The sequence below is a fragment of the Virgibacillus sp. FSP13 genome (assembly GCF_054048505.1).
In genome coordinates this window covers 1-57671 of the sequence record NZ_JBSVKG010000017.1, presented here as the reverse complement: position 1 = coordinate 57671, position 57671 = coordinate 1, and the positions used below count along the sequence as shown (strand labels likewise).

The window sequence follows — 57671 nt, the reverse complement described above, 5'->3', positions numbered from 1 at the left end:
GAATGATTTCCCCTTGTCCAAGCCTTTCTTTAGCTTTTTTGAAAAAAATCCCTCTAGTTTCATACCTAAAAAATAAGGAATTAAGCTGGCAAGACTGTAACATACACTCATGTTAACTGCCAGCAAGGCCGTATTTAAGTAACCCGGCGATAATATATAGCCAAAGGAAAGCACCAAAACCACACCCGGAAAAGGTAAAGACGAACCTTCTAACAACATGACAATATATAAACCTGGCTTGCCCAAAGTACTTAACCATTCCAACAACTGCTGAATCATCTAATCTTTCCTACTTTCCATTTCAAACCTGTTATTAGTATGGATAAAAAGCCAACTTATAACAGGCTAAAATGCAAATCTTGTGTTACGAACTTACATCAGCAGCAGAATCAGTCCTGGTGTTATGATCGACACTACAACCGCACTAACAACCATCGCAATCGTGCTAATGGAGCCCTCAAGCTGATTGTGCTCCATCGCGGCTGCTGTTCCGATGGCATGAGACGCACACCCCATACCTACACCACGGCCAAGATAATGGTTAACACGACAATACTTCAAAACAACGGAACTAATCATTACACCACCAATTCCAGCAATCATGACGAAAACTGCTGCCAGTGGTGTTATCCCTCCGGTTGAGTCAGCAATCGCCATCGCAACTGGGGTAGTAACCGATTTCGGGCTAAGCGAATAAATAATCAACTGATCAAAACCAGCCCATTTTGTCAGTAGTATGCCAGTAGACACGCCAACAATTGCTCCAAAAAGCGTTCCACCAAAGACAGGGATGATCAGCTGTTTTAGTATTCCGCGCTGCTGATAAAGTGGATAAGCAAGTGCCACAACTGCTGGACCAAGTAATTTATTAATCCACTCCCCACCGATCATGTACGTTTCATATGGTATATCAAGAATTATTAATCCAACAATAATAATAAAAGTTGCGATAATGACAGGTGCTGTAAACGTATAATCGTATCTATTGTGAACTCTTACTGCAAACAGATAAATGAGAAAGGTACCAATAATCGCAGCTAATCCAATCAGGAAGTTAATCATGTTTTAATTCCTTTCTTTTGATAATCCATTGACTTACAAACCCTGAGCCACCCATAACGAAAATCGTACTAACGAGGACAATAATGATCAGAAGGAAACCTTTGCCGGAAAATACGTCAAAATAATTCAAAATCCCTGCAGTAGCCGGAATAAAAAAGAGCGTTAAATTCTTAATAATAAAATTTGACCCTTCCTCAATCCATTTTACCTTTAGTATGTTTGTAGAGAGCAAGATAAATAGAAGAATCATCCCAATAACACTCCCAGGTATAAACAGATCCAGGGAATGCTGGATCCAATTTCCGAGTAAACAAATACCGTACAAAATAGCAATTTGAATAATAATTTTACACATTCTCCGCAAATCACATGACACTTCTTTCTTATAGGCTGATTTCTAACTGCGGGGCAGAAAGCAACAAACAATGCGAAAACAGCCTTCTTATAGAGTGGAACCCAATTCAGCGGGCTTTTTTACCAGTTTGATAGCTAAAAAGAGTCTAAAAAATAATAGAAGAATCTATGATAGACCTTCTACTAATCTTTGAAAAGTATTTCGCTCACGTAAAAGTGATGTTGTTATTCCCTTAGCCATTTATCAAAAAAGTCCCGATACCCTTTCTTCATGACTTCACTTGAAAATTTGTCAAATGCATACTGCCGGTTCTCCATTGAAACTTTATTAGGTGAAGCAGCAGCCATGTTCACAAGTTCAAACCAGTTCTTTTCATTGCCAGAAAAAGCATGTGTGGAACTGATATGATCATAACAAGGATGCTCCGGTTTCACGACCATTTTCCCCATTGCTAATGCTTCTGTTAGTGGCATGGCAAATGTATCAAATCTAGAACAGCTCCAATATACTTTTGCTGAATTCATAAGTGCAAATATGTCATCTTGCGTTAAAGCAAATTGCAGTTTCACATTATTAGGTATGTTATATTTTTTCATGCTTTCCCTGTAACGTTCCCCACCAAAGACCATAAACACTTCTTTATCCGGGTTCCTCCGTGCATATTCCAATACTAAATCAGGACGCCTATTCGCCTCATCCCTACCTATCCAAAGCACACGGTTGTCGATGGTTTGTGAAGGATCGAAATGTTTCTTTGCCAAGCTCTCGTTGAAACCAATTGGTATAACAGAAACATCCGTAACACCAAAATTCGTATGCAATTCACGCTTCAAATATTCCGTTTGGACAATAGCCTTATCTACTATTTCGTAAAACGGCTTCATCATCTCATAACCTGTCAAAGCCGGATCGGGAAAACTGTGTGGGAAAAGAACGCTATTTTTAATGAACATTTTTAAATAGGTGAAGCCCGAAACTGTATAAATCACATGGTCAATATTTTCCGAGTAAATTTTGTCTAAAACAATATCATAATTGACCAAATCGCCTTTTTCATGCTCATATCCTGGGAGCCAGTCATACCCACTGACATGCCGCTCGGGAGATATAAAGACGATATCCACACCAAATCCCTTACATAGTTGCTTCAGTCTATCAGCAAAAATACGCGGTCCTTGTGCTTCGGTAAATTGTATTTTTCTCATCACGAGTCCAACTTTTTTCATCAATACTCACCTTATTTTTTCTCCATCATACCATACTTTATATTTGGCTGCGCTTGGGACGATGTTTTCTCCCTTGCGCCGATGTTCCTGCTTTCGGGACGATGTTTTCTCTCTGGCGCCGATGTTCCTGCGATTCGGGACGATGCTTTCTCCCTCGCGCCGATGTTCCTGCTATCAGGCTATAAAAGAACCTTACATTTAATGAAATTCTACCCCTGCAACACTGACATTTGATAATAAGTGTCTAGTGTTGCTATGATAAAGTAAGAATAATTCATTATTTCAGCCATAATCAGGCATTCGAATATATGGAGAAACTTAGAAAGTAGGGGAAAGACGTTGAAAACTTTGGTGATTGTATCACACCCAGACATTTTAGAATCCAGTAGTCAACAATATTTTTTAAACTCAGTTCCTGATAAAGCGGACGTAACGATTCATCAGCTAGAAAAAACGTATCCAGATGGTAAAATCAACGTTGCAAAAGAACAGGAATTACTGAACCAGCATGATCGTATCCTTTTCCAATTTCCATTTTACTGGTACAGTTCACCGGCTCTCTTAAAGCATTGGCAAGATGAAGTTTTAACATATGACTTTGCTCATGGTAAAAAAGGAAATGCCTTAGTCGGAAAGGAATTTGGCTTAATTTTAATGATTGGTGTTAATGAAAGTGATTATCAGGCTGGTGGTAAAGAACAATTCAGCATCAGTGAACTTACCAAGCCGTACCAAGCAATGGCCAATAAAACCGGAATGACCTTTCTTAAGCCGCTAACCGTGTTTCAATTTTCCTTTATGACCGAAGAAAAAAAGATGGAAATGTTAGTAGCATACCAGCAAATGCTTACAAACGAGAACGACAGCAGTCTCGAGGCAAGAGAAAAATGGTTAATAAAACAGCTTAAACATACAGATAAAGCAACATTGAAATCTGGTGATGAAACAACTTTAATGCATGCGATCGAAGTTATCGAGGAGAATCGAGAAACTATCGATGAACTAAAACTGGTATTAGAGCAGATGTATTAAATGCAGGAGGGTCGAGATTGGAAAAAGAAGAATGGATGCTTCAGGAATTGGAGCGTGTATACCACAATAGCAGTGACTACAAACAAAGAGCTTTAATTGAAGCCGCACGTAACATTATAAAGGAACAGGCAAAACGAATTACGCAAATGGAAGGTGAATTAGACGGTACCCTGTGGAGCCCACGAAATTGGAGTGAATAATGGGACAGAGGGACAGGTTGAGGCCCTCTGCCTGGGACAACTAACCTGTCCCCACGTCCCACTTATTTTACTTCAGTTGGATGTTTCATGAAAAACGGAACTTCTTTGGCTCCGGTCATCCGAACATAAGTAAACAGTTGACCTTTATGATGAATTTCATGATCGATTGCATTGGATAGCCAGAAGCTTCCTGGCGCTTTGTCATTGTTGAACTCGATCTCTGCATTTACTTTTACTTTGTCCAATGATTTCAAGTCCCACTTCGATATTTCCGTATACTTCTTAACAATCTCACGCACATCATCCATTGTCTTATAATCAACTTCCGCTTTTGGTGGTTCGAACTTTCCATTTACAACCATTTTAGCGAACATATCCATTGATGTCGCAATATGAATCGCCAAATCACCTAACGAAAGCGCACCATCCCATGGTTTAAAATCAATATGCTCATCATCCACCAAATCAAGCAAATCATGAACAACTAGTCTATGTCTTAACCATCCTTCTACTACATCATCCATTGTACCCATATCAAATCCCTCCCTTACACCCACTATGCAACAATTAACAGACAACTTCAACTACCATGCTTCTGGGACGTGGGGACAGGTTAGTTGTCCCAGTGTAAATGCCGCCGAGGACGGGGATTACGCGGTGGGACAACTAACCTGTCCCCACGTCCCGATAATTTTATCCTTCTATATCCCTTTTATTATATCCAATAATCCCAAGCGTCGTTATAACAGCTGCTATAAGAGTCAATATAACAATCGGCGTCCATGACATATCGTCAACTGGGAGCTGTGGAATGTGCCCGAATGGTGAAATTTGACCAACCCAATCTGACAGTTGAAACATTCCTCCTAAATAAAGAACGAAGAAGGAATAAAGCACATAAAGCCAGATTAGACTTGTGAACTTTGGCAAACACCCAATTAAAAGTACCGCTACACTGATCATCACGAGGATTGCTGGATAATATGCGAGTGCTGTTCCATAAATTATTCCAAATTTAAGGCCACCTTCGATTACAGAAGTACCTGCTACCCACATCCCCACCGCGGCAAGTGACAACATGACAAAACCATTAACAACTGAAATAGCCAGAAAGCTTGCCATTAGTCGTGTTCGGGAAACTGCTCTTCCTAACAAATGCTCAATACGGCCCTTCTTTTCCTCTTGGTATAACTTATTCATTGCCATTAATGGTGGAATCACTGCCAATATGGCCATCACCATTAATATCATTGACACGAACTGTTCCGTATAGGAAAGCCCCTCCTCGGATGCTAGCAATTCCGTCATCATTTCGTTACCTTCAAAAAAAGTATCCAGATCCCCTAACACCGAACCGTAAGACACACCCATTACGAACATTGCGATTGCCCAAGCGATCGTACCTGTGCGCTGTAGTCTAAGACCCAGTCCGATCGGAGTTTGTAACAATGCTGAAGCAAACTTTCTGCCAGGTTTTGACGGCAAAAAACCAGCCTCTAAATCTCGAATCGCATTTAAATAGTTTGCAATCATAAATAGAACAATAGATACACCAACCATTAATAGAATTGGCCACCAATTATTTTCACTATATATTTGAGTTTTCGTTATCCATCCAAGTGGTGATACCCAACTTAGCGCCTCATTACTAACATCCCCAATCCCACGAACAAGATAGGCAATGAGAAGAACCGCTATTGAAAAACCAATCGTCCCGCGTGAACTCTCCGAAGCTTGAGCAAAAAGTGCTGTCACACCGACAAAAAATATACCAGTTACACCTAAAGCTGCTCCATATAATAATGATCCCTCTAAATCCATACTTTCTATATTTAGTGCATATAGTCCAATGCCAATTATGAATGCTAAAAGAATATTTACAATGGTATAAACAAGTAATGTTGCATTCAAATTGGACAGGCGCCCTACTGGTAAAGATCGTATCAATTCAATGCGTCCATCCTCTTCATCTGCCCTTGTATGGCGAGTCACAAGCAAGATACTCATTAATCCAACCACAACCGCTGTTAAAAGTATCATCTGATGGGCTGTCATGACACCAAGAGTATAGTTTTGTAAATCAGCTGGTCCTACCATCGCAATCATCGCAGGATTTTCCATTGTTTCAGCCATAACATCTCTATCTTGCTGGGAACCATATAACTCCATAAAAGATATTGGCACCATAAATGTAAAGAAACAAATTCCAATTAGCCATATAGGAATACGAAGCCGATCCCGTCTAATAATTAACCTAGCAAGGTGGGCACTGCGCTTATAAATCGTTTCACCCATTAGGATCTCCCCCCTGATCCTGTCTCCGTTTGTCCTTTCTCCTCATAATGACGCATGAATAAATCTTCCAATGTCGGCGGAGTACTTTCTAATTTTACAATACCAAATGAACTTACATGTTTAATGACAGCATCCAATTCCTCGGTATCCACCTGGAAAGACAATCCTCCATCTTTCTCAACCAGTTCATGAACACCTTTTAATTCACGCAAATTAGTAATTGGTTTCTTTGTTTCTATAAGCAGATTCACGCGGGTTAAATGCCGCAACTCACTTAAAGATCCAGTTTCAATAATTTTACCCTGCCGAATAATCCCAACCCGATCACATAACTTTTCCACTTCCGATAAAATATGACTGGATAACAGGACACTTTTTCCTGCTTGTTTTGCCTCCATGACACACTGCTGGAAAACTTGCTCCATTAACGGATCCAATCCAGATGTCGGTTCATCAAGTATATAGAGATCTGCATCCGATGAAAAAGCGGCAACTAGAGCAACCTTCTGCCGATTACCTTTTGAATAGGTTCGGCATTTCTTTGAGGGATCCAAGTCAAATCGTTTCATCAGTTCCTCACGCCTGGTTTTATTATTACCACCACGCAATTTCACAAATAAATCAATGACCTCCCCACCAGTTAAATTAGGCCATAAATTAACATCCCCTGGCACATATGCAATGTGTTTATGGATCTCCACTGCATCTGACCACACGTCTTTGCCAAAGATTTTCGCCTCTCCCTCTGTTGCTTTTAAAATCCCAAGTAATACGCGGATGGTTGTGGATTTACCAGCACCGTTTGGACCGATAAACCCAAATACTTCCCCTTTATTTATGTCTAAATTGACGCCATCTAAAGCTGTAAACTTACCAAACCTTTTTGTTAGATTATTTACCTCTAAAACACTCATTTCATCCCCTCCTCAATGGCCTTTTGCACCTTTGATTCCAAGAAAACCTCTTTAAATTATGAAATACTTTAACCTATATAGTTCATAATATATAAAAATGATCCACTTTGCAATATGTTTATGAACTATTTTTATTGTTTTATTACATATTTTTTATTAAAATAAAAGCGAGGTGAACATAATGGACGGTTTTCAGCGTCGCAGAGAACAAAAAATGAACAACATATTAGAGGCTGCCTTACGTTTATTTCTGAAATACGGAATTCAAAAGGCTTCCATTGCGGAGATTGCTAAAGATGCTAAAGTATCACAGGTAACGATCTATAATTACTTCGAAAGCAAACACAAATTAGTTGATGATGTAATTGTTTACTATATAGAAAAGGAATGGTCCAAAACCGAAGAATTAATCGATAGTGACCTTGCTTTTCCAGAGAAGATTAAGCAGGTTGTTTTTCATAATACAAAAGTAGCAAATGAAATTCATGATGATTTTTATCAGTACATTATGAAAGAATACACAAGCGGAGATAACTACATTGAAAAATTCTATGCTGAAAGGGTTATGCCACGTTTAGCAGCATTCTTTAAATTAGGCAAGGAACAAGGACATATTGATCCAACCATTTCAAATGAAGCAATCCTATTTTTCATTCAAATGTTTTACGATTATTTTTCAAAAGAGGAAGTTTACAAAAGGTCGCTTCCCTTGAGTGAAGAAATTACGAAATTGTGTTTTTATGGGATTGTTGGTAAAAGGAATGATTACTAGCTTTTAACTATTTTTGTAGTGGTTTGAGACGTAGGGCAAATTTAAACGAGCTTGAAATTTCAAGCTCGTTTTGTATATTTAAGTTCTTATTTTGATTGCCCCTACCTTCTTTACCCAATTTCCCTTTATGAATTATTTTAGTCGCAATCCACATTCTTCGTTAGCCAATTTTGTATATTTATTGATCTAATGTGACATACTTAAAGTGAATTACCTCTTGAAAAATTATCCAATGATCTCTAAAATACAAAATAGGATAAAAGATATCATGCTTTTATCTAAAATAAGGATTGAATTAAACAAATGACTGATAATAAGCAACAAACAGAGCTGGCAAGCTATATTGGCAAATTGCTGAGGAATAGCTTTGGAAAAGGGTCAGAATCTATTTTTGTAACCATTGAGAAGACGGTCGTACTATTTATCTAAGAAATTTTACGTCGCCAATAGAAAGAGTTCTCATCGAACAGGACCAAGTAAAAACTTTTCAAAAGGCAAGAGATTCACTTATGAAAATGCTTATTCCTGAAATCAAAGCCTATATAAATATTGTTTCGGGAATGGAGATAAGTGAATTTTACTATGACTGGGGATTGCATAATCAATCAGGAATATTTATCGGAATCGGGGCAGATTTGGATACGGAGAACCTTTGGCAGTCAGAAAGCTATGAAGGCAAAGCACAGGTACATCAGGAAATCATGCGTATCAGCAAACAAGTCGAAAAAGCGCCTAAAGAAATCTATTCTCATCGACTAAACCCAAGAACACTACTACTCTTTCGAAACGATATTTTGGTCAACATCGAAAAGGAGTTAATAAGACAGGGATACGCGGAGATATTGCGGATTACGAATAGAAAATTGGAAAGACGTATCTTCATAATAATAACCATTTTGAATCAATCCTTAATACAAGTGTTGTTGATATATTTGTTGACTGGGATTTTGACAAAAATAAGAGCGCTATCGTTTTTGTAACGAAGCCACCTACATAATCTGGCGGAAATGGGCTAAATAATTAAGTTAGACATAAGCCAAATAAGGAGCAAAGGCTTCTTATTTGGCTTTTTTATTTTTAGGAACAAGAGAGTTCGATATCCCAGGTCGTTGGCATAGATACGGCCTTCTAAACTGGGATAGGGTTCTAAGTATCTTTATTCCGGAGTATAGGGGGAGTGGGAGTATATGAAATTGCAAAAGCTAGAGAATCCATATTTGTTAAAGCATGCGTTTGATTATGCAGCTATTGGGAAAGCATTGGTAAAACTAGATGGTAGTATCATTAAGGTAAATCATTCGTTAAGTAAATATCTTGGCTATGACGAAGATGAGTTGTTAAGTTTGCCATCTCGACATTTTATTCATCCTGAAGATTTAAAGAGTCTTTGGAACGAAACGGCATCATTATTAAACGGAAAAATTGAATCAGTTCAAACAGAAAAGCGCTATATTCATAAGGATCACTCTGAAATTTGGGCATCATTAAGTATTACCTTGGCCAAAAATGATCAGGATCAACCGTTATATTTTGTTTGTCAGCTTTTTGATATTACCGATCTAAAACATGCCGAAAAGAAACTTCTCGATGGTGAGAAAAGATACAAACAGATTATTGATGAGACGCCGGATGCAGTACTTATCCTAAGAAATCAAAAATGTTTGTTTATCAATGAAGCGGGAGTCCAGCTTATTGGAGCAAAACATAAAGATGAGGTCATTGGGGAAAATGTATTTAATTTTATTGATCAAGAAACCAAAAACAAACTAATAGATAAGCAAGTTTTCACAAAGGCAGTTGGTCCTTTAGAAGGAAAGGTTATCCGTTATGACGGAAAAAAAGTTGATATTGAATTAAAGACAATCCCAACACTTTACCAGGAAAAACAAGCGGTACACGCTATTATAGAAGATATAACCGAACGTAAGAGGACACAAGAATTGATGATTAATACAGAGAAACTTACCGTTGCAGGGCAATTAGCAGCGGGAATTGCCCATGAGATAAAAAATCCATTAACTGCCATTAAAGGATTTCTGCAAATAATTGAAAATGATTTACCGGACAAAAAAACATATTTTAACGTTATTTCTCAGGAAATGAATCGGATAGAGACTATATTAAGCGAACTATTAATTCTTGCAAAACCGCAAACAGTTAAATTCGAGCAAAAAAATATTGCAGTTATATTAAATCATGTCATGACATTGTCCAAAGCTTTGCCTGATTTGAACAACATCGTCATTACCGAAAATATTGAATCAGATTTGCCCGCAATTTTTTGTGATGAAAACCAGCTCAAACAAGTATTTATTAACTTTGTAAAAAATTCCGTTGAGGCCATGACCAATGGCGGCGAAATACTTATTGAAGCAAAAAGGAAAAACAACAAAACAATCATTGTTCGCATTATCGATCAGGGGCATGGAATCCCAGAACATTTACTAAATCGGGTCGGTGAACCGTTCTTAACAACAAAAGACAAAGGAACAGGATTAGGCCTAATGATCTCCAGACAAATTATCAACAGTCATAACGGGGAATTGCATTTTAACAGCAGCAAAGAAGGAACAACTGTAGAAGTGACACTGCCACATACAGAACAAACAGCAGGACAAATCTAGAATATAGTAGATTGGTTTGTATATAAGGATAGGCTGGAGAAGGAGTTCGGTGTTGCTTGGGTATTAACTAGAATCCGCGTTACTATCGTACTTACCCCAAATTGGGATAAGGAAATTACTATCGAAACTTGGCCACTTGAACCGGGTAAAGTTGAATTTGATCGGGATTACCTGGTTCAAGATGTAAACGGAAATGTAATTATAAGAACTATTTCCAAATGGATAATCATGGACATGCATGAAAGGAAAATAAAACGATTTTGGTACCAATTATTTAATAATGGCTGTATATTCCCTTGCACCAATTCTTCCTTCGGGTTCTAGCATGTTTTTATTCTCCTATTTTCTTTTCCAAATCTTTTGGTTTTACATAACCTGGGCGAAAAGTTTCGTTCTTTAACAATCTCCTAAAAATCGTATCCTCGGAAGATTTATATTTTGGTGTTAATGGAGATAAATAGGGAACACCAAATGATTTCATCGAGACTAAATAAAATAACCCAATTGCGAACAAAGCAGTCCCGGTTTATCATCATTACGTTCATCCAAATATCTTCTCAACGCTTCGATTGCCCTCATCATTTTTAACGAATTCATTACGGGCCCTATTAACGGGCAAAATATTTTTTCAATATTTTAAAATTAGTACTTCCACTCCTACCAAATTGTGCTATAATGAAGGTGCTATTCTAAACTATCCTCTCTAGCAACAGCAATTCTATTTTACCAATCCCTTAAAATTTAACAGAAAGCAGATGATGTAACATGAAGAACAAAGCTTTTCATGCCTATGGAAGTGTCCAATACCAGGAAAGCTGCAGTACGAGCCAGTCATATGTAAAGGTTCAGATGCATCCGTTTTCCAGCCCAAAGGAGCGAGAGGCGATATTAGAAAAATTACGGATCGGTTCCCAATTTTTTATGCGCGCTCGTGGTTTATCCAAATTTTACGGCGATGATTTAATTGCGTATAAGCGCAAAAAGGGGTCAGGAAAACATGCCAATGAATTCCTCCGTATATTTGCCAACTATTTAACCGATAATTTAGAAGACAATTGTCCATCCTCATGGAAAGAGTGCCAACCCTCATTCTGGGAAGAACTAATTTTTGTACACTATCCCCACCATATAAAAATTTCAATTAAACAAAGAGAATCAGAAATATTTCTATTACAACTAAAAAGATTTGTCCGATGGCTCGATCATCGCGCTGGAACGTCCTGGTATGAATTAGTTGAGCAATATGCACAACAGGCCTCCCCCGAGCTTGCCATGTGTGAACGGCTATTAAATCACCTCTATTTACGTTCATATCCGAACATCCACCAAAGTGATTGGGACTTTGAAAAAGATATAACCGCAAATGAATCGGAACTCAACAACTGTACTCAATCCATTCACAGTGCCTTTCAAGTAAAAGAAGTATTCAACGAAATTATTACAGTCACGGATATCGACTCAGGCCGAGATTATCAGATAGATGAAATGCCTTGTAACATCATTTATCCCGGAATGATTGTTTGTGGTGTAATCGGGAAAAAGGGAGATGATTTTTATTGGACATGGTATGTAACAGAAGGTGTTTATCCTGCAAGAGCGAAAGATTACTTTTTATTTGTTGACTGAGATTTGAGCTTATAAAGAAGCGTGTTTCACGGGTGATTGGTTTATTAGAATTTATGCTGGGTTTCTACTGAGGATTGATTTATTTTGGCTGTCGCATTGTTTATTGCCTTATACGTCGCAGATCACATACACTGTGTTATGCTTGACTAACATTCCTGTTTCCTTGCATGTATGATACAATTTATATACATGATGCAAAGGAGTAATTACAATGGAGTCTGTTTCATCCGTTTTTACAAGAAAATACCACATTGATCTTAGAGATGTTGATTTCACAAAAAGACTGAAATTAAGTACTCTTTTTAGCTACTTCCAAGATATTGCTAGCCTAGCTTCCGAAGATCTTGGCTTTGGAATAGATAGGCTAGAGAAAGAGTTCGGTGTTGCTTGGGTATTAACTAGAATCCGCGTTACTATCATACGTAACCCAATTTGGGATGAGGAAATTACTATCGAAACTTGGCCACTTGAACCAGGCAAGGTTGAGTTTGATCGGGATTACCTTGTTAAAGATGTAAACGGAAATGTAATTATAAGAGCTGTTTCCAAATGGATAATCATGGACATGCATGAAAGGAAAATAAAACGAAGTAAAACTATCGGGATTCGCTATCCAGACAATAAGACCGAACGAGCGCTTGAAGGAAAACTAGAAAAATTAAAGGAATTTGGTAAGTTAGAGGAAGCCTATAACAAAGTAATTGGTTATAGCGATATCGACTTTAATGGACATTTGAACAATTCAAAATATGTTGACTACATCATGGATTGTTTTCCTGTGGATGATCATAAAAGCCATACCATTCATACCATTGACCTTAGTTTTAATCAAGAAGCCATGCCTGGGGATTCCATCACACTTTATAAGGATATTTCCAAAATAGATGAGAATTTGATATACATTGAGGGCGTAAATCTAAGAGATGATAGTGTGGCATTTAAATCATTAGTGAATATTCAAGACAATAACTAGCAATTGTCTCCCATTCTGAATGATTGGGGGATATTTTTCTTCCCTCTGTTAACGTTCCTTCCGCTTAGAATAAAAGTTCGTTGCAGTTTATAAGAAGGCAGCCCATTAAAAAAACCTGCCGCTAATTGACAGGTTTTTTTGCAATACATTCCATGTGGCTAAAGGCTTCAAACTCATAATTTATTCAAAATATCTCCTATCGCTTCTTCACCAAATTCCTGCCATTTGCTCTTATCATGGATATGGCCATCCGTATCAAGTGGTTCCTGGAATTGATTGAAACCAGTTGTAGTAAGTAATGAATTCTTATCCTTGTCGAGTCCAACATTGACAACATGCTTAATTACAAAAGGTTTTTGGAATTCAATCCATGCATTTTTTTTATCTAGTTCGCCCTCAAGTACCTGAAAAGGCATTCGAATATAAAACGTTTCACCGTTTTCCCGGTGCATCACATTATCAAAAATCCCGCTATCATACTCCCAATTGCCACCCATTTGAAAGCCGAACTTTTTCAACTCTTTTTGGGCATCGCCAAAAGTCATTTGCTTACCTTCCATATCAGTTTCCAAATGTAACATCAAAACCACTCCTTAAAAAGGATGTTCAAAAAGTCCGGTGAAAATGACACATCAAATTTCTTTTTGGCGGAAAGTGAACTTCCTGCGTAAGCCCTGTCCTTATGTACACATTGCGCTCCTCAAAGTTACGCCGCCTTGAGCTTCTCAGTCCTTTTCATCCTCATTTTAAACATGCACTTTAACCTATTTCTCATAGTATTTACGATAATAGATAATACATACACAATTTTTAGTAAAAAAAAGATGCAACCACTGCAGCAAACTATAAAGCAATGGGAGCGGACATGGGGAGTGGGACATGGGGACAGGTCCCTTGTCCCACTGGAATTCTTGATTCTGCCAACGATAATAACTGGGACGGGGTTCCTGTCCCCATGTCCCACCGCCTTTTACGTGCATTTTCTTGAGTTATGCTGGGTTTGTTTGCTTGTTGGTGTTTAATCCAAGCGCTTGATCTGTTGTTGCATGAATTTCATCGACAAGCTCTGGGTTATCCACTAGTGATACACCATAAGATGGAATCATTTCTTTAATTTTTGGTTCCCACTCTTTTAATTGTTGTGGGAAACATTTCTCAATTATCTCAAGCATGATTGGAACCGCTGTAGATGCGCCCGGAGAAGCACCGAGTAATGCAGCTATCGAGCCTTCAGCACCAGTAATTACTTCTGTACCAAATTGAAGTGTTCCTTTACCGCCTGCTTCTGTATCCTTGATAACTTGAACTCGTTGGCCTGCCACAACGATATCCCAATCTTCAGCTTTAGCATCTGGAATAAACTCACGTATTTCTTCCATGCGCTGTTCTTTTGATAACATAAGCTGTTGAACCAGATACTTTGTTAATGGAAGGTTTTTTGCACCGGACGCTAACATCGTAAAGACGTTATTCGGTTTCACGGATCCTAATAAATCCATGTTTGAACCAGTCTTTAGGAATTTTGGTGAAAAGCCAGCAAATGGTCCAAAGAGCAACGATTTTTTATTATCGATAAATCTTGTATCAAGATGCGGCACAGACATTGGAGGCGCGCCAACTGCAGCTTTTCCGTATACTTTTGCGTGATGCTGTGCTACAACATCCTGATTATTACATACCATAAATAATCCGCTTACAGGGAATCCCCCAACATGCTTACTTTCAGGAATATCCGTTTTTTGTAATAACGGTAAAGCTCCCCCACCGGCACCGATAAAGACAAATTTTGCAGTATGGTATTCAAGGGTACCACGTTCAAAATTGCGCACTTTCACTTCCCATGCGCCGTCGTCAGTACGTTCGATATCTTCCACAGTGTGATTGTAATTTATATTAACGTTTTGACTCTCTAGGTTGCCCATCAATTTACGTGTAAGGGCCCCAAAGTTAACATCGGTTCCACTTGCCATTCTTGTTGCTGCTATCGGTTGATCAACTGTCCGGTCTTTCATGATAAGCGGAATCCATTCTTTTAATTTTTCTGGGTCATCGGAAAATTCCATTCCTTGGAACAATGGATTATCAGACAGTACTTCTACCCGTTTCTTCAAAAACCGTACATTATCCTCCCCATGTACTAAGCTCATATGGGGCAATGGCATGATAAAGTCACTCGGATCATCTATCTGATTGCTGTTTACAAGATGAGACCAAAACTGTTTGGTAACCTGAAACTGTTCATTAATCTTTAATGCTTTGCTAATGTCTATGGAACCGTCCGATTTTTCAGGAGTGTAATTGAGCTCACATAGTGCAGAATGTCCCGTTCCTGCATTATTCCATTCGTTTGAGCTTTCCTCTCCTGGTTTTGCAAGTTGCTCAAAAACTGTAATGTTACAATCTGGTGCCAATTCTTTTAATAATGATCCTAATGTTGCACTCATAATTCCGGCGCCGATTAGGATAACGTCTGTTGATGTATTTCTGTTACTCATTTTTTCCATCCTTATCCCTGTGATTTGCAGAAAGGATGTAGGCACTTAGGCGTCACAGCAAGTCAGGGCGCAATCTAGCCGCACATCTTTTCTGGATCAATTATAATATAACAATATCTAATAATAGTGTATCACTATTATTAATGGATTAAAATATTTATTTACTTTTTATATGATGGTTATAGGCTATGTAATAGCTTGTAAGATATTTACGGTTGCAGTATGGTTCCATAATACCGGCGTATCGTACTTTTCTAAGAGCGTGCTGCTTAACCCGAAATTTCCTTCGTGTTAAAAGGGCTTAGAGAAATAAATTCTCTAAGCCTTTTTTTATTCACTAAACTGCTCTTACTTCTCAAGTATAACATTTAACATACTTAACCTTTTTAAAGACAATATTATGACAGAATTATAGTAAAATTAAATTATGAATTATAATGAAGGTGGTTTTTTGAAGTGAGATGAAGTACGAAAAATTTATCCAGACCAATATGTTTTATTGAATATTTTGGAATCACATATTGAGGGTGACAAAACATAGTTAAGGCAAATACCATTGGAGATTATTTGGAACAAAGTAAACAGGAGAAAAATTGCTCCTTATTGGTTTTTCAGTATGCGTTTAAAGTCTTTTATTTCACTTTCGTGTATTCGTAAAAAGAAAATATAGAAATACGAGGTAAAACCATATTAAGACTCTACTCCGTTTATTATTTCTTAATCCTTCGTCATCACGCTTTAGCCTCATGTGGGGGATTCTCTTTCTACTTTCTTGTGGATGGTACTTAATTATTAATCTCTGCCCCACCGAAAATCGTAATACAATTAAGTTTCAATACGACAGCTTCTTCATTTTCTACAAGGTTCTTTGTCTTATCATCCCACCCACCAAAGATTGGCATACCAGTTATTTCAACATGAACATTCCTTGGAACGATGATGCTTACCCCTCCAAAGACAGAGGTGAGGTCAAGTGTAGCTCCTTCTTGAACAACTGCATCACGGAGATCGACTTCCGCACCACCAAATATCGTCATAACACTTCCACCTTGAAAGTTTTTCGACTGACTCCTAATCTCTGTACCCGAAAACAGCACAAACGTGTTTAGATTCTCGCCTGTATGCGAAGGCCTTTCACGTTTGATCCGAGTAAAAATAATGATGATACCAATAAAAATGAAAATTAGAGGCCATAAATAAGCAATTAAATTAAAATCAAACCACTGATTTGCGAAAAAAAAGATCCCCACTAATAAAAACAATAAACCAGAGATTGTAGATGAATGTGTACGATTGACTAGCTGAATAATACCGATGATAATTAAGATGAACGGCCACCAAATAGACAGTACTTGCGACATGTCAATGATATTACCCTGATGCAAAAGAAAGCCAAAACCAAACAATAGAAAAAACAGACCTAGCCAGATTCTACCATTCATGGACATCCCCCCTAAAACAAATTTATGTATCATGGTGTTTTTAAATGATGGTTGGAAAGTGATTTGCCAATTTGGAACTTGATGAGCGCCTAGCACGAGGAAGGCGAAGTGTGTTTCTATAGCGGTAATTAATGCGCATTTTATATCGACTACGAAATTAAAAGCAACAATCGTTACGAAAAGGGTTTTTGTTAAGACAGTTATTTGCTTAGTTGTTAGTCTTATTATTTAGAATTTTTTATGGTTTGTCAACACTAAACTAAATATTTTTTTAGGACCCTGCCATTTCGTTCATCCGCTCCATTATTTCGCCGGGAATAAACAAATGTATGGTATCGAAATTTTCTTGGTAAAATTCGATGCATCTGCAATAATTATTTCTTTTTGTTTTATTTTGTTTATGTATTGTTTAATAATGGGGCCGCAGTGTGGTTCGTACTCTGGTCCAGATTGTGGTCCGTACTGTGGTTCATATACACACCCCGTTTATCATTACAGGCCGCGTTGTGGTCCACATTGTAGTCCGCACTGTCGGTCGTGGTGCAGTCGTTCGTATGGGGCATGGTGGTTCAACAAACCATGAAATTGCTCATGATTTTGTACTTGGCCTAATCACCTGAAATAATTCCATGACACACATTTAAAATTATTTGATATCTGCACACACCAAATAGACCCACCTCACTGGGGTCTATTAACAATTAAACAAGTTGCTTTCACCATTACATTCGATTAAAAGGGTAAAGCATTGTCAACAATCCCTAAAGAAGGTTTATCATGATTGATTCCAATTAACATCTTTATCTCATCTTTACATCGTTATGATATTCTTTCATAAGCACAAACCTTTTTGACACTGTGAGGTAGGAAAATGCAGAAAACAATATTAATTGTAGAAGATGAAGACATTTTACGTGAAATAGTTAAAGATTATTTATTAAATGCAGGATATGAAGTATTGGAAGCGGCAGATGGAAATAAAGCTTTAGCTATGTTTGAAGAACATGATGTACATTTAATTATTCTAGATATTATGTTGCCAGGGTTAGACGGATGGTCTGTTTGCAGGCGAATTCGCAAGTCTTCCAATGTTTCTATTATTATGTTGACAGCTCGTACGGATGAAGACGATACGTTACTTGGTTTTGAATTAGGTGCTGATGATTATGTTACAAAACCATACAGTCCGCCAATTTTGCTGGCAAGAGTAAAACGATTAATTGACAGTCGATATTCTCATACAGGTACGTTATCCAATGAAGATACCTTAATCAGCAACGGCATCCATGTCTATTTCCCTTCGCGTTCAGTGACAGTAGACGGAGAAAATCTAAGTTTGACACACACAGAATTTGAAATATTAACATATTTAATGCAAAATCCGGGGATTATTATTACGAGAGAACAACTAATCACCAAAATCTGGGGTTATGAATTTGCCGGAGATGATCGCACAATCAATAGTCATATTCGAAATTTACGTCATAAATTAGGTGCTAAAGCAAATAGTATTGTAACGGTTATTCGAGCTGGTTATAAATTCGAGGGACACGTATGAAAATAGGAATTGTAGCAAAGTTATTTATACTAACAACATTATTATGTATGCTCATTTTAGCAACCATGTATATTGGACAAACCATATTTTTCAAGCAATATTATGCAAACCAAAAGGTAGATGAAATAAATACGAGCATTCAATCTTTTGAGAAAGCGTACGTAAAGGCTGAAGGAGACGCATTAGCAATTAAAAAGTTGCAACAGGATTTCTACCAGGAAAATCAGACATGGATTACAACTTTAGATAGTATAGGAACGATTCAATACGCGGATGATTTTTCCGTAAAAATTCATTTATATCGTTCTCAAGACAAGGATTTCTCCGATCGTGACATTACTATCCCCCTGTATAGCTTCACTGGTTTAGAGGATATTGAAAGGCTCAAGTTTAATTTAGAAGAGGGAAAGCGTATTTATATTGATGGTATCATAAAGGATGACACATTCATCCCAGCTATTATAACGGGTCAAGACAGGAATAATCTTTTAGAGAATAAGCTTCTATCAGAAAAAATATATGGCAAACAAGTTGCAATAGAACCTTCTCCAAAAGAGAGTTCAAAAAATTATTTAGTGGTGGGGCAAATTAAGAAATTACAATTACCAGTCGGTGCCGCAAATTCAAACATTTATACAAATCGTCTGTTTATAGAAAGGATAAAACAATTCCAGGTAAACCTGCTATTAAATGAAAATCATGCTATTACTGCTGAAACAATAGACTATGAGCAAAATAACATCAAATATAAAATATTTATTAGACCTATGAAAGATAAGAATGGCGATACTACCTATATTTATGCTATGACATCATTACAACCAGTTGATGAGGCTGTACAAATGCTAAAAGATTATTATGTATACTTAATCATATTTGTATTGCTTCTTGTCGTTCTAGCTTCATTTTATTATTCAAAAAAGATCGCTAAACCATTGTTGCGAGTAAACGATACGACAAACAAAATTGCAAACCTGGATTTTTCAGAGACAATACCTGTTACATCAAAAGATGAAATTGGCGCTTTATCACATAATATTAATACACTCTCTCATAAGTTGCATTCGTATATTATTAAATTGCAAAAAGATATAGAGAAAGAAAAACAACTGGAAAATACACGCAAAGAATTTATTTCCGGTGTTTCCCATGAATTAAAGACGCCTTTAAGTATTATGAAGAGTTGTATCTCCATTTTAGAAGATGGTGTTGCTCGTAATAAAAAAGATTATTATTTTAAAGCAATGGCCAAGGAAGTAGATAAAATGAATATGCTCATTGTTGATATGCTCGAATTAGCAAAATTTGAGTCTGGGACATATAAAATGGAAATGGATGCTTTCTATATTGATCAGATCATTGAGTATATATGTGAACAATTAGCTCTGGACATTACAAACAAGCAATTACATGTTCACAAGGAGCTTTCTGAAATTAAGGTAGTTGCAAATCAAAATAGAATTGAACAGGTTATGACAAACTTTATTACCAATGCGATTCGTTACACACCCAAAAATAAAAATATTCTTATTTCCACGATAGAAGAGCGGGAGAGTGTAAAAGTATGTGTGGAAAATAACGGGGCTTCTATCGCAGAGGAACATTTAGAGAAAATATGGGATCGTTTTTATCGTGGTGATACATCTCGCAGGCGTTCGAAAGGTGGAACCGGATTAGGACTTGCTATTTCCAAAAATATTTTTGAGCTTCATGGTGTGGAGTATGGTGTATCGAATACAGAAGACGGCGTGCTATTTTTCTTCTATTTAAACAAAGAAGAATAAATGTCTTATTAAGAAACTTTTCATTCTGCCAAATTTAAGGGATAACTAAATATTTATTTTGAGCCATCCGTTCAATGGCCTTTACTAAAGGCATTGAACGGATGGCTTTTTTATACTCTCCTAGCTTTGAACAAACCTACATTTTAGAGGACTTTCTCCATTCTTTAAATGACATTGACATTATCTGCACCCGATCTTTACATATCTCTATTAATCTTTAAACAGTATAAAGATGCTTTGAAAAGAAAGGGATAGATTAACGATTGGCATTGCAGCAGAAAAATTGGAGAAATCATACGATAGATGAGTTAAAACCTAAACTTTTGAAAAATAGAAAGGAGCCAGAAGCATGAGAAAAAATATGTTGTTTATTACATTGCTCTTACTTCCGATTCTAATATTATCAGCATGCTCTAGCGATTCCGATAACAAAAACGATAATCCTAATAACAATAAAAACAGTAATGACAGTAATTCAGCTCTTAAGGTTGTAATTGATCCGGGACATGGCGGTAAAGATAACGGGGCGACAGGAGCTAGTGGCCAGTATGAAAAGAATTTTACTTTAAGTTTGTCGAAAAAGGTGAAAAAGCTGTTGGAACAGGAACCTGAAATAAAAGTTTTTATGACAAGAACAGATGATAGCTTTATTTCACAAGAAAGCCGATATAGACCAAAATACGCCAATGAATTAAACGCAGATTTATATTTATCCATTCATGGTAACACTTTTTCCAACCCTAATGTTTCAGGTACCGAAACATTTTATTATCATAAAGATTCCCGCCTTTTTGCTCAGCTTATACAGAAACATGTGGTTGAAGCCACCGAATTTAAGAGTAGGGGAATAATGAAGAAGGATCTATTTGTTGTAAGGGATACGAAAATGCCAGCAGCTTTGGTAGAAGTAGGTTATCTCACGAATCCTCAGGACGAGTCCGAAATGCGAACTGACAATTTTCAATCACGTGTTGCCACTTCAATTATTGAAGGGATTAAAGAATACAAAGAGAGAGAGGAAAACAAGGTATTTTAAAATGGTTCTCTTAAGGGATTTCCCAGAAAAATAAAATTGTCTTCCTGATAGGCCGTCCAATTTTTAGACTTTATCTGTCATTAATTTTGTTGGCTCTTTTCATTTTATTCAATCTTTACCTTAAGTCCTTTTAATCTTTATCCCAATATTTTAATCTATCAACAAGCATGAAAACGAAATAGAATAGAGGTCTTTACATGAGAAAACTCAAATTATTTATTTTCCTTGCCTGTTTGGTCATTTTTCATGCCTGCCAAAGTAATTTTGGCCATGATCAGGTGGAATTAAAGGTGAAAAATAACAAAACATCTAATATACATCCAGAATATAAAGACTCACCAGACTACCAAAAAACGGAATCTAAAATGTCACAGTCAAATAACAAGTTGGTTCCCCGAAATACAGGAAAGACTGTCTACTTAACCTTTGATGATGGTCCTACTTCAGTAACAACAGATATTTTAGATACATTACATCAGTTTAATGCTAAAGCAACATTTTTCATGCTGGAACCGTCTATGAGAGAGTTACCAAAAGTTATAAATAGAATAGTGGAGGAAGGTCATGCTGTAGGTTTACATGGTGTGACCCACGATATAAACCGCTTTTATAAATCTGAACAATCTGCTCTTGAAGAAATGACTACCGCACAGGAGACACTTCAACAAATTACAGGAATTAGGTCCAATCTGATCCGAACCCCCTATGGTAGTGTCCCGTACTTAACAAAATCATATCGAGAGGCTTTAGATGGGAACCGATTTAAATTGTGGGATTGGAATGTTGACAGTAGTGATTGGTCTTTAACCGGGGACAAATATGTAGATGCGGTTATTGGACAAATAGAAGAGCTAAATAATGCAGGAGTGGCACCAATCATTCTGATGCATGATAAACAAAATACAGCTGACAATTTATCTATTCTATTAACCTATCTATCAGAACATGGCTTTCAAACAAAAAAGATTGAAGAAAATATAAACCCATATAACTTCAACTGTTATCAACGTTGTCATCGACTATCCACACAGGGGTAAGAGGTACTGGGACGGTGCACAATACCGGAAATATGTAGCAAAAAGGGGGCTGAAGGCAGGTTCCTATCCCGAATACGCAATACTCTGCCGTTTACAGCTTGAACGGTGGACCAGTCCCTGCATCCTGTTGTTTATCATATTGTATGAAGGGAACAGAATATACATGATAAATAGCGAGGGGGAGCAAAATAATGAAAACAAAAATTTATCAGTTACTTGCGGCTCTGCTAAGCGTTGTTTTGCTGGCAAGTTGCTCATCACATGACGATTCATCCACAAAGCCAGCGAATCCTGATCACAATTCGGTTACTTCTGACGATCAAAGTAAGGATAACAAAGATAAGGATAAACAAAACAGTAAGGGAAATACAAATTCCAAAGATCAGCATAAAGGGGATCAAGACGTGGAGCAGGACTCCCACGTGGAAAGCGAAAACAATAAAGAAAACAAAAAAGATGCACGGGATAGTGTAGCAAACCAATTGAAGATGAAAGATGCCAACATTAAACAACCAACCAAATTTCCTAGTGATGGGGATGTTACAGCTGATATCAGCAAGAATACATCATCCATTTATTCAATTGACTATCAATCTAAATCAGATAAAAACATTGCTACTTTTTCTGGAACCCTATATACATCGGCTAAAGTGGCCAAAAATAACTTGAATGGTTTTATAAATGGGAAAGCAGTACCAGAAAATAATGCGACTGAAATAGACCTTGGCCACGGCATTAAAGGGTATGGAGAAGGTGCTGCCGGCCATGCATACTTCAGTTGGGAAGAAGGAAACTGGATCATGAGCATTTCATCGTTAACAAAAGACCAGATGAATAATCCAGACATTGCCCGACTAATGGTTGATTTTCTAGAAACACATTATTTACCAGCGCCAAAAGACACAGGAATTGTTCACGTTGACTATCCAAGTGGGGGAAATTCCGTAAATGTCGATATTCGTTGGCAGGAGAACAACATGGTGTATCAATTGAAGACTAGTAAAATACCACTTGATGCTTTAAAAATGACGACATCCGTGGAATAGGAGATGCAGGGGCAAGTTGAGGCAAGTGAAAAAAACAGTTGATAGAATATGAGTTTTATTTTCTGACTGCACGCCTTCAGACTCTAAATACATGCTAGAAGTAGAACAGCCACACTCTGGATGTACAAGCAGATCAGCTTCTGGATGCGGTGTTAGAACGTCTTCTACCTGATCTGGCACAATCCCTGCATGAACATGTGACATCCCCCCTCCAATATGCATATTTTCATGACCTGTTTCACGCTGTACGAACGAACCAAGGAACATAGCTGGTAAGAATAGGATCCCTTTATCTTTAGGGATGGATTGAGTCCATTAGTTTTTGTTTATATATATTTAAGCATCAATTAGAGGGATATTTGTTGAAAAGGTAAAGATTTTTCAGACGGTCTATCAACTATTTTAATAAGTGCCCTATTGGATGCGGTGATGATCGTTTAAACTGACCATAAAAAATAACCCCTCCTATGTGAATTGAAAAGCATAAGGGGTTATTTTTCTTCCTATTCCACCCTCTTGTTGGGTCCGTTAAATAATTACTTAATTGGATGATTCTGCTCCACTACGTCCTCCATAGTCTTTATTATTAATCTTTCCTTGAAACTCTCTAATCCAGTTTCAATGATTTTAATAATCCCATTGCCAGAAGGCCCGAGTTAGATAGTTGTTCACTCAAAAAAACCTGAAATACTTGGGGGCTAAGGATTAAAGCTCTAACTTATTTAATATATCTCCAATTGCTTCTTCACCAAATTCCTCCCATTTGCTCTTATCACGGATATAATCGTCCTTATCAAGAGGCTCTTTTTTACCAGTCATTTTGAACATCCTTTTAAAGGAGTCTACCATGGAAAAAAATAAATCCCTACATGCCTTTATTAAAGATGTATATCTGTAAACGCCAAATAGACCCCACCTCAAATGGGGTCTATTAACATTAAACAAGTTCTATCTCTTCAACATTTCGTTCCACAAGTCGAGCACTCTTGATCGAAACGAGATCTCCGCCTGTAGATGTGAATGCATTTTGTGCAATGATTTCGTCCATGGCACTTTTGATTGCTGCCGGATCAACAGGTTCAACGGGTTTTTCTAAGGAATACGTAACTGTTTTCCCTTCTTTATTTAAAAATTTAAGTTCAAGCTTTTTCATGGTTTACCCTCCCTTCCTCCTTATTTTCGAGAGACTTATACATCTCTAATTTCTGAGCTATCCCTACGTTCAATGTTGTAAAGCGGGCGCTCCTGTAGTGGTGCAATTGCATGTGCAATCGCGTACAACTGATCTGCTGTTGCAGCTGTTTTGACATTGTTGAAGCTTTTAGTTTTGTAGATCGGTTTACCAGTCAAAACATCCGCACCATCATCTAGCACAAGTCTTAGTGAGGAATCATATTTTTCTGCTACTGCCATTTTCATCCCCTCCTTTCACCATTACAATCGAACGGACTAGGTTGAAAGGTGGCATTGATGTAAAATAAGTTCCATAGAAAAGTGCCAGTTCTTCTAGAAACTGGCACTTTCATTAAGACTCTTTTTCAATGTATTGTTGTTACCTACGTCGTTTTCATAAACCTAACCAACAGAAACCATACGCTCGATAGCCAATTCTGCTTGCTTGGCTGTATCGGCAGGAACCGTAATAACATGCTTGTTTTCTTTTAATGCAGCTAAAACTTTTTCAAGTGTGATCATTTTCATAAATGGACAAACGGCCTCTGGATTAGCTGCCATAAATCGTTTCCCAGGGTTTTGTTTTTCCATCTGATGGATAATTCCTACCTCTGTCGCCACAATGAACTCATCAGCCTGTGAATTTTTGGAATGCTTTAGCATATTACCAGTTGATAGAATGTGAGTTTTATCTTTTGGTAATACACCTTCAGACATTAAGTACATGCTAGAAGTAGAGCAGCCACATTCCGGATGCACAAGCAGATCAGCTTCTGGATGCTGTGTTAGAACGTCATCTACCTGATATGGTGCAATCCCTGCATGAACATGGCACTCCCCCATCCAAATATGCATATTTTCACGACCTGTTTCACTTTTGACAAAAGAACCAAGGAACATATCCGGTAAGAATAGGATCTCTTTTTCCTCAGGGATGGATTGAACGATATCCACAGCATTGGAAGAGGTACAGCAATAGTCGCTTTCTGCCTTAACTTCTGCCGTTGTATTGACGTAAGCAACTACAACTGCGCCTGGATGTTGCGCTTTCCATTCACGGAGCTGTTCGACTGTAATTGAATCTGCTAACGAGCATCCCGCTTCAAGATCTGGAAGAAGCACGGTTTTTCCCGGATTTAATATAGCCGCTGTTTCCGCCATAAAGTGAACACCACAGAACACGATTACGTCTTTAGTGGTGTCCACTGTTGCACGCGCAAGACCTAGGGAATCACCCAACACATCAGCAATATCCTGAATTTCTGGAAGTTGATAATTGTGTGCGAGTATAATGGCATTACGTTTTTCCTTCCATTCTTGAATTTCCTCAACTAAGCGGCTTTGCCTTTCAGTAACTGTCATTTAAACGTTCCTCCCTACTAATTTCTATGTTTCAAAACTGTCGCTTAAAGTCTTCTATTAAAATCTATTGCAGTCGTCGTTTGTATTTTTCAACTAAAATTTACTTTTGCCACTCACCAATTACGACTTTCGCACTGATATCAAGGGCTTTAAATGAATGAGTCAAAAAGCCAAGCGAAATATAATGCACACTCGTATCCCGATAAGAAGCCAAGTTGTTTAATTGAATGCCACCTGACGCTTCCGTAATAATATGAGCAGGAACTAGTTTTATATATTCCTTCATTTCATCTGGCGTACAATTATCAAACATAATTACGTCTGCACCCGCTTCGATCGCTTCGATTACTTGTTCCTTTGACTCTGTTTCTACCTCTACTTTAACCATATGCCCTATATTTTCACGTACGAGCTTGATCGCACGCTTGATTGAGCCAGCAAACGAAATATGATTATCTTTAATCATCACTGCATCATAAAGACCAAATCGATGATTATAGCCTCCACCACAGCGTACAGCGTATTTTTCAAGCATCCGGAGCCCTGGTGTCGTTTTTCTAGTATCACAAATTCTTGTATAAGAGCTATCTAGCGTATCTACTGCCTTTCTAGTTAAGGTTGCAATGCCACTCATGCGCTGAATAAGGTTAAGGATAACGCGTTCCCCTTTTAAAAGACTCGAAATTTCTCCTGAAACAACCGCCAACCGTTGTCCTGTTTCAATTGGGTCACCGTCTTTGACAAGCAACTGTATGTCAATTTGGGAATGCAATAGGTGGAACCCTATCTTAACAACCTCTTCGCCACAAAAAATGCCATTTCCCTTTGCCAAAAAGACGACCTGTCCATTCGTATCGTCTGGAAAAATCGAATCTGTTGTAACATCGTGTTCCCCATGATCTTCCATAAAAAATAGCTCCATTAACGATCGCAGTTTCAATGTGTTCATAATTGATTATCACTTCCTCCATGCACTTCTGTTTAATCACTTTTTACGCGAATTTCCATCATCCCCAGACAGAGTTTACTTCTTAAACGGGCCCATTAATTCTGTATGACCATACATGTGTCTTTACATATATATTCACACAATTTCAAACCTAAAACAAGACTTTTCGTACAAAAAAATTTTTTGACGAAAAGTCTTGTTATAAGTAAATTTACTTACCTTTTATGGGACATAAAATCTTTGGCCAGGAAAGAAGCATGGGAGTTTATCATGTCTTCCCATTCTATTTTTCTAAAGAGGCTTTAATTGATTCAGGTAACAGTCGAAAGAATAATCCTTTATATTTTAAGTCAGCCAAACCAGCAATGAAAAGGATAGCTGCCATTAAAAATAACAATGGTTTTGTATTTTTGTAAGGCTTGGTCATGTGTTCACCTCCGGCGTAAAAATAAAATGTGTGTACAAATATTGATTACGTGGTACAGTTAACATAGAAACATTATAAGTGCATACTATAATAAAGACTGCCCATGCTACTACATGAAGTGGCCGCAATAGGCCGAACCCCGTCAAGAGAGGTAGGCAGCGAGATAAAAATAATCCCTCACATACCTGCTAGAGTGCATGAGGGATTATTTTTTATGGTTTTTATCAGTATATAATCTAATTACTAATCAAAAGACCTTCTTAGCCCTAATGATCCCTACTAATACTATAGTCTAACAAAAACTTTAGAAATGCTGTATTACGAGGCACCTTTTGTAAGGCCTCCGTTGCGAGACAATAGTGATCCCACATTGCCTTTTTAGCACCTTCTGAACCTAAGATAGACACAAACGTTGAATTGTTATTTTCAGCATCTATTCCAATTGATTTTCCTAGTAAGTTGACATCCCCCTCAACATCGAGTAAATCATCCTTAATTTGAAAAGCTATGCCAAAGTGATAGGAGAACTTTTTTAAAGCTTCAATTTCGCTTTCACTTTTATTGGAGAGAATTGCTGGCATAACAAGGGAAGCTTCGAATCCTATCCCTGTTTTATAGAAACAAATCATGTTTAACTGGTCTAATGTTAACTGTTTCCCTTTGGAATTCAAATCCATCATTTGTCCCCTGCACATGTCCGCTGTTGATTGAGACGTATATTGAATCAACCGAAGCACTGTTTTCGGATCGAATGCATCAAGAGATGTTTGTTCTTCAATAGCCTTCTGGGTTAAAAAGAGACCCGTTAATTCAGCAACGCTAGTATTATAAACCTGATGTAATGTTGGACGCCCCCTACGCATGGACGCATTATCCTGTGATGGAAGATCATCAAAAATTAACGATGCTGTGTGCATGTATTCTAGTGATTTTATTAGTGGTTCAATTGCTGCGCTTGTTAATCCGCATTCATTAACACCCATAATCCAAGTGACTATTGGCCGAAGTCGTTTTCCATCACCATTTAAACTGTAATTGGCTGCATCGATAATAGGTTCCCCCATCGAAGCAATACCATCAGACTCAGGAATATTCAACATACCATTAATTTGTTGACGTACAGTTTTAATCGTTTCAGAAAATTGCTCCCGCTGCTTACTTTCATTTTTCATGGTTGTTATCATATGATCCCGAACCAATTTATCAAAGAAGTTAACATCTTCCGCTTTTCGCACCATTTTCTGGATCAGTTTATTAAACTCTGGAATACCGGCAGCAAAGAGTTCCATTATCTCTTTGTACTTTTCTGCCCCAAAATTCTCCTTTAATCGTTTCTGGCTATTTATTGCTCGGTCCAATATTACCTCACGACTCTTGGGGTCTGAATGATTGACGTTATGAATTAGATTGAAGACGACCGCCCAATATAATTCAAATGGGTTAATTAAATCTGGACGCTTATCATGATATTTATAATAATAGGTATAAGGTGTTACCGAACCTTCCTCCAGATCACTAAACATGTCCGTCAAATCATCAGATAGCTGATTATAAATACCATAGTAAAATGTCCGATTGATAAATTCCTCTTCCTTTGGCCCATTCGTTATATAATGTACAATTAATCGGGATGAAGCAGATTTCAATATAACAGGGGTATAAAGCTCTTCATTCGTAAAGGATTGATTAGATAGATCCTTTAATCGGTCCACTTCCTGCGAACGAAAAAAAACATAGGCCTGCTCCAAAAAGTTATTTTTTGTCGCTTCAGGCTGTTGATCCTTTATATATTCAAATGCACTTTTCAATTCAGAATGTACAAAACGAATTAATTCCCTATTTTCCCCATCCCAATCGCCTAATACTGGTACAGATCCTGTAATCAGCGTGGTACGGATCATATCAGAATATCGCTTCTCCTCTTCTACTGATAACACTTTGCTATCGAATAGATCATCGATAAAGGGATAGGTCAGTCCATAGGCGTAACCTAGCCTGATTGCCTTATCAAGTCTTTGCGTGCGTTCTTCGGGCGTTATTTCATCCCCAATTTCTTCAAGTTCATTCATTACAACACCTGCAATGATTTTAATGACTTTTACCTTGGCCCGATCAGCATCTATTTCATCTGGAATGTGAGAGGAAACAATCTTAAGTTTATCGATTAGCCAAATCATGGTCGTTTCAATTCCATCTTTCTGGGCCAATTTATATAACCAGTCCATGCCAAACATCCCAGTAACCGCTGCACTGTCTGTCGCACTGGAATCAACCAGTTGTGTTTTTAAATTTCCGACTATGTCCTTAACTTTTGTCCTTGTTTCAGGCATGCTTAAGTCTTTCCCCATATCCCTCATCAAAATATAGGAAATACTACGATCAAGGTAATCATCTAGTTTTCCTGCATAATTCAACCACTTGATATAATCATAGTACCCTTTTGAACTATTTTTTTCTTTATTACGTGAAAAAAGGGATATGAATGAATAATGTTGAATATGATCTTTTTTCCACAATCTTATATCTTGGGTTAGGGTAGAGGCATAGGTCTTTTGTTTAACCTGATCATAAAGTGTATTAAAATAACTCATCGCCTTCTGCTCAGCAAGCAAATAACATGTATCAGCATTAATTACATTTCCCTTAATCATATACATTCCTCTACTTTATGTTTTCTAATATTTTTGTTTTAATAATAGAACCACAATTAGCATGGGTTACCGCCCATTATACGGGATAATATAACCCAAACATGCCTATCGTAGCATTAACTCATAAATTTCTCTATAAGAGGTTGTTCAAAAAGTCCGATAAAAGTGACACATCGAATTTCTTCGTTGGCTTGCTTTTCCCCTCCTCATGTACCTATTTATGTACGAACCGGGGCTTAAAGCTACGCTACCTCGACCTTCTTGCTTCTAATTTTTCAACTTTTTGAACACGCACTATAAGATTCGCTGAATTCAATAATTAGCACATTACGTCTCTTGATCGGTATAAAATTGTATGCCACGGAGTCCCATTTATGTCATACCTAACAAACCAAAGACTCTATACGTACATTTTTCCCATTCATTCAGTTCAAATGGTTATTCTCCCAATTGAATTTGACTATCTTCTTCTTCTTTTTACAAAAATATACAAAACAATAACGATTAAGAACAACATCGTGTAAATAGCATCTGAATAAATATCCATATAATCCACAATCATTTCCCAGGAAGCGCCAACTGATGCACCTAACCAAACAAGAGCAATGTTCCAAATTAAAGTGCCTAATGTTGTAAACAGAAGAAATAGGCCAATTTTCATTTTCGTGATACCAGCAGGAATGGATATTAGACTACGAATGAGAGGAACAAAGCGGCAAAAGAAAACCGTCCACAGACCATATTTGTCAAACCATAAATAAGCCTTGTGAATGTCGTCCATTTTCAAACGGATAATCCGTCCCCATCTATCAACGATTCTCTCCAATCTTTCCACGCCAAGTTGCAAACCAATTATATATAGAACAATCGCTCCAAAAACTGACCCTACTGTTGCAGAAATAACCACACCGATAATACTTAAGTTCGATGTAGTTGTCATAAATCCTCCGAACGTAAGAATTATCTCAGAAGGAATTGGAGGAAAAATATTTTCGATTGCAATTAAAAATACAATACTCATATAGCCATATTCATTTATAATTTTGATTAACCAATCTTCCATATTTACTCCTACTTTTCCTCAAGATTAAAACCAAGGTTGTCAGCGTATTCTTTTTTCCACGATTTATTTCTTTATCTAATTTATTTCATGAATTCAAATTATATGAACCATAAGTTTCCTTCCTGCAGCACAATTTGAATGTAATTCCATTGTGCTGAGCAGGACAAAAACTTCTATGTTAACAAAACACCTATTCAGCTAATCCATTAAGCCTGTCTTGAAATCATTACGGTCATAACAATTCCTATCAACTAGAAAGTATTCAAATTGCGAAATTAGATTTTCACACACCTTTTCAAAATAAAGAATGGGGACAGTTTAGCCGCTTCTATGGGCAATTTAAAACAGAAGATCTGTCCCTATACTTTTCACTTCTTTATTTTATCACCATTTATGATACGTCAAAATAACTATAGTTTAAAATTTGTTAAATATACAGAAAAATGATTACTTGCAAAAGGATAGACCATAACAGCACTGGCTTTATGTGCTTAATTTTTTAAGCTTCCTCTTATTTGAATGTTTAGCGAGTAACATTTCTATTTCTGCCCTCTCTGCTGCTTCATCTTCCGGTACAGTTTCCATTCCCGCTACTTTTCTTAGTTCTTCAAATTTTTGCTTCCGTTCTCGCTCCACAAACCATTCTGGAACAACCTCCCCTCTAGTCTCATTTCCTCGAAACTGCCTTTGCCGATTCCTAAACGCTGCTTCATCTGCCTCTGCTTGTTCAACAGTCGTGATCCCTTTCTTCACCCACGCTTGCAAAATTCCTTTTACATAGCCCCAATTTGCCTTGTTCTTCTCCAACGCTCGTTTCATGGCAGCAATAACCAAGGATTCCCCAACATCGTTTATCCAGTTCAACATATCGTCAGAAATAAACGAACTGATCACACCAAAATTTTCTTGGTAAAATCGGATCGCGTCTGTAATAACTATTTCTTTTTGTTTTGTTTCGTTTTGTATTTGTTTAATTAATGGGGCCACAGTGTGGTTCGTACTCCGGTTCACACTGTGGTCCATACCGTCGTTGGCCCCGTGGTTTATACACTCATCACGCTTAATATTGCCGCTCGTATTGTGGTCCGCATTGTCGGTCACAGTGCAGTCACTCGCTTGGCCTGTGGCAGGTGCAACAAAACCATTACATTGCTCATGATTTTGTACTTGCGAGATGATTTGATAAATAGCTGCTTGGTTGCCTCCTCTTGATTGGAAATCAATATATCCCTTTTCCTGAAGTTCATTTCTTGCCCGTTTAAAGGAGCTTTCTTTGACACCGGATTTTAATTGAAGCATTGTGGCCGCCACGGAAAATTCCTTCTTCCATCCACATAAATTATTGAAATGCATCAACGTATTCCATAGTGCAACTGCCGATCCTGATATAGAGTTAAATGTAATTTGATTATAAAATGCATTCAATTCTTTTATGTAATTCATGTTCTATTTCCTCCAAATGATTATATTGTTTAGATAATGCGCATCCCCCATAAAGACACGTATTCCCCGCTTCCTAAACATCCAAAGAGACATGCTTGTGGAATTCTGCATCCCTTAGTTTAGAACGAACCTGTTTGCCTTCTATTTCAATACATAGCACAATCTAGTAAATACAGCCCAACTATCATTAGCCTATTTCAAAGAGAAAAAATATGCACCTGTGCTAAGCGCCAAATAGACCCCACCTAAAATGGGGTCTATTAACAATTAAACAAGTTCAATTTCCTCAATATTTCGCTCTACAACACGGGCACTTTTAATGGAGACAAGATCCCCACCTGTAGACGTGAACGCATTTTGTGCGATGATTTCGTCCATGGCACTTTTGATTGCTGCCGGATCAACTGGTTCAACGGGTTTTTCTAATGAATACGTAACTGTTTTCCCTTCTTTATTTAAGAATTTAAGTTCAAGCTTTTTCATGGTTTCCCCCCTCTCCTACTTTATTTACGAGAGACCTTATGCCTCTCTAATTTCTGAGCTATCCCTACGTTCAATATTGTAAAGCGGGCGTTCCTGTAGTGGTGCAATTGCATGTGCAATCGCGTACAACTGATCTGCTGTTGCAGCTGTTTTGACATTGTTGAAGCTTTTCGTTTTGTAGATCGGTTTACCAGTCAAAACATCCGCACCATCATCTAGCACAAGTCGTAGTGTGGAATCATATTTTTCTGCTACTGCCATTTTCATCCCCTCCTTTCACCTATACAATCGAACGGATGGGGGTGGAAGGTGGCATAGATATTGAAAAAAATTTTTACCTGCATAGAAATCTAGTTCAAAGCCATTAATTTGATGTTTGATTTTACTTTTGCCTTCATATTTTTCCCTCATTTATGATGCGGTTTGTAGGATAAAGTAATTTAAAATGGAGAGGTTTTTTATGACCTCTCCTTAATGCAACAAATCATTCAAATAATAAAACAGCACCTCTCCATCAAAATTAGAGGGTGCTGTTACTTTTTCGCAAAAACCTCAATTACTTATGATACGTTCAACGTTACGCATTGACATGAGGCTTTCTTCATTTTCTTTTGGTCTATATGCACTTGCGCTTTGAAAATTGCAAGATAAATTTCAAAGTATAATTGGTTTCATCCGTTTTAAGGGATATACTTTCTTCTTTATTTTGAATCTTAGCTTTGATAGGCATGTTTGAAAAACGTCTATAACAGAATCAGCTTTGCCCTACATTTTACTTTAAGTTTTTAACTCCATTTTCTAATATTTCCATTTGCAGCAGCGTCTGTTCATCTGTAATGGTTTTATCTTTACCATTTATGACAGCTTCATATAAGTCATCATATACGTTTCCATAATCACCATTTACAGATTTCACTTTTTCTTCGCGGATTGTACCTTCTTCATCAATATATGTCAGTACACCATAATGTTCTATTGTATCTATACCAAAATCCTTGTTATCAGGCATGTAAAATAACTTTAAATGTTCTTCCTGACGATCTTTGGTTTGTTTCACAAAGCACCCGCTTTTACCATAAACGGCGAAACTGGGTCTTTCTTTAAGTCTAAAATAACTAGATTTTACAGATACCTTTAACCTGCCATAATATAAATCTAAATCGAAATAGTCATTCATTCTTCCTTGTCCTAATAATTGCCTTACATCATAATGTATATGATCAGGCTTGCCAAAGTAGCTGATGACCTGATCCAGTGTATGACAGCCATGTCCATACAAAAATGACGAAGCAGGATCAAAAGAATGGGCAGACTCGGGTACTTCGGGACGATAATAGTCATAATGCATTTCCACTTCCAGCAAGTCCCCTATTTTCCCTTCTTCAATGACCTTTTGAACTGTTAAAAAATCACTATCAAAGCGCCTGTTTTGATACGCCTGAACGATTAATCCTTTCTCTTTTGCCAATGCAAAGATTTCTCTTGCCTGTTCTGAAGTTTCCATAAAAGGCTTTTCAACCAAACAGTTTTTATTATGTTCTAATACTAATTTTGCGTATTCATAGTGGCTGTCATGTTTTGTGCAGACCACAATGAGTTGAATGTCCTTGTCATTTAATAACTCATCTAAATCAGAAGTATAATTTACTCCTGCAATCTTATCCCAACTGTCATGTTCCGGATTCCTTCGATAAATAGTTTTTACCTTTATATTCTCTCTTTGCAGTACGAACGGCAGGTGATATCTGTTTGTGCTTTTCCCATTTCCAATATAACCGATAGTAAGCATAGCAGCCTCCTTAGTGAATGACCTCTTATCGTATAAAAAAGCGCCTCTATAGATGAAAGGTATTTCCTAACAAGAGGCACTTCTTTATTTGTATATCTAATCCTTGATAAAGCCTATATCAAAAATGTTTATTACATTATGTGTAACACATGGAATACAACACCAACTACGAACAACCCAAGAATCATCACAATTGGAGAAACTTTCTTCCTAAGCAGCCACATGGAAAGGAGTGTTATCAACAATCCAGCTAAGCCAGGAATTAAGCTATCCAAGTTGTCTTGCAGAGTAGTTACATCATATTTACTTAATGATCGACCTTCTGCTTGCTGTTGCAATGCGGTTTTAATTCCTTCAGATCCAGAAGGTAAGCTATCCCAATCAATATAAGCACCTTCGTCAAGTTCAACTTCAGATACCGTTGGTGTAAATGCTACATTCACCCAACGGTTAACTAATGATCCAAGGATGAACATACCCAGTATCGAGGCGCCCTTGGTAATATCTTGAAGTAATCCGCCAGATAAGTCTTCCGTAATTTTGGAACCAGCTTTGTAACCAAGCTCTTGTGAATACCACATGAATCCCATACGAATAACATTCCATAAAACAAAATAAAGAATTGGTCCAAGTATGTTGCCAGACAAAGCAAGAGAAGCCGCTAATGCACCAAGAATCGGTTTCACCGTAAACCAGAACATTGGATCCCCGATACCTGCTAAAGGCCCCATCATTCCAACTTTAACCCCTTGAATTGCCTTATCATCAACCGGAGCACCATTTGCACGTTCTTCTTCCAGTGCTAAAGTTACACCAAGAATAGGAGAAGCTACATATGGATGCGTATTAAAAAACTCTAAGTGACGTTGCAGTGCAGCAGAACGGTCTTCTTTTGATTTATATAATCGTTTGATCGCGGGAATCATGGAAAATGCCCAACCGCCGTTTTGCATACGTTCATAGTTCCAAGAGCCTTGAATGAAAGTGGAACGCCACCAAATAGAAACACGATCTCTTTTTGATAATTTCATTTCTTGCGTCATCTTCATATCCTCCTTCTTTTAATAGTCATCAATAATATCGCCTAGCGGGTCACCAGTGTTTCCGTTTCCGCCACCAGAACCGCCTTGTTTAGAAAGTGCTATATAAATAAGTGCAAGAGCTACACCGATACCACCAAGACCCATAAGCGTGATGGATGGAATGGTCGCTAATACGAAACCAATTGCAAAGAATGGCCATACTTCTTTTGTTGCCATCATGTTAATAACCATTGCATAACCAACAGCTACTACCATTCCCCCGCCGACTGCTAAACCGTCTGTCAACCAAGTTGGCATTGCCTGAAGCAAATCTTTTACTGGAGCTGCACCAATAGCCACAATCAATGCAGCCGGGATCGCAATACGTAATCCCTGCATACAGATAGCGATAATATGCCATACTTCAATTTTTCTAAAGTTCCCTTCCTTCGCTGCAGCATCCATTAAATGTACGATACCCGTTGCAATGGTACGGACAATGATTGTCAATAATAATCCCGCAACTGCAAGTGGAATTGCAATCGCAATGGCAGAAGATACGCCAGCTTCACCTTGTCCACCTAAAACGAGAATAATTGCGGATGCCACAGATGCCAAGGCAGCATCCGGCGCTACTGCTGCACCAATGTTTGCCCAGCCTAAAGCGATCAGCTGCAAGGTACCTCCTAGAATCAGACATGCTGTTAATTCTCCTGTAACTATCCCGATTAACGTACAGGCAATGATTGGTTGGTGAAAGTGGAATTCATCTAAGATCCCTTCCATACCAGCTAAAAATGCCACGATAATAATTAGGATTATTTGAATAATAGTCAAATCCATGATTATTATACCTCCTTTTTTGTCTAGTGATTAGGATTATTTCTGTCGGTTTAATTCCTGTTGTGCCCTTCGTAAAATATCGTCCATGTTGCCCATTGAATCGCTCGGAACTTTACGGACATCGAAGTCCACACCAGCCTTTTTTAACTTAGCGAAGGCATCAATATCATCCTGGTCAAAGGCCAACACCTTATTCGGCTGAACCTTACCAGTCGAATGTGCCATCGAGCCAACGTTGATTGTCGAAAGTGGAACGCCGCCCTCAACCGCTCTAAGTGCATCTTGCGGATTTTCGAAAAGAAGTAATGCGCGCTGACCGCCAAAGTGCTGATCATCTTTCGCAAGTTCGATCATTTTATTGACAGGAACAGTGTGTGCCTTTATCCCTGAAGGAGCGGCCTGTTGAATTAACTTTTTACGAAGTTCATCCTTTGCAACAACATCAGACACAACGATGATACGTGTAGGACGTGTGTTTTTTGTCCAGGAAGTCGCCACTTGTCCATGAAGCAAACGAGAGTCGATACGCGCTAACACGTATTCAAATGTACCAGGAGCACCTGTATCTGCTGCCACTGTATCTGCTGCAGCAGGGGTTTCTGGTTCTAATGCTTCAGGTTTTACTTTAACTGCTTCTTTCGCTGTGCCAACAATATTCGCAGCTATTTCATGCGCTGTGTCCATGGATAAGCGCGATGCATAAGCTTCAATCAGCATTGCCAAGTTCAACCCAGCAACGATTGCCCATTTATCTTCATGTTCTTCTATCAAACTGTTGGCTTGGTTGAAAGGAGTTCCACCCCAAAGATCGACTAAGAATAATACTTCATCCTGGTTGTCGAAAGAGGCAATTGCTTCTTTCATTTTTGTCTGTATATCATCAGGTCCTTCGCTTGGCATCAATGTGACAGCTTTTACATTTTCTTGTTCTCCAAAGATCATCGCTCCAGATTGCAAGATACCATTAGCAAATTCACCATGACTAGCAATGATAATTCCTACCATCTATTTACCTCCTCTTATTATTGTTATGGCTTAATTAAACATGGCGAGCCTTTAAAGTAGTATTTTTCCAGGTTTCCGAAGCGGTTACATTTCCGATAATAAAAAAGACATGAGGAAAAGTAGATTAGTGAGTTAAATGAAAGCAGAGGGATAAAAAGACCCATTCTTCATTTTAAGCACTACTTTTTACTCATGCCTAATCGAATCAGTAACACGTTAAAAATAACTCAGATGGTTATTTATCTTTTGAAAGGGCTTTAATGATAGCGTTAAACAAACCATCAACCGAACTACTTTAATACACTGCTATAAAATAGAATAGCACTCTAGTTTTCTTTTTTCAAGAAGTAGTTATTTGTCCCCACCTTTGTAACAGTTTATCCGTTAAGATGACCCAAGAAAAAAACAGATTCCAATCTGCCTTGGATGTAAAACGATTACTTTTTAGCTTTACGTTTGAAATTGCGTTTGATTATATCAAAGAAACCTAATGATCGGACCATATGATTCGGATCAACGTATTCACGTATTGCTCGAAAGACCTTTTTTGGATCTTTAGAAGAAAATGTATATGTCCCATTCCGCTTCGTTTGGATAGCATAACGCGGGATCCATTTCCCTTTGAACAAGACGGAAGCAATCACGTAATCAACTTCTTCCCAAGGGATTTGAATAAACTTACGAGCATCACGATTATTGAAGAATTCAAATCCTTTGTCTCCAATCATAATCTTACCATAATCTGAAATTCTTATATGTGAGGAGGCATCAATTACTAAATCGACTTTTGTATTGATTGATTGGACCATTTAATCTACCCCATTCTTTCCTTTAATCCTAATTATTATTATACACGCTTTATCAATTTAAACAAAAATTACTTGGGGGGACACTTTGTTTCACCACTATTTTTGGTAAGGTTCTTACTACTGATAAAGTTACCTTTTAAGATTATTGTTCTCAATAAATTGATCAAAATCATCAGTTGAATTTTGTTCAATTCGATGTTGTTTAGATTTTTCGTACTGCTCAATGGCTATTTTATCTGCCACAGTCTTTGCTACATTTCCAGCATCACGAAGAATTCGCACTCGTCAAGTCTTTCTTTCCAATCCTTCATATACATCGATCTTTTTCCTTCCGCTTGTTCTTCTGCGTAGTCTAAATACCTGGTAACAATACGATTGAGTGCACTTAATTCTTTTTCATTTACGTAATTTTAAGCAATGGTTACATCTCGCTTACGTACTTTATCACCTTTCCAAGAAGTAAGTCCCATATTTATTCCCCTTTCCTTTTGGCTATCTTTCTAGACAAAAACAAAACCCCTCAAACTTGTAAGAGTTCTAAGGGGCTATAATTTATCATTTTATTTGTTCGATACTGGTGTTAGTCTAATAATTGAATACGGATAATGGAGAATTTTATACTGAAAATAATAACTAGAAGTGCTAAAATAGCGGCGCTTGCATTGCCCCGCTATTTTTTTAAACTATAAAATTCTTCATTTGGTGCTAGGATTTTAAATAGGTATCTGCAGTTGGTTTTTCTTTAACATTCATAATTTAAATTAATCATGGATGGCACCCTCTATTCGAACTGCCAACCTAAAAGGACGCTATTCAATCGCTTTTTTCACCTTTTCAGCAACATCATCAGGAACCCATTCTGTCCAGATATCGGTATGTTTTTTTAGCCACCATATAGCGGCTTCTTTTACCTCTGCATCATTTTCATTCATATAGACAAGTGCCTCGCTGGTCAATTCATTGCTAGTATGATAATTTTCAAGGAATGTGACAATATCTGGTGCCGTTTCTGTTAACTTCGCATTAACGGCGATCGGAACATCTTGATCTGGAAATGCGGTGCCATAATTTTTATCCCAAGTCTCCGGATCATAATTTGGTTCCTCGAGTAGCGTCATATCATATTTTCCTAACACCCAGCTTGGTGAATAGGCATAACCAATCCAAGGTTCACCCGCTTCATACGCCTTTGTCAAAGACACATTCAAACCAGTACCTGAACCCGGGTCCACATATTCGAAGGTATCGGAAAGGTTATATGCCTTCATTTTTTGTTGAAATGGCTTGGCAGCCCCCCACATAGATGGCGCACCAATAATTCGTCCTTTACTCCTATTGGAAGATTGTTTGAACAGATCCTTGTATTTCGGTAAATCTTTGACGGACTTCAAATCTGGTGCCATTGGTTCAATACCACGTTCCTCATCGCCCTCAATAACATATGTAGGGACAAAATAACCTCGTTTAGTATCACCGAAGTTCATGCCAACTTGCTTAATTTTTCCGTCTTCAAGTGCCTGATCATAAGCATCGCCCATTTTATCTCCCCATATTTCCATCGTCACATCGATATCACCATTTTCAAGTCCCTTTAAGCCAATCGACATCGATGCGGTGGTAACTCCCGTTTTATAACCATATCCTTCTTCCAAGATTGTAGCTGCTACCTGATTGTGGAAGCGAATACTGTTCCAGCCTAAATCAGAAAACACAATTTCTTCTTTCATACCTTTTTTATCATCATTTTCACCGGAAGCATCCGTTTCTGACCCACAGGCCGCTAATAGTACAACTGCAAAAATTGACATGTATAATAATATAGGCCGAAGTGTTTTGATCCATTTGAACATAAAAAGACATCATCCTTTACATGAGTAGTAGTTTCATTGTGAAATATTATAGAGGATGTTCAGAAAGTTCGGTAAAAATGACACATCAAATTTCTTCGTTGGCTTGTTTTTCCGCTACTCATGTATCTAATAGCATACATTACGTTGCTCAAAACTACGCCGCTTCGAACTTTCGACGCACAGGACGTGCTAGTGTCGGCGTTGCTGGCGAATTTTTCCGGTGGATCGAGAAATCGCAGACCAAGGACGCCAGCGGTTTTAGTCGACGCGGTCCTTTTTATCCTCCTTTTTGAACACGCACTTTATAGTGAAATACCTTGGGGGAACGGCCAGATTTTATTCGACAGCTTTTAACAAAATCCGGGTAGTGACAGGCACCACTTAAACATGCGGTACTTTTTTCAAGGCTACACTTTCATCTGCTAACACCTCTGTATCTATAACTTTTTGCTGCTTAATCATCCGTCTTACGGGCAGGGCATTTTTCGGCTGGTTGGAAATAAACGCTGCTTTGACGATGTTCTGGTCATCCAGATAAAAAAGCGTAAATGCATTTGATTCGATCGAACCCCGTAAAACAGTTTGGGACCATTGCTTTGCATGTCCGAAATATTGGAACCGGTTGCCGTGCTGATCCGACCAGAAATACGGTGTATAGGTATAGGGTGCTGATTGTCGATGTATCATGTTTTGGGCGACTGTTTTGGCGTGGTTTACGGCATGATCCCAATGTTCAACGTGAGTGAGGACCCCGTTGTAAGGCCATAACGTACAATCCCCCGCCGCATAAATGTCAGGGATTGATGTCTCGCCATATTCATTAACAGCATAACCCCCTTTTGCCTCTAATTGCGGATGCGACACCTCCGTATTCGGTGACACTCCTACACCTATTATAACCGCCTGGCACGGAATTCGCCGTCCGCAGGCGGTCACTGCTTCTTCCACCACGGTATCCCCGTTAAACTGAGCGACCGAATCGCCAGTAATCACGTTAACACCATTCCTGCGATGCAAATCCAGAAAATATTCCGATACATCCCGGCCAACAATCGTTTCCATTGGGTACGAAGACCTTTCCACAATTGTCACGTTCATTCCCAACTGTTTCAATGAAGAAGCCAGTTCAGCACCAATAAAACCGGCCCCAATAATAACGGCTTCTTTCACATGCTTCATATGTTGTTTCATGGCTATGGCATCTGCCATCGTTCGTAAGTAAAAAATGCCTTGAAGGTCATCGCCCTCGATCGACAATGTGCGCAATTTTGATCCTGTCGCGAGCATGAGTTTGTCCCATTCATAGGAAGAGCCATCTTTCGTCTTGATGGTTTTACAAATAGGATCAATGACTGTCACCTCAACACTGAGCTTCAAGTCTATATCTAATTTTTCATAGGTGGCAGGATCTCGTAATAACATACTTGGATCATCCACCTCTCCAGTTATCCATTCCTTCGACAAAGGCGGACGATCGTAAGGCATCTGCCTGTCACGGTCCATCAGCACAATCCGCCCTTGATAACCTTCTTTACGCAAACTTTCAGCGGCATGCACGCCTGCAATTCCCGCTCCAGCAATAACCGTTGTATGTTCATCAGACAACTTATCATCTCCTTTAATATCTAACCCATACGGATCCGTCAGCTTCTATAGCTTCATAGATTCTGAGCGGAGTTTCCGCCGGCCCTTCCAGCACGGATCCGTTGCGAATATCAAAACAGGCAAAATGCACCGGACACGTCAGACACATTCCATCCAATTCACCATCGACCAACTCACCATACGCATGCGTACATATCCCTTCAACAGCATACACGTTTCCTTCGCCCCGGCCGACAACGATCGTGTCCGTCCCTGCTTCACATTCAATGAGATCACCTTCTTCAAGCTCTGAACTTGAACAGACATAAATATAGGAGTTAGAAGAAGCTGAATCTAATCCCTCTGAATGTTGCATTGCTATCACCTCATGTTTCATTCTTTATTACACTTGCTCTTGTTTGCCATTAAGCGACGACCTAAACACTAAAACCAATTTACTGGTTCCGGCTTTAGGTTTCGGAAAATATGCTTGGTTTCCTGATATTCCTCCAGTCCCGTTTTACCGAGTTCACGGCCGATCCCCGATTGCTTATAGCCTCCCCATGGTGCGTGCGGGAAGTACAGGTTCACATCATTGATCCAGACAGTGCCCATCCGCATTTTCGCAACACAGCGTTCAGCCTTTGCAATATCATTTGTGAAAACACCACCGGAGAGGCCATAAATGGAATCGTTCGCAAGACGGACTGCTTCTGCCTCCGTATAGAACTTTTCCACAGTAATAACCGGACCGAAGCCTTCATCCTGTACAACACTCATGTCAGTCGTGCAATCTGTCAATACGGTCGGCAGGTAAAAAAAGCCATTGTGCAGTTCCGGATCATCGGGATAGTCGCCACCGACAGCAACTGTTGCTCCTTCTTTTTTGCCATTTTCGACATAGTTGACCACCTTATTTAATTGTTCTTTGGAAATGAGCGGTCCCATTTGGGTAGCTTCATCAAAACCGCTACCAAGCTTGATTTTCTTCACGCGGTCAACAAGCGCACGAACAAAATCATCATGAATGCTTTCTTCTATTATTAGGCGGGTTCCCGCAGAACAGATTTGCCCGGCATGGAAAAACACCGCATTCATCGCCTGGTCAACAGCTGTTTCAAAATCTGCATCTGCAAAGACAATATTCGGGTTTTTACCACCGAGTTCCAATGCCAGATTTTTCACATTGGAGCTCGCAGCCTGCATAATCTGCTTGCCTGTTTCAATTCCGCCTGTGAATGAAATCAGATCGACGTCGTTATTGGCGGACAGCTCTGCACCAACGGAATTCCCAGGGCCAAGCACCAGATTGACAACACCTGCCGGAACGCCAGCTTCTTCCATTAATTCAAAAACTTTTACCGACGTGAGCGGCGTGATTTCACTTGGCTTCATGACAAGTGTGTTACCTGCTGCCAATGCCGGTGCTAATTTCCACGAAGCCTGCAGCAATGGGTAGTTCCATGGCGTTATCTGGCCGCAGACGCCAACTGGTTCATGGACCACCCTGCTTGTTGAATTCGGAATAGGGGAATCAATTATATCGCCGCCGTCCTTGTCCGCCATCTCAGCAAAATAACGGAAAACACCGGCGATATCATCCATATCTTCGCGGCTTTCTTCAACTGTTTTACCAGTATCGAGTGATTCGAGCTCAGCCAATTCTTCACGATCTCGCTCGATCAATCCGGCGATATTATGAACAATTTTACCTCGTTCAGCAGCGGGGATTGCAGCCCATTCAGCACGGTCAAAAGCCTCTCGAGCTGCCGCAATTGCACATTTCGCATCCTTCTCGTTGCCTTCCGCTGCTATCGCAATGACCTTTTGATTGTAAGGATTTATAATCTCTCTTGTTTCCCCGGAACTGGCTTCAACCCATTCGCCGTTAATAAACATTTTTTTCATACGTTCACCTCATGTATCATCAAGTTACTTATATACAACTACATGGTCATCCTCAATCGTGACATTGAAACTGCGTAATTTTTTTTGTGGCTCAGCCAGCATACAACCATCATTTTTAATGTCATATTCTAGCCCATGCCACGGACAACGGAGAATTTCGCCATCTTTAATATATTCATAGTTTCCGTGAATATCGGTACGTTTGGTATCACCGCATAAGACACCTTCCGAGAGCGGTGCACCCTGGTGCAAACATCTATTGGCATATGCGTAAAATTCACCATCTTTCGTGCGACAAACAACAATCGGTATCTTCCCTAATGAAGCACTTCTCATCTTGCCAGGAAGAATATCTTCTTTTTTACACACAATTTCCCTCATCGTTTCACACTCCCTGTCAATTGTGGCAACTTAGGATAGGATGCCCTCGCATTTTCTGCATAAATTTTTTCCTCTAAGCTTTCATCAAGTTTAGGAAGCGCCTGCAGTGGTGAATCATAATCCCAATGCGGATAATCCGTTGCAAAGCAGACCATTTCCTCCGACCCCATTTGATCTATATACTGCATAAATTCTTTCTGGCTTAATTCTTCAACAGGCTGTGTTGTAAAACGAACATGCTCCTGAATAATACGACTAGGCATCCGTTTTACCCAAGGAACCTCGTGACGAAGTTCTTTATACTGCTGATCCATCTTTTTCATCAGATGCGGCGCATGCGTAAATCCACCCTCAATCATGACAAGATGCAAGCCGGGGAATTTATCAAATACGCCGTTAAACACCATGTTGGAGACTTCAATCATATGCGCCGTTGACAACATGGTATGCCATTCGATGAAATAACGCGGCCAGCTCCCGAAATGGGTAGGTGGCTCATTATGGTGCATACCAATTGATAAATTGTGGCGCTCGGCAGCTTCATAAATGGGATGATAATATGGATCTCCCCACAACCGGGTATCAATCGGAAGTAATATTTGCACCATTTTAGGATGAGATCCGACCCGTTCTATCTCACGAACCGCTTGCTGTGGATCCTGCGCCGCAATATGAACGGAACCATATAAACGTTCATCCTTTTCCAGCCAATTTTCGATTTGCCAATCATTATAAGCGCTCGCTAAAGCAGTCCCCATTTCATACCAGCCGTGCATGGACGATGGAGACGGGTCCAATGCTCCGGTTAAAATACCGTATTCATGGCCTTCCGCATCGAGTAATTGTTCTTGCATAAAACCGAGGTCAGTTCCTGCAGCACCCCCGTCTGGTGTTATGGCATCTGCCCGATCGACACCAGCTACCGTTGGCTGTGTGTAAGGCATATGTTTTTCCTGCATCCAGTGGTTATCTGTTATATACCGTTTCCATGGATTATCTAAGTAAGGGACAAGCTCAGAATAGGTCACCCGTTCATGGATATCAGTGTCGATAATACGACGCTTCTTCTGCCCCTTTTTGGCAAACTTTTGCGACATGTAAAATCACTCCTGTTTTCTTTTTAACGAATCATTAAATTAAATTGATATATCCATGCGCATGAATGGAATATAGTATACAAAAGCTTCTGAATGCTGACAAATCCGATTTCTGAAGCTGAGTGGCCTCAGTGAAGCTCAGTGAACCTCAGTGGACCTCAGTGAGCTATTTCCTCCAAATTCATATTCATATGTAAAATTCGAAAAGTGTCTCTATTTATAAACTTTCATTTGAATTTGGGAAGTGAAGATTAAAAAACTGATGTTCACCACTAATCCGTTATAGTCAGAGATTTGGACCTATTCACTTTGTTTTTCTATATGATAAGCTAATTAATATGCGAAAATTTTAATGAAAGCATCTGTTTTTCGGGTACCATTGATATAGACATCGGTACACTGAAAACTCTCATTAATAAAATGTACAGAAGGTTCATAAAGGGAGGACTTTACTTGAATATAGACACCTTTAAAATGTTTTGCTTGGTTGTTGATTTGGGAAGTGTCAGTCAGGCAGCAAATTTATCATTTGTCTCGCAGCCGGCTGCTACCAAGCAAATTCAGCATTTGGAAAGTGCATATGGCGTTCTGTTATTTAAGCGAAAGGATGGAAGGCTGTCACTTACTGAAAACGGGAAATTGCTTTATCCGTATGTAAAATCAATTGTTGACGAGTACAACAGATCGCAGAAGGCTATTCAAGATAAACTTGATTACGCCAATACAAGACTTACGATAGGAGCTAGTTATACGATTGGAGAATACTTGCTACCAAGTCTAATGGGAAAATTTAAAAAGAAAAATCCTAAGCTTCAATTATCTTTAAACATTAATAACACCCCCCAAATACTAGATGAATTATCCAATGATGTTTTGGACCTTGCACTGGTTGAGGGCTTAATTCAGAACGATGATTTATTGGTGGAAAGTTTCGCGGATGACGAATTAGTTTTGATTCATCCACCTGATCACCCCTGGAACGACCGCAAGGAAATTGACGTTGAAGAGATTACATACGAAAGAATGCTCTGGAGAGAAACGACTTCTGGAACTAGATTAATTATAGAAAAGTTCCTAAAAGACCATAACGTCCTTGATAAAATGGAAAACTATATGGAATTGGGAACGACGCAAGCAATTAAAAGTGCTGTTGAGTCCGGCCTTGGGGTGAGTATTGTTTCAAGGTTAGCGGTAGCTGAAGAAATTAAACAAGGAAGGCTTAAAGAAATTTCGATACGCAACACAAACTTAAAACGAGATTTATGGTTAGTGCGTAAAAATCAGCAGTTCTATAAAAATAATATGGCTTCCTTTGTTAATTTTATTCGTCATTAGGTATTCCTATTAGTTATAACCTATGATTATATGTAAATATACTCTTTCCATTTGTTTTGTTAGAGTAAAATAACAATAACGAAACGTGGAGGGAGAAGAATGACCATAACTACATCGGTCGCTCTGCTTATTACAGGTATTTTGGCAGGATCTTATGGAACAATCGTTGGAGCTGGTGGAGGTTTTATATTTGTCCCCACCCTTTTATTATTTTTTAACATGGAACCCGCCCTTGCTGCAGGATCAGGACTAGTCATTGTACTTATTAATGCTTTATCAGGTGTAACAGGATATGCCAAACAAAAGAGAATACATTATAAAGCAGGATTACAAATAGGAATGGGGGCTATTCCCGGTTCTTTCATTGGTGCGTGGCTGCTTCAATTTCAATCATCCCAATACACAGCCTTCTTTTGGATTTTTGCAACTCTCCTTATATCATTAGGAATATTTTTATTTATAAAGAATCTTCCATCTAAAAACAAAAGTGAAATCGCTGCAGATCTCGAAAAGAATGTTGCCTATTCCATTTCAAGTAACAAATGGTTGTTACCAATTGGCGTTTTTTTAGGAATACTCTCAAGCTACTTAGGAATTGGCGGAGGATGGTTGCTTGTACCAATCTTAATATATATTTTCCGCTTTCCGACACATATCGCTACCGCAACATCGATTTTTTCATTATGCCTTTATACATCAACAGGTGTTTTGTTACAAATCTTCTATGATCAAGTGAACTGGCTAATAGTATTATGGGGTGGATTAGGCATTATAATAGGTGCTTATTTGGGTATACGTATATCCAAGAAAGTCTCAAGTAAAGTTATCATTCAGATGCTTTCCATTTTATTAATTGTTATGGGTGTCCGTTTATATTTTGGTTAAGCTTACAGAGAAGACACTTTTAGAGTGCGTATTCAAAAGTTACCAAATTAGAAGCAAGAAGGTCGAGGCGGCGTAGCTTTGAGCCCCAGAGTGTACATAAATAGGTACATGAGGAGCGAAAAAGCAAGTAAGCGTTGAGTTCGCCGCTTATTATTTGGTAACTTTTTGAACAACCTCTTAAATGGACATTGCCAGGATTTACAACAAAGAGCTGGCATGGCACTTCTATGCACATGCCCAGCACACTAAATAAGCAATCACTATAAAAATATATTGATTGCCTAAGACTTAATACTCAAAACTTATTCAAAAGTAAAGAAAGTATAACTTAAATTAGACGTGTGGCGTAATAGCAGAATTAGCCATGGCCAGTTCCAGCGCTAAAGCTGTAGTTGACTTCCCGTACCCCTTACGATGATTACAGCCAAGGAAATGTAACACTTGTGTCATCTTTTTTCCAGTGATTGCCACAGAACTAACCACCTGTTACCACCGTATTTACCAATTGGGAGATTTAAAATAACGTAGGATAAAAAAAGCTTAATTCCTGCCTGTTTTTGGCGAGGAATTAGGCTTTTGATGTTCAACAATCGCGCCCTTTTGTGGTATAGTCCAGACTATAGGAACCTTACAAAGAACTCCCAAAAAGTACAGTTGAAGCAATAAGAGTCCCAATAGCTGACACTATATTTTTTCTCGAAATTCAATTACCCCACCAATCAACGCAATTAACTCCAGTACAAGTACCGCATATATTGTTTTTGCAAAACTAGCCATCAGAATAGCTATCCCGATTAAAAAGAATGTACAGATAAAATTTTAAATCCCCATGTAGATACTCCTTATTAAACATTAGCGCCCTACAACGGCAAACAGGCGCTATCCTTTATTCCGGAAGAGCGCCGGATTGTTGTATAGTCAGATCAAAGCACATAAGTTAATGTGTCCATTTACCGAGCAAGGTTTAAACGATTTATTTAAATAAATGACCGCTTTGTAAGGGTTCTAAAATTTTCTAAAATAATCACAGTATAAGTTATAGCAATATGTTATGATAAGACACAATAGACTGGCTTTGCATGAGGGGTTTGGTAGCACTGTCGATCTGCCGTTAGTCTTCGTTGGGAGACTTCCCGGGGAGGGAGGTGCTTGCCAATGGACATTGTTAGAGCGTTAACGTTGATGATATCCTTCGGGATGTTGGTGGCGTTTATTATGTCTGACAAAAACCATAAAAAATAACCCCTCACATGCGTTCGCTGCGCGCCGAGGGATTATTTTTCCTTGTGCTGCCTAGCCCCTCTTGTTGGGGTTCGGTCTATTGGCCGCTCCATGTAACAGCATGGGCGGTCTTTATTATTTTATGAATCTTCTACATAAATTATACCACGATCGATATGATTGTACACATCTAATTTCCATTTTGTAATTAAGGTAATTTCTTTATTCTAAAAATGCGCCCTTATCTGGAATAACTTATTTGGGAAAATCCTAGTAAATCCAACATTACTTTAGTACTCACAATCACTTCCAAACTTCATCTAATTTATCAGAGTAGAATTCAATAGCCTTTTTATAACTTATTATTTTATCCATCAAGCATTTGAGTAACAACTCCATAGCTTTACTATGCTCCTTCAAGATGTATAAGGTTATCGTATAGAACGTTTGAATAGCTTTATTATTTGGAAATGATTCAATCCCTTTTGAAATGTCCTTTTTGACTTTTCATATTCTCCTAATGTTCTATATGTACTACCCAACCCCAAAAGAGCTCCTTCTAGTTCATTTGAAGACAACCCTAATCTGATTGCATCTTCTCCTAATAAATCAAAACTCCAAGCACAATGGTAGTTAATCGACGCATTATCGGGAAAGTCCTGCACCAATTTAGGTGATTACCACCTCACATTTTTGAATGATTAAAAGTAAAAAACTATACGTATATTCTTACTGGTACATTTCAGTGGCTGTAATCACTTACGGTAAGTCAACATCCAACATCGATTCAAGAATAAAGGAAGGCCGACTAAAACCAGGCTTGCGCTTTTGTTCTCTGCTATTTTACATAGTTACGCAGTTTACCGATATGTTCGACCTCGACAGACACTACATCCCCTGACTTCATTGGACTACTTCCAGACGGGGATCCAGTAGCCAAAACATCTCCAGGTTCAAGTGTCATCACCTGTGAAATCCAACTGATAAGGTAAGGTATGGAAAGAGACATTTGGTTTGTATTACCATTTTGTACAACTTTATCATTTAAAGTTGTAATGATTTTTAAATTCGATGGATCTAAGCCTGTCACAATCCACGGACCCAATGGCCCAAATGTGTCAAAACCCTTTCCACGTGTGAATTGGGGATCTGTTTTTGTCAGATCTCTTGCAGTTACATCATTAAAAATCGTGCAGCCAAAAACATAATCCAAGGCTTCTTCTTCCGCTATATTTTTCCCGTGTTTTCCAATAATAAGTGCCACCTCGCCCTCCATTTCCACCTGATTCGTTAAACTATCAGGGGGAAGAACAATGTCCCCCTCGTTTGGGATCAAGGAGGATATAGGTTTCAAAAACAAGAAGGGTTCTTTGAGATTGGCCTCCCCTCCGGTCTCATTGGCATGCTCGGCATATGTCCAACCAAAATTAATCAATTTTGAAGGGCTTACAGGCTCTAATATCTCCACATCTTCAACCTTAACTTTAACGCCATCATAATTTAACTCATTGTTTACTATTTCGTTAAAATCACTGGATAATTGTAAGATTTCATCGTCGTCAACAATTCCGTAGCACACTTTATCATGTTGATTCCGATAACGCACAATCCTTTGCGTTTGTTGCAATAACTTCATTTCGTAACCATCTCCATATATTACTATTATTCCCACAATCATTATACATCTATTTACGGTTTCCTTCATTCAATTCTTCCCTAAGAACATGTTTTAATCCACTTTCTTTAAAGGAGAGTATGAATACCTGAGAGAGCTAAATAGTATTTATAACTGGCACGGCCGACCTGACTCTGCGTCCTGTCAGTTTTCTGGATATTATATAATAGGGAATGGAAACCTTGCTCTAGTTCTATCTCCTTATTTCCGCTCTGAATCAATCGGTGTATATTCTTAGTGCCCTTTAATCATAAAGTTTGCAATAAAGGGTATATTAAAGGGAATAGTTAGGAGAAAGGAAGTAACGTGTCAACAGAAAGGACGATGGAACATGTTCGAAAAACGGACTGGTGAAGTGCTTACTGAATTGCTGATTGACTGGGGTGTTAAACATATCTATGGAATGCCCGGTAATTCCATTAATGAATTTATGGATGATTTGCGCAAGAAAGAAGAGGAAATTGATTTTATTCAAATTCGCCATGAAGAGGTTGGTGCCCTTGCAGCATCATCTTATGCCAAATTAACTGGGGAATTGGGTGTTTGCTTATCGATCGCAGGGCCTGGTGGCGTTCATTTACTCAATGGATTATACGATGCCAAAAAAGATAGGGCGCCCGTACTTGCGATTGTTGGACAGGTACCATCCGATGTCGTTGGGACCGATACCCATCAAGAAATTAATCTGGAAAGAATGTTTGATGGGGTGGCTGTTTATAACAAGCGTGCGGAGAGGGCAACACATCTGCCGGATATGCTGAATACAGCCATTCGGGAGGCGTACACACATAGAGGTGTCTCTGTTTTAATCGTGCCAGATGATTTGTTCGCGGTAAAACAAAAACATGACAATAAGAAACTTACCAATAGAACACTGGCAGCCCCAACGACAATCCCGCATCAAGGTAGAATGAACGATGCCGTCAAACTATTGGAGAAAGCAGAGAAACCGGTTATTCTTGCTGGGAAAGGCGCTTATTATGCAAGGGAAGAATTACTAGCGTTTGCCGAGAAAATAAAAGCACCTATTGTGTTAAGTTTGCTTGGAAAGGGGACCATTCCTGATGAGCACCCCTTAAATTTGGGGCAACACGGGCAAATTGGGACGAAGCCGGCATTTGAGGCGGTCATGGATACAGACTTATTACTGCTAATTGGGACAAGTTTTCCGTATCGGGATTATTTGCCTGATGGTGTAAATGCAATACAAATTGAGATTATGCAGGATAGGGTTGGAGCAATTTATCCCATTACCGAGGGATTGTGCGGTGATACAAAAGAAATTTTACCAATGTTAACGGAGCGAATTTCGGAAAAGGAAAATACGGATTTCCTTGAAACGTATCAAGAAAAAATGAAGCGCTGGCATACCTATATGAATGAAGAAAAAAATAAAACGGATGAGATCCTTTATGGCCCGCAAGTAATTGGTGCGTTGGAAAAAAATGTTCATAATGATGCCGTCGTATCCTGTGATGTAGGAAATGTAACGGTGTGGACTGCCCGTTTTTTCAACTTTACCAGACAACATTTTCTTCTTTCCGGGGGACTTGCCACGATAGGAATTGGGCTGCCAGGTGCAATCGCTTCTCAGCTTGCTTATCCGGATAAACAAGTTGTTGCTATCTGTGGGGATGGAGGTTTTGCTCAGGTCATGCAAGATTTTGTAACGGCTGTTAAGTATGATTTGCCAATCAAGATTATCATACTTAACAACAGCATGATTGGGATGATTAAGTATGAACAGGAGGCATCTGGAAATGTCAATCACGAGACGGATTTGGGAGCAATGGATTTTGCCGGCTTTGCCAGAACTTGCGGAGGTGAAGGATACCGTATAGAGAAGCAGGCCGATTTGGAATCAACGATGAAACAAGCATTACAGTCAACAAAACCAGCCATTATTGATGTGGTTATAGAAGATATGGCACCATTGCCTGGAAAAATCACCTATGATCAGGCAGTAAGCTATGGGAAATTTTTAATGAAAAATTTCTTCTTAAATCAAAAGATTGAGTTTCCGGATATTGAGAAAACAGTTCGCCGATTGTTGTAATGGACACCTTTTTGCAGGGTTATTGCTTTTTCTTAGATAGTAATGCCACGTTTTGGAACGATAATCATGTTTATTTGGTCAAATAAATAAAAATAATAACCACCCCCTGAGCCTAGTTCACAAATAGGGTGGTTATTTTCATTACAATTGAGCAAAAAATCAAGTACGGTGAATTCAAAATCGAACCCGGAAAAAAAATTAGTTGCCTTTATTTATTTAAAACGGATTTGTAGCAATAAATCCAGCAGTTTTAATATAGACACGTGTATTCATCTTTAATTGATTAACAATGAATTCTGCAATGTCTTCTGGTTGGATGAATTTTGAGTCGTCATTTTCCTTAATCAAATCCAAATCTGTTGCAAGGTCTGTCGCAACAGTACTTGGTGTTAATGCTGAGACACGAATATTATTGCGACGTACTTCTTGAGCAAGAGATTCAGTAAAACCGATCACAGCAAACTTTGATGCACTATACGCACTAGCTGTTGCAGCACCACTTAATCCATTTGTTGAAGCAATATTAATAATATCCCCAGCATTTTTCTCAATTAAATCAGGTAAAACCGATCGAGTTACATAATATGTACCCATCACATTCGTATCCATGATCTGTTTCCATTCTACTGGATCCATTTCTAATACCTTGCCAAATGTAGCAATACCTGCATTATTAATTAAAATATCAGCAGTACCTAACTCCCTTTTTAATGTTTCAATTGCTTTTTCTACCTGTTCTTTAGAAGAAATATCTGCTGTTGCATAGGTTACCTTTACACCATATGCATTTATTTCTTCAGCCGTTTTCTTTAACGTTTCCTCTGTTCTTGCAAGTAAGCCGATATTTACACCTTCACTTGCCAACAATAGGGCCGTTGCTTTTCCAATCCCTCTTGCACCACCAGTTATATATGCTGTCTTTCCTTTTAATGATTGCGTCATTATAGCCACTCCCTTTCTAAAGATGATCTTACATTAGTATACTATTTCACGGGTGAAGTCACCTAAATACTTGCTTAGATGGTATGAATCATTGTCCTTTAGGCTCCCAAAATACTCAAGATCTGATCATAGGGTTTTCATTTATGTACTTTTTATACTTCGTCGAATAGGGCACGGGGTCGGGGGTTCCTCGTCCTAGTTGTGCAATACACTACTTTGGTTAGTGGTGGGATGGAAAACCTGTCGCTGTGTCCCGTTGCAGGTTCAATGGTCACCGCCATATGTTCTTCCATAAGTGTTAGAGTTTTAATACGCTTTTTAAAACAAGATGAGAGGTAGTAACCACTGTCTCTCTTATATAAAAAGCTTTGTAAATGTATAAGGATTCTTATATCATTGTATAGAAGTATAATTTTACCATTAAATTTACTTTTTTAAAGAGTAAGGTTATGCTATTGTTTTTAGCATCTATTGTATAAGTTTAGTAATATCTCAATTTCTGCTGGCAGAAGGAGGTAGAGGTATACCCTGATATAATTTGGCAAATCCACAATTCATTGTTGTAATTGAATTTTTATTAACCATATTTTTTCTTGTTGAAAATTATATTGTAAACCCTGTTAATGGAATATGGTATAATATTTATGTGAAAATGATTATATGAAAGGTAATTTCCAATGAATAATTTAGAAATAAAAACGATGCCGTTTAATCAATCCTCATTAGACTTCTTATCTGGTAAACCCTATTCTGATTATCCAATTGTATATTTTTTAAATAATAATACAATGGTTTACATTGGAGAGACAGTTGCGGTGAGAAATCGTATGAAAAATCATTTGAATAACTCAGAAAGAAAATCATTAGATAAGATGACACTGATTATTCATGAGAAATTCAACCGTTCGGCAACCTACAATATTGAAACGAAACTTATTAATTATTTCTTAGCAGATGGACGCTATAAACTACAAAATAAGAGTCAGATAGCTGATAGTGTCAGCCATAATTATTATGATAAACCATACTATAATGAAAAAGTATTTAATGAAATATGGGATCAGCTAAAGGAAAAAAATTACGTTATCCATTCAAGAGAGGTTATAGAAAATAAAGATACTTTTAAACTCTCTCCTTTTAAAGAACTGTCAACTGATCAAATTGAATTAAAAGATAATATTATTGAAGTTTGTGAAAAGCATATAAATGACGATAAACCCTTTGTTTTCCTTGTTAAAGGTGAAGCTGGTACCGGTAAAAGTGTAGTATTAAGTGCCGTCTTTAATCGGATTCAAGAGTTGGTTAGGGAGAAATCTTCGGCACTCTATAATAGTAATAACTTTTTATTAGTAAATCACTCTGAAATGTTAAAAACTTATCAAAAAATTGCAGGAAAAATAAAAGCACTTAGAAAGAATAATTTTGACAAACCAACTCCTTTTATTAACAAACGAAAGAAATCTAATCAAAAAGCTGATATTGTATTTGTAGATGAAGCGCATTTACTATTAACGAGACCTGACCGTTTTAATAATTTTAAAGAGAATAACCACTTAGAAGAGATTATGAAATATAGCAAGATTGTCATCTTAGTATTTGATGATAAGCAAGTCTTAAAAATGAAAAGTTATTGGGATAAAGATAAGTTACTTAGTCTTGTAGACAGTATTCAGTCAGAAGAATATATATTAAAAAATCAATTTCGAATGCATGCAAGTCATAAAATGGTTAGTTGGATTGATCAATTTGTTGAAAAAAAGATAACACCTATTCCTAAAGAGGAAGATTTTGATTTTCGTATTTTTGATTCGGCTACTAATATGTATAAAGAAATATTCGAGAAAAATAAAAATGTTGGCTTAGCAAGAATGGTATCAACATTTGATTATGTACATAAAAAAGATGGTTCGACTTACTACATAACAGAAGGTAATTTTAAATTACCATGGAATACTACTGAGGGAGATACAACCTGGGCTGAAAGAGAGGAAACTATAGGGGAAGTTGGGTCAATTTACACGATTCAAGGTTTTGATTTGAATTATGTTGGTGTTATTTTAGGACCGTCTGTTACGTTTGATGAGGAAAGTGATGAATTAAAGATTATTACAGAAAATTACAAGGATACAGAGGCTTTCAGAGGTAAAGATCAATTTGATGATCCTGAATATATAAAGGAACAAATCATATTAAATTCAATAAATGTTTTATTTAAAAGGGGAATTAAGGGTCTATATATTTTTGCAAGTGATTCAAAACTTAGAGCACAATTACTAAAACTTTATCGGAACCGAACGAAATATTTTGAAAGCATGAAGGTTGCAGAGGAAAAAAGTGATTATCATTAAACTGCTGTATTTTTGAGAGGTTGAATTAATTCATATTTAAATAAGTGGAGAATGGGAGTTGCACTTGGAGTATTTGGATTCATTTCGTATGGAAGATGCTAACAGAGTAGATAAAATAACAGCAGAATTTAAAAATAATTACTCTGAAATAGATTGGAAAAGGATGAAACGACTATGAAGATATTAATGGCAATCCAACAAGTTATGTTTCATTGGTTGTTCCACTGTCTCAATATGAAGAAACTAAACAAATTTACCAACTGCTCTTAGAATAAGAATGGAAGAGTTATAATTAATACAAGTTCCATTATTGGACTATAAAAATAAGGGGGAGTTGAATGAAAATAAGTGAAATTTTCAACCTTGGGGTTGAGCAAATACAACTCGACTTTATTGATATTGATACGGATAGGGATTATCCTTTATATCTCGACCCCTTTCTTATTTCTACCAGAAATGACGCATGGTCTGTAGAGGTAGATAGAGCCATTAAAAATTTCTTCTCAAAGGTTTCTGGATTTATTAGGAATTTAGACTATGAAAAGGCTATTGAACTGTTTCAATTTATGTCAGAACCAAAGGAAACATGTTTAGGTATTAGTTCTACTGGGACTAATAATGGTAGAGGAATAGGGAAGGGAAATGCAACTGAAATTATTCAAGAAATAATTAGAAGTAAAGCCGTTGAAACTGGTGTAGTACAAAATATTGAAGACATAATAATATTTGTTGATGATATTGATAAAGATAAACTGTCTGATATGACTACGAATATTATCAGAAAACATCTAATTGATTATACAAGGGAGCAGTGCAATATTTGGGGGATACCACTTAAAAGGGATATTTCACTACCATATTGGAATCCTATTGAAGAAGATTGGGATACATCTAGTCAAGAATTATTATTTATTAATGGAAGGGAATTTTTATTGGTACCAAAAGCTATTATTTCATACATTTCTGAATATAATGCACAAAAGTATGGCTGGCATTTTGTAGTTACTAATGAAAGAGATAAACAATTAAAGAGAAAAACCCAACTTGTTAAGTATAGGAAATATAAAAATGGAAAGGAATCGTATTATCTCCCCAAAAAAGATATAGACAACCAAATTAAGGAACAAATTTCAAGCGGAGAATTTGAAAGTAGAAAAGATTATTTAAGAAAGTATACAGAAAACAAACCGGAATTATTTGATAGATTTAGAGAATCAAGACCCAGTAAAGTAAAGCCTGTTTCAAATGATGAAATGATGGAGTTTACGGGATTTGTAGACATAGATGAGATAGTCGATGCACTCATTATTAACCTGAAAAACATTCCAGTTGGTACGAAAAGTGCATCTGAATATCATAAATTTATTAAATCAATTCTAGAAATTCTTTTTAACCCACATTTGAATAATCCAACAATGGAAGAGAAGCTCCACCAAGGTAGAAAAAGGGTTGATATAGTAATGAACAATATTGCAAATTCTGGTTTTTTTAATAGGTTGCATGATATCAATAAAATATTTTGTCCTTACGTCTTTATTGAATGTAAAAACTATGGAAAGGACGTTGCCAATCCAGAGATAGATCAATTGTCGGGTAGATTTGGGTTTAATAAGGGTAAATTTGGAATACTTATGTGCAGAACTATTAAGGATAAAAAATTACTATATCAAAGGTGTTCCGATACTTATAAAGACGACAGGGGCTTAATTATACCTTTAGATGATAATGATATAATCTCTTTGCTCGAATCGTTTAAAAGTAGTTATAATGATATTGATCAGACACTTGAATCTATTAAAAAAGTAATAATATTTAATGGATAATTTTTATTTAATCCCTGTTAGTTAAATTAGAATATTATTACTGGATAAACCTTTACACAATTATCCATAC

58 protein-coding genes and 1 pseudogene (1 of these 59 running past the window's edge) are annotated in these 57671 nt (G+C 37.9%); 20 read left to right on the top strand and 39 right to left on the bottom strand.

Annotated features, from left to right (window positions below; genetic code table 11):
• The 4 genes from ACW2QC_RS14100 to ACW2QC_RS14085 all read right to left on the bottom strand — a co-directional run.
• A protein-coding gene (locus ACW2QC_RS14100) for a DedA family protein (protein ID WP_457544602.1) crosses the window boundary here: on the bottom strand, positions 1-279 show its beginning. 288 nt of this gene lie to the left of the window's left edge; the window shows 279 of its 567 coding nt (coding positions 1-279); the start codon lies at positions 277-279; its stop codon lies beyond the left edge, outside the window.
• 93 nt (positions 280-372) lie between these two features.
• Positions 373-1062, bottom strand: a complete 690-nt coding sequence (locus ACW2QC_RS14095; protein WP_457544601.1) for an LrgB family protein — start codon at positions 1060-1062, stop codon at positions 373-375.
• Positions 1055-1417, bottom strand: coding sequence for a CidA/LrgA family protein (locus ACW2QC_RS14090; RefSeq protein ID WP_457544600.1), 363 nt, complete (start codon positions 1415-1417; stop codon positions 1055-1057). The genes ACW2QC_RS14095 and ACW2QC_RS14090 overlap by 8 nt, the downstream gene beginning before the upstream one ends.
• A 224-nt stretch (positions 1418-1641) precedes the next feature.
• Entirely contained in the window at positions 1642-2643 is a 1002-nt protein-coding gene (locus tag ACW2QC_RS14085; protein ID WP_457544599.1) for a glycosyltransferase, read from the bottom strand.
• A 339-nt stretch (positions 2644-2982) separates the two neighbouring features.
• Between ACW2QC_RS14085 and ACW2QC_RS14080 the strand changes: the two genes are divergently transcribed.
• Positions 2983-3675 carry an NAD(P)H-dependent oxidoreductase gene (locus tag ACW2QC_RS14080; protein WP_457544598.1) on the top strand — a complete coding sequence of 231 codons (693 nt, stop codon included), beginning with the start codon at positions 2983-2985 and terminating at the stop codon, positions 3673-3675.
• Between the two features lie 17 nt (positions 3676-3692).
• Complete coding sequence (locus ACW2QC_RS14075) at positions 3693-3875, top strand: hypothetical protein (RefSeq protein WP_457544597.1); 183 nt, start codon at positions 3693-3695, stop codon at positions 3873-3875.
• 62 nt (positions 3876-3937) lie between these two features.
• On the opposite strand, the gene ACW2QC_RS14070 is transcribed toward ACW2QC_RS14075, so the two are convergent.
• From ACW2QC_RS14070 to ACW2QC_RS14060, 3 genes are all read right to left on the bottom strand, one after another.
• Positions 3938-4408, bottom strand: a complete 471-nt coding sequence (locus ACW2QC_RS14070) for a DinB family protein (RefSeq protein ID WP_457544596.1) — start codon at positions 4406-4408, stop codon at positions 3938-3940.
• 160 nt (positions 4409-4568) lie between these two features.
• Complete coding sequence (locus tag ACW2QC_RS14065) at positions 4569-6170, bottom strand: ABC transporter permease (RefSeq protein WP_457544595.1); 1602 nt, start codon at positions 6168-6170, stop codon at positions 4569-4571.
• The gene (locus tag ACW2QC_RS14060) at positions 6170-7084 is read right to left on the bottom strand and encodes an ABC transporter ATP-binding protein (protein ID WP_457544594.1); all 915 of its coding nucleotides are present in this window, start codon (positions 7082-7084) and stop codon (positions 6170-6172) included. The genes ACW2QC_RS14065 and ACW2QC_RS14060 overlap by 1 nt, the downstream gene beginning before the upstream one ends.
• Before the next feature lie 181 nt (positions 7085-7265).
• Between ACW2QC_RS14060 and ACW2QC_RS14055 the strand changes: the two genes are divergently transcribed.
• The 5 genes from ACW2QC_RS14055 to ACW2QC_RS14035 all read left to right on the top strand — a co-directional run bounded on the left by ACW2QC_RS14055 (position 7266) and on the right by ACW2QC_RS14035 (position 10804).
• Positions 7266-7856, top strand: coding sequence for a TetR/AcrR family transcriptional regulator (locus ACW2QC_RS14055; RefSeq protein ID WP_457544593.1), 591 nt, complete (start codon positions 7266-7268; stop codon positions 7854-7856).
• Between the two features lie 303 nt (positions 7857-8159).
• Positions 8160-8285, top strand: coding sequence for a hypothetical protein (locus ACW2QC_RS14050; protein WP_457544592.1), 126 nt, complete (start codon positions 8160-8162; stop codon positions 8283-8285).
• Complete coding sequence (locus ACW2QC_RS14045) at positions 8276-8836, top strand: Na-translocating system protein MpsC family protein (protein ID WP_457544625.1); 561 nt, start codon at positions 8276-8278, stop codon at positions 8834-8836. Before ACW2QC_RS14050 ends, ACW2QC_RS14045 begins: the two co-directional genes overlap by 10 nt.
• A 207-nt stretch (positions 8837-9043) precedes the next feature.
• Positions 9044-10480, top strand: coding sequence for a PAS domain S-box protein (locus tag ACW2QC_RS14040; RefSeq protein ID WP_457544591.1), 1437 nt, complete (start codon positions 9044-9046; stop codon positions 10478-10480).
• Positions 10481-10483: 3 nt separating this feature from the next.
• A complete protein-coding gene (locus ACW2QC_RS14035) occupies positions 10484-10804 on the top strand; it encodes an acyl-ACP thioesterase domain-containing protein (RefSeq protein ID WP_457544624.1) in 321 nt (106 codons plus the stop codon).
• A 7-nt stretch (positions 10805-10811) separates the two neighbouring features.
• On the opposite strand, the gene ACW2QC_RS14030 is transcribed toward ACW2QC_RS14035, so the two are convergent.
• Positions 10812-10994, bottom strand: a complete 183-nt coding sequence (locus ACW2QC_RS14030; protein ID WP_457544590.1) for a spore germination protein — start codon at positions 10992-10994, stop codon at positions 10812-10814.
• Positions 10995-11245: 251 nt separating this feature from the next.
• On the opposite strand from ACW2QC_RS14030, the gene ACW2QC_RS14025 reads away from it, so the two are divergent.
• The gene (locus ACW2QC_RS14025) at positions 11246-12106 is read left to right on the top strand and encodes a hypothetical protein (RefSeq protein WP_457544589.1); all 861 of its coding nucleotides are present in this window, start codon (positions 11246-11248) and stop codon (positions 12104-12106) included.
• 211 nt (positions 12107-12317) lie between these two features.
• Entirely contained in the window at positions 12318-13079 is a 762-nt protein-coding gene (locus ACW2QC_RS14020; RefSeq protein WP_457544588.1) for an acyl-[acyl-carrier-protein] thioesterase, read from the top strand.
• Positions 13080-13252: 173 nt separating this feature from the next.
• Here ACW2QC_RS14020 and ACW2QC_RS14015 read toward each other — a convergent pair whose 3' ends face one another.
• The 3 genes from ACW2QC_RS14015 to ACW2QC_RS14005 all read right to left on the bottom strand — a co-directional run bounded on the left by ACW2QC_RS14015 (position 13253) and on the right by ACW2QC_RS14005 (position 17016).
• Entirely contained in the window at positions 13253-13660 is a 408-nt protein-coding gene (locus ACW2QC_RS14015; protein WP_457544587.1) for a YugN family protein, read from the bottom strand.
• A 408-nt stretch (positions 13661-14068) separates the two neighbouring features.
• Positions 14069-15574 (bottom strand): malate:quinone oxidoreductase, encoded by a 1506-nt coding sequence (locus ACW2QC_RS14010; RefSeq protein ID WP_457544586.1) that lies wholly within the window; start codon positions 15572-15574, stop codon positions 14069-14071.
• Between the two features lie 785 nt (positions 15575-16359).
• Positions 16360-17016, bottom strand: coding sequence for a LiaF transmembrane domain-containing protein (locus ACW2QC_RS14005; RefSeq protein ID WP_457544585.1), 657 nt, complete (start codon positions 17014-17016; stop codon positions 16360-16362).
• 428 nt (positions 17017-17444) lie between these two features.
• Here ACW2QC_RS14005 and ACW2QC_RS14000 point away from each other — a divergent pair, with 428 nt between their 5' ends.
• The 6 genes from ACW2QC_RS14000 (at position 17445) to ACW2QC_RS13975 (ending at position 23477) form a co-directional block, all read left to right on the top strand.
• The gene (locus tag ACW2QC_RS14000; RefSeq protein WP_457544584.1) at positions 17445-17636 is read left to right on the top strand and encodes a hypothetical protein; all 192 of its coding nucleotides are present in this window, start codon (positions 17445-17447) and stop codon (positions 17634-17636) included.
• A 251-nt stretch (positions 17637-17887) separates the two neighbouring features.
• Positions 17888-18574: a response regulator transcription factor gene (locus tag ACW2QC_RS13995; protein ID WP_457544583.1), complete on the top strand. Its 687-nt coding sequence runs from the start codon at positions 17888-17890 to the stop codon at positions 18572-18574.
• Positions 18571-20358 (top strand): HAMP domain-containing sensor histidine kinase, encoded by a 1788-nt coding sequence (locus ACW2QC_RS13990; protein ID WP_457544582.1) that lies wholly within the window; start codon positions 18571-18573, stop codon positions 20356-20358. Before ACW2QC_RS13995 ends, ACW2QC_RS13990 begins: the two co-directional genes overlap by 4 nt.
• A 349-nt stretch (positions 20359-20707) precedes the next feature.
• The gene (locus ACW2QC_RS13985) at positions 20708-21394 is read left to right on the top strand and encodes an N-acetylmuramoyl-L-alanine amidase family protein (RefSeq protein WP_457544581.1); all 687 of its coding nucleotides are present in this window, start codon (positions 20708-20710) and stop codon (positions 21392-21394) included.
• A 197-nt stretch (positions 21395-21591) separates the two neighbouring features.
• A complete protein-coding gene (locus ACW2QC_RS13980) occupies positions 21592-22431 on the top strand; it encodes a polysaccharide deacetylase family protein (RefSeq protein ID WP_457544580.1) in 840 nt (279 codons plus the stop codon).
• A gap of 191 nt (positions 22432-22622) precedes the next feature.
• Positions 22623-23477 carry a hypothetical protein gene (locus tag ACW2QC_RS13975; protein WP_457544579.1) on the top strand — a complete coding sequence of 285 codons (855 nt, stop codon included), beginning with the start codon at positions 22623-22625 and terminating at the stop codon, positions 23475-23477.
• Here the strand turns inward: ACW2QC_RS13975 and nadA (ACW2QC_RS13970) are convergent.
• The 24 genes from nadA (ACW2QC_RS13970) to ACW2QC_RS13855 all read right to left on the bottom strand — a co-directional run bounded on the left by nadA (ACW2QC_RS13970) (position 23451) and on the right by ACW2QC_RS13855 (position 45316).
• Positions 23451-23780 carry a quinolinate synthase NadA gene (nadA, locus tag ACW2QC_RS13970; protein ID WP_457544623.1) on the bottom strand — a complete coding sequence of 110 codons (330 nt, stop codon included), beginning with the start codon at positions 23778-23780 and terminating at the stop codon, positions 23451-23453. The two genes, ACW2QC_RS13975 and nadA (ACW2QC_RS13970), sit on opposite strands and share 27 nt — an antisense overlap.
• Before the next feature lie 634 nt (positions 23781-24414).
• Complete coding sequence (locus ACW2QC_RS13965; protein WP_457544578.1) at positions 24415-24630, bottom strand: DUF2922 domain-containing protein; 216 nt, start codon at positions 24628-24630, stop codon at positions 24415-24417.
• A 35-nt stretch (positions 24631-24665) separates the two neighbouring features.
• Positions 24666-24890 (bottom strand): DUF1659 domain-containing protein, encoded by a 225-nt coding sequence (locus ACW2QC_RS13960; RefSeq protein ID WP_457544577.1) that lies wholly within the window; start codon positions 24888-24890, stop codon positions 24666-24668.
• 162 nt (positions 24891-25052) lie between these two features.
• A complete protein-coding gene (gene nadA / locus ACW2QC_RS13955; protein WP_457544576.1) occupies positions 25053-26012 on the bottom strand; it encodes a quinolinate synthase NadA in 960 nt (319 codons plus the stop codon).
• Between the two features lie 100 nt (positions 26013-26112).
• Entirely contained in the window at positions 26113-26961 is an 849-nt protein-coding gene (gene nadC / locus ACW2QC_RS13950; protein WP_457544575.1) for a carboxylating nicotinate-nucleotide diphosphorylase, read from the bottom strand.
• A gap of 283 nt (positions 26962-27244) precedes the next feature.
• Positions 27245-27388, bottom strand: a complete 144-nt coding sequence (locus tag ACW2QC_RS13945) for a hypothetical protein (protein WP_457544574.1) — start codon at positions 27386-27388, stop codon at positions 27245-27247.
• A gap of 266 nt (positions 27389-27654) precedes the next feature.
• A complete protein-coding gene (locus ACW2QC_RS13940) occupies positions 27655-30039 on the bottom strand; it encodes a polyprenyl synthetase family protein (RefSeq protein ID WP_457544573.1) in 2385 nt (794 codons plus the stop codon).
• Positions 30040-30499: 460 nt separating this feature from the next.
• Entirely contained in the window at positions 30500-31102 is a 603-nt protein-coding gene (locus ACW2QC_RS13935; RefSeq protein WP_457544572.1) for a DedA family protein, read from the bottom strand.
• Positions 31103-31585: 483 nt separating this feature from the next.
• Positions 31586-32545 carry a DnaD domain-containing protein gene (locus tag ACW2QC_RS13930; RefSeq protein ID WP_457544571.1) on the bottom strand — a complete coding sequence of 320 codons (960 nt, stop codon included), beginning with the start codon at positions 32543-32545 and terminating at the stop codon, positions 31586-31588.
• 267 nt (positions 32546-32812) lie between these two features.
• Positions 32813-33028, bottom strand: coding sequence for a DUF2922 domain-containing protein (locus tag ACW2QC_RS13925; RefSeq protein WP_457544570.1), 216 nt, complete (start codon positions 33026-33028; stop codon positions 32813-32815).
• 36 nt (positions 33029-33064) lie between these two features.
• Complete coding sequence (locus tag ACW2QC_RS13920; protein WP_457544569.1) at positions 33065-33289, bottom strand: DUF1659 domain-containing protein; 225 nt, start codon at positions 33287-33289, stop codon at positions 33065-33067.
• Positions 33290-33800: 511 nt separating this feature from the next.
• Positions 33801-34817: an oxidoreductase gene (locus tag ACW2QC_RS13915; protein ID WP_457544568.1), complete on the bottom strand. Its 1017-nt coding sequence runs from the start codon at positions 34815-34817 to the stop codon at positions 33801-33803.
• Between the two features lie 131 nt (positions 34818-34948).
• Positions 34949-35860 carry a PTS system mannose/fructose/sorbose family transporter subunit IID gene (locus ACW2QC_RS13910; RefSeq protein ID WP_457544567.1) on the bottom strand — a complete coding sequence of 304 codons (912 nt, stop codon included), beginning with the start codon at positions 35858-35860 and terminating at the stop codon, positions 34949-34951.
• An 18-nt stretch (positions 35861-35878) separates the two neighbouring features.
• Complete coding sequence (locus ACW2QC_RS13905; RefSeq protein WP_457544622.1) at positions 35879-36676, bottom strand: PTS mannose/fructose/sorbose transporter subunit IIC; 798 nt, start codon at positions 36674-36676, stop codon at positions 35879-35881.
• Positions 36677-36718: 42 nt separating this feature from the next.
• Positions 36719-37687 carry a mannose/fructose/sorbose PTS transporter subunit IIA gene (locus tag ACW2QC_RS13900; RefSeq protein WP_457544566.1) on the bottom strand — a complete coding sequence of 323 codons (969 nt, stop codon included), beginning with the start codon at positions 37685-37687 and terminating at the stop codon, positions 36719-36721.
• Positions 37688-38124: 437 nt separating this feature from the next.
• The gene (locus ACW2QC_RS13895; protein ID WP_457544565.1) at positions 38125-38496 is read right to left on the bottom strand and encodes a DUF956 family protein; all 372 of its coding nucleotides are present in this window, start codon (positions 38494-38496) and stop codon (positions 38125-38127) included.
• A gap of 129 nt (positions 38497-38625) precedes the next feature.
• Entirely contained in the window at positions 38626-38778 is a 153-nt protein-coding gene (locus ACW2QC_RS13890) for a hypothetical protein (protein WP_457544564.1), read from the bottom strand.
• Positions 38748-38867 carry a hypothetical protein gene (locus ACW2QC_RS13885; protein ID WP_457544621.1) on the bottom strand — a complete coding sequence of 40 codons (120 nt, stop codon included), beginning with the start codon at positions 38865-38867 and terminating at the stop codon, positions 38748-38750. Before ACW2QC_RS13885 ends, ACW2QC_RS13890 begins: the two co-directional genes overlap by 31 nt.
• A 438-nt stretch (positions 38868-39305) precedes the next feature.
• The gene (locus ACW2QC_RS13880) at positions 39306-40346 is read right to left on the bottom strand and encodes an ABC transporter substrate-binding protein (RefSeq protein ID WP_457544563.1); all 1041 of its coding nucleotides are present in this window, start codon (positions 40344-40346) and stop codon (positions 39306-39308) included.
• A 381-nt stretch (positions 40347-40727) separates the two neighbouring features.
• Entirely contained in the window at positions 40728-41951 is a 1224-nt protein-coding gene (locus ACW2QC_RS13875; RefSeq protein WP_457544562.1) for an NAD(P)/FAD-dependent oxidoreductase, read from the bottom strand.
• Positions 41952-41964: 13 nt separating this feature from the next.
• Entirely contained in the window at positions 41965-42306 is a 342-nt protein-coding gene (locus ACW2QC_RS13870) for a Rieske (2Fe-2S) protein (protein ID WP_457544561.1), read from the bottom strand.
• Positions 42307-42374: 68 nt separating this feature from the next.
• Positions 42375-43838: a betaine-aldehyde dehydrogenase gene (gene betB, locus ACW2QC_RS13865; RefSeq protein WP_457544560.1), complete on the bottom strand. Its 1464-nt coding sequence runs from the start codon at positions 43836-43838 to the stop codon at positions 42375-42377.
• 24 nt (positions 43839-43862) lie between these two features.
• Complete coding sequence (locus tag ACW2QC_RS13860) at positions 43863-44219, bottom strand: Rieske (2Fe-2S) protein (RefSeq protein ID WP_457544559.1); 357 nt, start codon at positions 44217-44219, stop codon at positions 43863-43865.
• A complete protein-coding gene (locus tag ACW2QC_RS13855; RefSeq protein WP_457544558.1) occupies positions 44216-45316 on the bottom strand; it encodes an amidohydrolase family protein in 1101 nt (366 codons plus the stop codon). Before ACW2QC_RS13855 ends, ACW2QC_RS13860 begins: the two co-directional genes overlap by 4 nt.
• A 453-nt stretch (positions 45317-45769) precedes the next feature.
• Here ACW2QC_RS13855 and ACW2QC_RS13850 point away from each other — a divergent pair, with 453 nt between their 5' ends.
• Positions 45770-46651: a LysR family transcriptional regulator gene (locus ACW2QC_RS13850; protein WP_457544557.1), complete on the top strand. Its 882-nt coding sequence runs from the start codon at positions 45770-45772 to the stop codon at positions 46649-46651.
• A 99-nt stretch (positions 46652-46750) separates the two neighbouring features.
• Positions 46751-47536: a sulfite exporter TauE/SafE family protein gene (locus ACW2QC_RS13845; protein ID WP_457544556.1), complete on the top strand. Its 786-nt coding sequence runs from the start codon at positions 46751-46753 to the stop codon at positions 47534-47536.
• Between the two features lie 333 nt (positions 47537-47869).
• Here ACW2QC_RS13845 and ACW2QC_RS13840 read toward each other — a convergent pair whose 3' ends face one another.
• The 3 genes and pseudogenes from ACW2QC_RS13840 to ACW2QC_RS13830 form a co-directional block, all read right to left on the bottom strand.
• On the bottom strand, positions 47870-48007 hold the full coding sequence (locus ACW2QC_RS13840; RefSeq protein ID WP_457544555.1) for a hypothetical protein: 138 nt from the start codon (positions 48005-48007) through the stop codon (positions 47870-47872).
• A gap of 1053 nt (positions 48008-49060) precedes the next feature.
• A pseudogene (locus ACW2QC_RS13835) lies at positions 49061-49428 on the bottom strand (tetratricopeptide repeat protein); the annotation flags it as partial.
• Between the two features lie 167 nt (positions 49429-49595).
• Positions 49596-50393: a fumarylacetoacetate hydrolase family protein gene (locus tag ACW2QC_RS13830; RefSeq protein ID WP_457544554.1), complete on the bottom strand. Its 798-nt coding sequence runs from the start codon at positions 50391-50393 to the stop codon at positions 49596-49598.
• Positions 50394-50763: 370 nt separating this feature from the next.
• Between ACW2QC_RS13830 and ACW2QC_RS13825 the strand changes: the two genes are divergently transcribed.
• Entirely contained in the window at positions 50764-52488 is a 1725-nt protein-coding gene (locus ACW2QC_RS13825) for a pyruvate oxidase (RefSeq protein ID WP_457544553.1), read from the top strand.
• Between the two features lie 216 nt (positions 52489-52704).
• Here ACW2QC_RS13825 and ACW2QC_RS13820 read toward each other — a convergent pair whose 3' ends face one another.
• Complete coding sequence (locus ACW2QC_RS13820) at positions 52705-53430, bottom strand: 3-ketoacyl-ACP reductase (RefSeq protein WP_457544552.1); 726 nt, start codon at positions 53428-53430, stop codon at positions 52705-52707.
• Between the two features lie 677 nt (positions 53431-54107).
• Here ACW2QC_RS13820 and ACW2QC_RS13815 point away from each other — a divergent pair.
• Both ACW2QC_RS13815 and ACW2QC_RS13810 read left to right on the top strand, forming a co-directional pair.
• A complete protein-coding gene (locus ACW2QC_RS13815; RefSeq protein ID WP_457544551.1) occupies positions 54108-55778 on the top strand; it encodes a DUF2075 domain-containing protein in 1671 nt (556 codons plus the stop codon).
• A 338-nt stretch (positions 55779-56116) separates the two neighbouring features.
• Positions 56117-57601, top strand: coding sequence for a hypothetical protein (locus ACW2QC_RS13810; protein ID WP_457544550.1), 1485 nt, complete (start codon positions 56117-56119; stop codon positions 57599-57601).
• Positions 57602-57671: the final 70 nt, after the last annotated feature.

Coding starts and splice junctions, on each gene's coding strand:
- ACW2QC_RS14095 (WP_457544601.1), bottom strand. CDS start 1,062: ATGATTAACTTCCTGATTGGATTAGCTGCGATTATTGGTACCTTTCTC.
- ACW2QC_RS14090 (WP_457544600.1), bottom strand. CDS start 1,417: ATGTGTAAAATTATTATTCAAATTGCTATTTTGTACGGTATTTGTTTA.
- ACW2QC_RS14085 (WP_457544599.1), bottom strand. CDS start 2,643: ATGAAAAAAGTTGGACTCGTGATGAGAAAAATACAATTTACCGAAGCA.
- ACW2QC_RS14070 (WP_457544596.1), bottom strand. CDS start 4,408: ATGGGTACAATGGATGATGTAGTAGAAGGATGGTTAAGACATAGACTA.
- ACW2QC_RS14065 (WP_457544595.1), bottom strand. CDS start 6,170: ATGGGTGAAACGATTTATAAGCGCAGTGCCCACCTTGCTAGGTTAATT.
- ACW2QC_RS14060 (WP_457544594.1), bottom strand. CDS start 7,084: ATGAGTGTTTTAGAGGTAAATAATCTAACAAAAAGGTTTGGTAAGTTT.
- ACW2QC_RS14055 (WP_457544593.1), top strand. CDS start 7,266: ATGGACGGTTTTCAGCGTCGCAGAGAACAAAAAATGAACAACATATTA.
- ACW2QC_RS14050 (WP_457544592.1), top strand. CDS start 8,160: ATGACTGATAATAAGCAACAAACAGAGCTGGCAAGCTATATTGGCAAA.
- ACW2QC_RS14040 (WP_457544591.1), top strand. CDS start 9,044: ATGAAATTGCAAAAGCTAGAGAATCCATATTTGTTAAAGCATGCGTTT.
- ACW2QC_RS14025 (WP_457544589.1), top strand. CDS start 11,246: ATGAAGAACAAAGCTTTTCATGCCTATGGAAGTGTCCAATACCAGGAA.
- ACW2QC_RS14020 (WP_457544588.1), top strand. CDS start 12,318: ATGGAGTCTGTTTCATCCGTTTTTACAAGAAAATACCACATTGATCTT.
- ACW2QC_RS14015 (WP_457544587.1), bottom strand. CDS start 13,660: ATGTTACATTTGGAAACTGATATGGAAGGTAAGCAAATGACTTTTGGC.
- ACW2QC_RS14010 (WP_457544586.1), bottom strand. CDS start 15,574: ATGAGTAACAGAAATACATCAACAGACGTTATCCTAATCGGCGCCGGA.
- ACW2QC_RS14005 (WP_457544585.1), bottom strand. CDS start 17,016: ATGAATGGTAGAATCTGGCTAGGTCTGTTTTTTCTATTGTTTGGTTTT.
- ACW2QC_RS13995 (WP_457544583.1), top strand. CDS start 17,888: ATGCAGAAAACAATATTAATTGTAGAAGATGAAGACATTTTACGTGAA.
- ACW2QC_RS13990 (WP_457544582.1), top strand. CDS start 18,571: ATGAAAATAGGAATTGTAGCAAAGTTATTTATACTAACAACATTATTA.
- ACW2QC_RS13985 (WP_457544581.1), top strand. CDS start 20,708: ATGAGAAAAAATATGTTGTTTATTACATTGCTCTTACTTCCGATTCTA.
- ACW2QC_RS13980 (WP_457544580.1), top strand. CDS start 21,592: ATGAGAAAACTCAAATTATTTATTTTCCTTGCCTGTTTGGTCATTTTT.
- ACW2QC_RS13975 (WP_457544579.1), top strand. CDS start 22,623: ATGAAAACAAAAATTTATCAGTTACTTGCGGCTCTGCTAAGCGTTGTT.
- ACW2QC_RS13965 (WP_457544578.1), bottom strand. CDS start 24,630: ATGAAAAAGCTTGAACTTAAATTTTTAAATAAAGAAGGGAAAACAGTT.
- ACW2QC_RS13960 (WP_457544577.1), bottom strand. CDS start 24,890: ATGGCAGTAGCAGAAAAATATGATTCCTCACTAAGACTTGTGCTAGAT.
- nadA (WP_457544576.1), bottom strand. CDS start 26,012: ATGACAGTTACTGAAAGGCAAAGCCGCTTAGTTGAGGAAATTCAAGAA.
- nadC (WP_457544575.1), bottom strand. CDS start 26,961: ATGAACACATTGAAACTGCGATCGTTAATGGAGCTATTTTTTATGGAA.
- ACW2QC_RS13945 (WP_457544574.1), bottom strand. CDS start 27,388: ATGACCAAGCCTTACAAAAATACAAAACCATTGTTATTTTTAATGGCA.
- ACW2QC_RS13940 (WP_457544573.1), bottom strand. CDS start 30,039: ATGATTAAGGGAAATGTAATTAATGCTGATACATGTTATTTGCTTGCT.
- ACW2QC_RS13935 (WP_457544572.1), bottom strand. CDS start 31,102: ATGGAAGATTGGTTAATCAAAATTATAAATGAATATGGCTATATGAGT.
- ACW2QC_RS13930 (WP_457544571.1), bottom strand. CDS start 32,545: ATGAATTACATAAAAGAATTGAATGCATTTTATAATCAAATTACATTT.
- ACW2QC_RS13925 (WP_457544570.1), bottom strand. CDS start 33,028: ATGAAAAAGCTTGAACTTAAATTCTTAAATAAAGAAGGGAAAACAGTT.
- ACW2QC_RS13920 (WP_457544569.1), bottom strand. CDS start 33,289: ATGGCAGTAGCAGAAAAATATGATTCCACACTACGACTTGTGCTAGAT.
- ACW2QC_RS13915 (WP_457544568.1), bottom strand. CDS start 34,817: ATGCTTACTATCGGTTATATTGGAAATGGGAAAAGCACAAACAGATAT.
- ACW2QC_RS13910 (WP_457544567.1), bottom strand. CDS start 35,860: ATGACGCAAGAAATGAAATTATCAAAAAGAGATCGTGTTTCTATTTGG.
- ACW2QC_RS13900 (WP_457544566.1), bottom strand. CDS start 37,687: ATGGTAGGAATTATCATTGCTAGTCATGGTGAATTTGCTAATGGTATC.
- ACW2QC_RS13895 (WP_457544565.1), bottom strand. CDS start 38,496: ATGGTCCAATCAATCAATACAAAAGTCGATTTAGTAATTGATGCCTCC.
- ACW2QC_RS13880 (WP_457544563.1), bottom strand. CDS start 40,346: ATGTTCAAATGGATCAAAACACTTCGGCCTATATTATTATACATGTCA.
- ACW2QC_RS13870 (WP_457544561.1), bottom strand. CDS start 42,306: ATGCAACATTCAGAGGGATTAGATTCAGCTTCTTCTAACTCCTATATT.
- betB (WP_457544560.1), bottom strand. CDS start 43,838: ATGAAAAAAATGTTTATTAACGGCGAATGGGTTGAAGCCAGTTCCGGG.
- ACW2QC_RS13860 (WP_457544559.1), bottom strand. CDS start 44,219: ATGAGGGAAATTGTGTGTAAAAAAGAAGATATTCTTCCTGGCAAGATG.
- ACW2QC_RS13855 (WP_457544558.1), bottom strand. CDS start 45,316: ATGTCGCAAAAGTTTGCCAAAAAGGGGCAGAAGAAGCGTCGTATTATC.
- ACW2QC_RS13845 (WP_457544556.1), top strand. CDS start 46,751: ATGACCATAACTACATCGGTCGCTCTGCTTATTACAGGTATTTTGGCA.
- ACW2QC_RS13830 (WP_457544554.1), bottom strand. CDS start 50,393: ATGAAGTTATTGCAACAAACGCAAAGGATTGTGCGTTATCGGAATCAA.
- ACW2QC_RS13825 (WP_457544553.1), top strand. CDS start 50,764: ATGTTCGAAAAACGGACTGGTGAAGTGCTTACTGAATTGCTGATTGAC.
- ACW2QC_RS13820 (WP_457544552.1), bottom strand. CDS start 53,430: ATGACGCAATCATTAAAAGGAAAGACAGCATATATAACTGGTGGTGCA.
- ACW2QC_RS13815 (WP_457544551.1), top strand. CDS start 54,108: ATGAATAATTTAGAAATAAAAACGATGCCGTTTAATCAATCCTCATTA.
- ACW2QC_RS13810 (WP_457544550.1), top strand. CDS start 56,117: ATGAAAATAAGTGAAATTTTCAACCTTGGGGTTGAGCAAATACAACTC.